This is a genomic window from Brevundimonas bullata, from assembly GCF_003350205.1.
In the GTDB taxonomy this organism is placed as follows: Bacteria; Pseudomonadota; Alphaproteobacteria; order Caulobacterales; family Caulobacteraceae; genus Brevundimonas; species Brevundimonas bullata.
This window is the reverse complement of record NZ_QLLC01000005.1, coordinates 1-57671: the sequence shown is the minus strand read 5'-3', so window position 1 is coordinate 57671 and position 57671 is coordinate 1. Positions and strand designations below refer to the sequence as shown.

Here is a 57671-nt window from a genome sequence, read left to right as displayed (position 1 = left end):
GCAGGTCCGCACCGTCAAACGCTATGAAAGCGGCATGGTCATCAATCCGGTGACGGTGTCGCCCGACACGACCCTGGGCGAGGTCCGCCAGATCGTCGACCGCAAGAAGATCACCGGCTTCCCGGTGGTCGATCCGGCGACGGGCAAGCTGGTCGGCATGCTGACCCACCGCGACATGCGGTTCGAGAGCGATCCCTCGATCAAGGCCTCGGCCCTGATGACCACGGGCGACCTGATCACCGTGCGCGAAGGCGCCGGTCGTGACGAGGCGCGCAACCTGCTGCGCACCCGCAAGATCGAACGCGTCATCGTGGTGGACGAAGACTATCGCGCGGTCGGCCTGATCACGATGAAGGACATCGAGAAGGCCCAGGCCTTCCCGAACGCCGCCAAGGACGAGCAGGGGCGTCTGCTGGTCGGCGCCGCCTCGACCGTCGGCGACGCCGGGTACGAGCGCGCCATGGCCTTGGCCGAAGCGGGTGCTGACGTGGTGGTGATCGACACCGCCCACGGCCACTCGGCCTCGGTGGCCCAGGTGGTCGAGCGCATCAAGCGCGAGAACAACCGTCTGCAGATCATCGCCGGCAACGTCGCCACCTATGACGCCACCCGCGCCCTGATCGACGCCGGCGCCGACGCCGTGAAGGTCGGCATCGGTCCGGGCAGCATCTGCACCACCCGCATCGTCGCGGGCGTGGGCGTGCCGCAACTGACCGCCGTGATGGACGCCGCCCGTGCGGCCAAGGACAGCGGCTCGCCGGTCATCGCCGACGGCGGCATCAAGTATTCGGGCGATCTGGCCAAGGCCATCGCGGCGGGCGCTTCGGTCGCCATGATGGGCTCGATGTTCGCCGGCACGGATGAAAGCCCCGGCGAGGTCTTCCTGTACCAGGGTCGGTCCTACAAGTCGTATCGCGGCATGGGCTCGGTCGGGGCCATGGGCGCCGGCTCGGCGGATCGTTACTTCCAGAAGGAGGTCTCGACCGAGAAGCTGGTGCCTGAGGGCATCGAGGGGCAGACGGCCTACAAGGGGCCGATCTCGCCGGTGCTGCACCAGATGGTCGGGGGGCTTCGCGCCTCCATGGGCTATGTCGGCGCGGCGACCATCAAGGACTTCCAGGACCGCGCCCGCTTCGTGCGCATCACCAATGCGGGCCTGCGCGAAAGCCATGTCCACGACGTGATGATCACGCGCGAGGCGCCGAACTATCGTCAGGGCTAGTGTCATCGTCCGTCATCCTCGCCCTTGTGGCGAGGATCCAGACGCGCGGTGGCTGGCGGCCGTTTTTCGCGGCGGGCGCAGGTGTTTCTGGATCCTAGGCACAAGGCCTAGGATGACGGTTTGACAGGGAGGCGGACGTGACGACTGAACTGACCTATCTGGCTGCGACGCTGGTTCTGGCCCTGGTGCAGATCTTTCTGCCGGCTGGTGCGCGGACCCTGGAGTTCGGCTCCAAGTGGAACGCCGGCGCCCGCGATCAGACGCCTGAATCGCATAACCCTGTCGTCGGCCGCCTCGAAAGAGCCCAGTCGAACCTGTACGAGACCCTGCCGCTGTTCATCGGCGCCGTTCTGATCGCCCACGTCACGGGGGCGGAGAGCGCTCTGACCCTGTGGGGCGCCGCCCTCTATTTCTGGGCGCGCGTCGTCTATGTTCCGCTTTACGCCTTTGGCGTGCCCTATATCCGGTCGCTGGTCTGGCTGGTCTCGCTTGCGGGACTGATCATGATCCTCGCGGCTCTTTTTAACTGATCCGAGACCCGATTGACCCCTGCAGCCCGCCTCGCCGCCGCCGCCTCCGTCCTCGACAGCATCGCCCACAGCCGCCAGCCGGCCGAAGTGGTGCTGAAGGCCTGGGGCGCCGCCAACCGCTATGCGGGGTCCAAGGATCGTCGCGCCATCGCCGACCGCGTCTACAAGGTCATCCGCGCCCGCGGGCGTCTGGTCTGGGCCATGGGCGGTCGTGAAGACGGTCGCGCCCTGGTCATCGGCTCGCTGTCGCTGATCGACGGTCTGTCGCTGGACGAGATCGAGCTGCTGCACTCGGGCGAGGGTTACGGCCCGCGTCCCCTGTCCAAGCAGGAGCGCGCCCGCATCACCGCCGGGCCGGGCGAACTGCCCGGCTGGGTCGCCGCCGGCCTGCCCGAGTTCGTGGTCGAGGACTTCAAGATCACCTTCGGCGACCGCTGGACCGAAGAAGCCCACGAGCTGATGGCGCCGCGCGCGCCTATCGACCTGCGCGTCAACGTGGCCAAGACCACGGTTGCGGGCGTCGAGGCGGAGCTGACCGAGGCCGGCCTGTCGCCCGAGCGCACGCCCTGGTCCGCTGTCGGCCTGCGTCTGTCGGCCGAGCCGCCGCCCAACGTCCAGGCGCTGGAGGCCTTCAAGCAGGGCCATATCGAAATTCAGGACGAAGGCAGCCAGGTCGCCTGCTGGCTGACCGGCGTCGAGCCCGGCATGACCGTCGTCGACTATTGCGCCGGCGGCGGCGGCAAGACCCTGGGTCTGGCCATGATGGGCCAGCCGGTCGTGACCAAGGCGCCCAAGGCTGAAGCCGAGGCTGCGCCGGTCGCCACATGGTCGCCGGTCGGCGGGGAGGGCGCTGCGCCCCAGCCCAAGCCCAAGGCCAAGCCGGTCGAGATCACCAGCACCATCCGCCTGTTCGCCTATGACGTGGTGCAGAAGCGTCTGGACAACATCCGTCCGCGCCTGGCCCGCGCCGGCGTCACCGCCGACCTGCGCCTGCTGGGTCAGAACGGCGGCGGGGTCGAGGACCTGGTGCGTCAGGCCGAAGTGGTTCTGGTCGATGCGCCGTGCAGCGGTTCCGGCACCTGGCGCCGTCGTCCTGAGGACGCCTGGCGTCTGAAGCCGTCCGAAGTCGAGCGCCTGCACGCCTTGCAGGTCCAGATTCTGGACCGCGCCTCGGCCCTGGTGAAGCCCGGCGGGCGTCTGGTCTTCGTCACCTGCTCCATGCTGCGCGGCGAAAACGAGGCCACAGCCGACGCCTTCGAGGAAAACCACCCCGACTTCGCGCCGGTCCCGGTGGCTCAGGCTCTGAACGCCTCGACCCTGACCGACGCGGCGCGCGAGCGTCTGGGTGATCTGGCGGCGGGCGGTCATCGCCTGCGCCTGTCGCCGGCCTCGACCGGCACCGACGGCTTCTTCGCCGCCGTCTATGAGCGGACGGCGTGAGCGAGGGGCGTTCCGAAGACATCTATGGCCTGACGGTCCTGCCCGTCATGGCGGCGCCGGCTGAATACGGCGCCGCCCTTCAGGCGCGGATCACGCCGCTGATGACCGGCATCGGCCCGGTCGAGGCGGCCATCGCCCTGACCGCCGCCCTGACGCGGCTGGAAGCCGAGGACGTCCTGCCGGACCTGATCGTGTCGCTGGGTTCGTGCGGATCGCGCGACCTGGACCATGCGGCGGTCTATCAGGCGTCGTCGGTTTCCTATCGCGACATGGACGCCAGCCCTCTGGGCTTCGAGAAGGGCAAGACGCCGCTGCTGGACCTGCCCGCTGTTCTGCCCCTGCCTTGCCCCATACCCGGCGTGCCGACCGCGACCCTGTCGACCGGGGCCAATGTCGTTTCCGGCGCCGCCTATGACGCCATCGAGGCCGAGATGGTGGACATGGAGACCTTCGCCCTGTTGCGTGTGGCCCAGACGTTTGGCGTGCCCCTGGTCGCCCTGCGCGGCGTCAGCGACGGCAAGAGCGAGCTGACCGGGCTGGAGGACTGGACCTCCACCCTGCATCACGTCGACGCCAACCTGGCCGCCGCCTGGGACCGTCTGACCGAGGTGCTGACGACGCAAGGGTTGGCTGCATTGGCCGATGTCCCGGCTTCGCGACTTGATCCCGACGTCTTCACCCGTCAAGAACCCGCCCCATCAACGCCCGCTTCGGATTCTGAGCCCTCATGACCGCCCCTCATACGCATGAAGCCGTTCTCATCGTCGATTTCGGCAGTCAGGTGACGCAGCTGATCGCGCGGCGCCTGCGCGAAGCCGGCGTCTATTGCGAGATCCATCCGTTCAACAAGGCGGGCGAGGCGCTGAAGACGGTGGCGCCCAGGGCCATCATCCTGTCGGGCGGCCCCAACTCGACGACCGACGCCGACAGCCCCAAGGCTGACCACGCCCTGTTCGAGGCGGGCGTGCCGGTTCTGGGCATCTGCTACGGCGAACAGACCATCTGCGCCGAACTGGGCGGCAAGGTCGAGAGCGGCCACCATCGCGAGTTCGGCCGCGCCGAGATCGTCATCACCCGCGAGAGCCCGCTGTTCGCCGGCATCGGCGCCGTAGATCACCGCGAGACCGTGTGGATGAGCCACGGCGACCGCGTCACCGCCATCCCCGACGGCTTCCACGTCATCGCCACCTCGGAAGGCGCGCCCTACGCCGCCATCGCCAATGAGGAGCGCAAGATCTACGGCGTGCAGTTCCACCCGGAGGTGATGCACACCCCGCGCGGCGCTGTGATCCTGAAGAACTTCACCCACGGCATCGCCGGCCTGACCGGCGACTGGACCATGGCCGCCTATCGCGACGAGCAGATCGCCAAGATCCGCGAGCAGGTCGGCTCGGCCAAGGTGGTCTGCGGCCTGTCGGGCGGCGTGGACTCGTCCGTCGCCGCGGTCCTGATCCACGAAGCCATCGGCGATCAGCTGACCTGCGTTTTCGTGGACACCGGCCTGCTGCGCAAGGATGAGGCCAAGCAGGTCACGGAACTGTTCCGTGAGCACTATAACATCCCGTTGGTGCACGTTGATGCATCGAAGGAATTCCTCGGCGAGCTGGCCGGGATTTCGGACCCGGAGACCAAGCGCAAGACCATTGGCCGCGTGTTCATCGAGATCTTCGACCGCGAGGCCGCCAAGATCGAAGGCGCCGAGTTCCTGGCCCAGGGCACCCTCTATCCCGACGTGATCGAGAGCGTCTCGGCCTCGGGCGGACCGTCGGCGGTGATCAAGAGCCACCACAATGTCGGCGGCCTGCCGGACTTCATGAAGCTGAAGCTGGTCGAGCCCTTGCGCGAACTGTTCAAGGACGAGGTCCGTGCCCTGGGCCGCGAACTGGGCCTGACCGACGCCTTCGTCGGACGCCACCCCTTCCCGGGGCCGGGCCTTGCTATCCGTATTCCGGGCGAGATCACCCCGGAAGCGGTCGCCACCCTGCAAGACGCCGACGCCATCTATCTGGACGAAATCCGCAAGGCCGGTCTCTACGACGACATCTGGCAGGCCTTCGCCGTCCTGCTGCCGGTCAAGACGGTCGGCGTCATGGGCGACGCCCGGACCTATGAGAAGGTCCTGGCCCTGCGCGCCGTCACCTCGACCGACGGCATGACCGCCGACTTCTACCAGTTCCCCTGGGACATCCTGGCCAAGACCGCCACGCGGATCATCAACGAAGTCCGAGGCGTCAACCGCGTCGTCTACGACGTGACGTCGAAGCCCCCCGGCACCATCGAGTGGGAATAGTCCGGACCCTTCGGTAGCATTCGGTATCGCTTCCGAAGCCGCCTCTAAAGGGCTGACAACATTGTGAATTCTGTCGAGACCCTTCGGAGCCATTCGGAGGGTCTTTTTTCGTTTTGTCGGACTGCCCGACGGTACGCCGCTGCATTGATCTGGCGGACTCGGGCTCATACCGTCCTGACATCGGGCCAAGCCCTGACGGTATTCATTTCCAGCAAGTCTCTGAAATGGATGAGAAAAAGCTGTCTTGGCGCGCCCGAATTCGAGGACCGACAGCCAGAGGCGATTATACCGTGCTAACCGACACCGCACTGAAGAATTTGCGTCCGAAAGCAAGGGCTTACAAGAGTACCGACAGGGACGGTATGTACGTCTATGTCTCGACGGGCGGCGCGATCTCATTCCGCTACGACTATCGGTTCAACGGCCGTCGAGAGACCATGACGCTCGGGCGTTACGGTCGGGCCGGGCTGACGCTGGCCCAAGCCCGCGAGCGGCTGATCGAGGTGAAGAAGGCGATCGCAGACGGGGTATCGCCCGCCGTTGAAAAGCAGCGCGCCAAACGTCGCTTGAAGGAAGCTCACGATTTCGCACAGGTCGCCCAGGGCTGGATGGACCGCGCGCCGATGGCGGACAGCACCCGCGACATGCGCCGGGCGATCTTCAATCGGGACATCCTGCCGAAGTGGAAGAACCGTCTGCTAAGCGAGATTACACCTGACGACCTGCGGGCCCACTGCAAGGCGATTGTAGATCGCGGCGCGCCCGCCACGGCGATCCATGTCCGGGATATCGTCAAACAGATCTACGGCTGGGCCATCCTCCACGGCGAGAAGATCGACAACCCTGCGGATGACGTGGGTCCGGCTTCGATCGCCACGTTCCGACCGCGCGATCGGTCACTCACCCCAGCCGAAATCCGCATCATGCTGATGCTCCTCGGCGAGGTGGCGACTCTGCCGACTATCAGGCTCGGCCTGAAGTTCATCCTGCTCAGCATGGTTCGGAAGAGCGAACTTCAGGACGGGGTATGGACCGAGGTGGATTTCGGGAATGCGGTCTGGTCGATTCCGGCCGCCCGCATGAAGCGCTCACGTCCTCACAACGTCTACCTCTCCACCCAGATGCTCGACATCCTGGTCGCTCTAAAGACTTGCGCCGGCAACTCGAAATACATCCTGCCGTCGCGATACGACGCCGATGCGCCGATGTCGCGGGCGACCTTCAACCGCGTCACCAGTGCGATCGCTGAGAGGGCCGGAAAGGGTGGCCTTCCGCTTGAGCCTTTCACCGTCCACGACCTGCGTCGGACGGCCTCGACCCTGCTGCACGAGATGGGCTTCAACTCGGACTGGATCGAGAAAGGGCTCGCTCACGAAGAACGATCTTCGCGAGGCGTCTACAACAAGGCGGAGTTCGAGGCCCAGCGCCGCCACATGGCGCAGGAATGGTCGAACGCCGTGGACGCCTGGGAAGCTGGCCAAGCCTACACTCCGGTCCTGACTGTGTCAGAGACCAGCGCACCGCGTTTCGATCCGAAATTTTGAAATGCATCGGGGGATGCCGACAGAAAATGCAGGGACAAGGACATGATCGGCGCACGGGATAAGGTTGCCGCCACCAGGCGCGCGGCCGTTCGGCCGGGACTGCGCAAGCGGTCGCCGGACCTGTCCCGGTTGTAGATCATGGCCGGGCCGTATTTTCCGCCGCTGAAGGTCGCGGGGCAGACGCTCGCGTTCGACCATCTCGAGCCCTTCGTGCTGGAGATGGCCACCCAGTCGCGTCCGAACGGCGTGAAGATCGATGTCCGGTTCAGCAATCACTGCTTCAGTGAAACCTTCGACGCCGACCAGCACGACCAAACTGCAGTGACGGTCTGGGACGGCCCGAGGCGGCGCGTCTTCTGTCCGATCCGCTACGGGCTGTCGCAGGCGCTCCCGCACATCCTCAAGGGCCTGCCGACGGCGCACGTCTATCAGACGCCGGAGGCGAACTTTCTGCGGATCGGCGTGCGCAACGACGGCGGCGCCGGGGACTACAGGGTCTTCTTCCGTGTCAAGCGCGGCGCCGAAGCTGGCGTCGATCTCAAGCTCTTCGTGGAAAGCGCCTATAGTCCGGAGCCGGCGCAGGCGCTCGCCATCGCACACATGAGCAAGGTTCGCTTCGCCGTCCTGATCGACAAGACGTTGAAGGGCGAGAAGCTGAAGTTTCACCGGAAAAGATAAGGGCGCCCGGAGGCGCCCTTATCAGAAGTCACTCGGTAGCCGCTTCCGGGATCGAAATCCCTATCTCGCTCACGCGTGGACCTCCGAAGAGGCGGGTGAGGCTGTTTCAACCGATCTGGCCTCGGGACGACATATAGCTCGCGGGGGTGAAGAAATCAATTATCGGCCCTGGAAGCCCGTGTCCCGTCCCCCTTGCCTCCGCCATCCCCGGCTGAAGCAGTCGATAATCCGCTCGCCGTTTTCTAAAGCGAGGCGCGGCTTACAGGTGCGGTCGGGAGGCGCCCGGCCCGTCGTGGACGGGGCGTGATCGGCGCAGGCGCACATCCGGAGCCTTGGCCGGCGTGACGGGGGTGCGGCGGCGTTTCTCCAGCCAGGTCTGCACCTCCGACAGATCCCAGACCACGCATCGCGGCGTCAGCCGGAAGCGTCTGGGGAACTCCCCCCGCTGCTCCATCTCCCAGATGGTGCTGTCTGCGAGCGGCACCATCTGGCGCAGTTCCGGTTTCTTGATCGTCCGTGGCAGGGGCGAATGGGTCTGTCCCATGATGCATCTCCTCGTTCGGGTCGATTCGAACCGAAAGATGCCGCAGGGAAAACACGCAGGCCCGCGGTGTTGGTCTTACGGTTCTCAGCACCGTCTGCGCAGACGTCGTCTGATGACGCCCGGTCGCTTAGTCGACGGGTCACCGATCCCAGTCACTCCGCCGCGGTCATCCCGCACCGCAGGATGGGCGCCGCCTTCTTCAGGCTCCTTCCTCGCTGCAACTGGGTATCGTGGCCAGTGACCGATAAGCTCCGGTTCTTAGCGGTCGACTTTGACGACGGAATGCACGGTTCGTCGGGCTTGCAGAGCTAAGGGCTCCGCCCTCGCGCGCGCCAGGGTGAAGCGGCTGCGCCGCCGGACCGGCCGGTCTCCCCGACCTTCCACGCCGACGATCGTCATCATAGCCGCAATCAGGGTCAGGCTTGTGCAGGTCGGGTGATCCCCCTCCGGCCGGTCCGCCCTGGCCCTTGCTACCCCGGTCTCGCCGACGGGCAGGGTTTCAGGCGCGCAGTTCGCGTGCCTGCAACCCAAGCCCAAAGGAGGCAGACATGACTGCTCAATCCACCGAAACCGTCGCGACTGAAGCGACCGCGCCACAACACGGCGCGGAACTCATCGTGCCGCTTAATCGGCTCAAGGCCTCGCCGAAGAACGCGAGGAAGACGCCGCATGCGCCCGCGACCATCGAGGCCCTCGCGGCCTCCATCAAGGCCAAGGGGGTGTTGCAGCCGCCCGTGATCGAGATCGAGCGGACCGAGGAGGGCGAACCTACGGGAAATTACCTAGTGACGATTGGCGAGGGGCGCCGTCAGGGGCTTCGGCTGCTGGCCAAGCGCAAGGCGATCAAGCGGACCCAGCCGGTGCGCGTGATCGTGGACGCCGAGAACGACGCCCACGAGATCAGCCTCGACGAGAACATGACGCGCGAGGCCATGCATCCCGCCGATCAGTTCGAGGCCTTCCAGCGGCTGGCCGTCGAGAAGGGCTACGGCCCCGAGGAGATCGGGGCCCGGTTTGGGGTGTCCGTCCATGTCGTGCGTCAGCGTCTCCGGCTCGGGTCAGCGGCCCCGGAGTTGATGTCGGCCTACCGGGCCGGGACGCTGGCGCTGGACCAACTGACCGCCTTCTGCGTCAGCGAGGATCAGGACCGGCAGCGGCAGGTGCTGGAGCAGGTCGGCCCCCACACCCCGGCCTACGCCATCCGGCGCGCCATGACCGAGGCCAAGGTGAGCGTCGGCGATCGGCGCGTCCGCTTCGTCGGCGTCGAAACCTACGAGGCCGAAGGCGGCGGCATCGTCCGGGATTTGTTCACCGAGGACGGCGGCGGCTGGCTGGAAGACGTGGTCCTGCTGGATCGACTGGTCGGGGAAAAGTTGGCCGGGCTGGCCGATGAGGCGCGCGAGCGGGAGGGCTGGAAATGGGCGGAGCCCGCCCTGGACTATCCGGACGTCTCGGCCTTCGGACGGGTCTATCCGGTGGCTGTCGAACGGTCGGAGGCGGACGCCGCCGAAATCACGGCCCTGTCGGAGGAGTATGACCGGATCGTCTCCGAAGCGGGCGCGGAGGGGCTGTCGCCCGAAGCGGACGCGCGGCTGGAGGAGATCGACAAGGCCTTGCAGGCCTTCGGCCCTGACTTCGACTACGCCGCCGAAGCCAAGACGCGAGCTGGCGTCATGGTGATGCTCGGCCACGACGGATTGGCCCGCTTCGAGCGCGGACTCGTCCGCGCCGAGGACGCGGTGGCGCCGACCCCGGAGGAGGCGGACATCGAGGGCAACGGTGGCGACGCAGACGCCGAGCAGGGCGGGAGCGCACCGGAGCCGGAAGAGGTCGGGAGCGCCCTGTCCGACCGGTTGGTCATCGACCTTACGGCCCACAAGACCATGGGCCTGCGCGACGCGGTGCAGGCCGATGTGGGCGTAGCGTTGGCGACCGTGGTTCATGCCTTGGCGCTGCAGGTCTTCTATCCGGGATATGGCCTCTGGACGCCGCTTCAGCTTCGACTGTCCGTCAGCGGTCTGGAGCGGCTGGCGCCGGGCGTGGACGACGGTCCTGCCGGTCGGCGGGTTCGCGACCGGTGCGAGGCGTGGGGCGCGCGACTGCCCGAGCGCGCCGAGGACCTGTGGGGCGTGGTGTTCGGGTTGGCTCCATCGGACCAGTTGGACCTGATGGCCTGCTGCGCTGGGGTCGGCCTCTACGCCGTGCGGGACCCATACGACCGGCGACCCGGCGCCTTGGCGCAGGCCGAGGCGCTGGCGACGGTGGTCGGCCTCGACATGACCGGGACGTGGTCGGCGACGGCGGCCAGCTACTTCACGCGGGTGCCGAAGACGCGGGTGCTGGAGGCGGTGACGGAGGCCGTCAACGTGGAGGAGGCGGGCCGCATCGCCGGGTTCAAGAAGGTTGACATGGCCGAGGCGGCGGAACGGCTGGTGGAGGGCAAGGGGTGGTTGCCCCCGGTCCTGCGGACGGTGTCCGATGCGGCGGAGCCGGAGGACGAAAGCGCGGACGAACCGCGCGATGACGACGCCTATGCGTTCGCGGCGGAATAGCCGTTGTTCAGAGACTGAAAACTTGCCGCGCGCCCTTTGGGGGCGCGCGGCTTTTTCATGGGCGCCGCCGTGCGGCGGTGAAGACCACCGTTGGCACGGGACAACGCTCGCTCGGGAGGCGGACAGGTTGAAGACGGCGTATTCAGCCTTGCCGTGTGCGCCCGTATCGCGGAGACTCCCGCCATGAAGAAAAGCCTCGATCATCTGCCGCTGCGCAAGCAGGCCGAACTCCGTCAGGTGGTCGAGACCGTGCGCGCAGCGTTCGAGGAGGCCATCTCGACCCGCCGCGCCGCGCGGCTCAAGGACGGCAAGATTCTCAAGGTCATCCTCTACGGCAGCTATGCGCGCGGCGACTGGGTTCATGACCCTGTCGGACGCTACTTCTCGGATTTCGACCTGCTGATCGTGGTCGATCATGAAGACCTGACCGACGGCGAATTCTGGCACGAGGCCGAAAACCGGACCATGCCTATCGGGCCTGACATCCGCACTCCAGTCAGCCTAATCGTCCATTCGCTCGACGACGTAAACGAGCAACTGGATCGCGGGCGCTACTTCTTCGCCGACATCATACGCGAGGGCGTGCTGCTCTACGACACGCCGGGCGCCAAGCTGCACAAGCCGGCGGACCTCAAGGCGCGGGTCGCGCTGGAGGAGGCTGAGCGGCACTATGCGAAGTGGATGTCTAGTTCAGCTGAGTTTCAGGCAGGAGCCGGTTTCTACATAGAGCGAGGCAGTTCGAACTTGGCAGCGTTCTCGCTGCATCAAGCGTCAGAACATCTCTATCACTGCATATTGCTGGTCGTGACGCTCTACAGCGGCAAGGCCCACAACCTCGCCTTCCTGCGCAAGAAGGCCGAGGCCATCGACCCCCGCCTCGCCGAGGCTTGGCCCCGCGAGACCAAGTTCGAACGACGCTGTTTCGAACTCCTGCGCGAGGCCTATGTGAAGGCGCGCTACTCCGAGCACTACAAGATCAGCGCCGAGGAACTGGCCTGGCTGACCGAACGGGTTGATGTGCTGCGGGAGCTGACCGTGAGGGTCTGTCAGGAACGCCTTGGCCAGTTGCGCGACGAGGCTGACGGCGCCGATGAGCAGCCATAGCGCGTAGCCGGAATGTCAGGTCAGACTGAGCTGCCCCGCTACAGCGGCGCAGCCACGATCATTCGCTACGCCGTTTACGTGCATCGCGGGATCATCCCCGCCGAGGATTTGCACGAAACCTTCGACGGCGGGTCGGTCCTCGTCACCTCGTCTCCGGAGCGCGCGATCGCGGAGGGGCTGCCGCCTGCGGCGCATCGGCCGCCCATCGGCTCGATTCTCGGCGGTCCGCCGCCGCCGGCCTGGAGCGCCGACGGCGCGGTTGAACGACTGAGGGCGCGGCTTCGCTCGGGCGCCGCCGTCTGTATCCGTCTGCAGCGTGCGTGCAGTCATGCCGAAATGACGCTGGGCTGGCGCGACGCGGTCGGCCTGGGTTTTCCGATCGGCGCGACCGAGGCCGAAGTGGCCGATCTGGTTTCCGATGAGACCCGGGTGCTCACCGCACTCTCCCTGAGCATCCCCGCCAACCATTCCCCCGAGTTCAGCCTGTTCGATCGCACCACGCTTGTGCGCATTCCGACGGACGACCGGCCTGTGAGCGTCGTGACACTCACGGCGCCTACAGCCAGCGCCTGGGTCGCGGGGCGCGAAGACACGGTCGATCGCGATCGTTTCCGAACCGTGATCACGGCTGAAGCGCTGTCCGACCTGGGTCTCGTTCATTCCGCTTTCGATCACATGGTGAGTCCGCTGCCTGGCTTCCTGGCCGCGTGGGCGGCCATCGAACGGATCATCAACGGCGCCTTTCAGGCCAGCCTTGCACGGATCGAAGCCGGAGCGCTGGGCATGATCCATCCTCTGATCGCCAAGGTGCTCGAGCGGCGCACGGCGGAAGACTACCGACCCAGCATCACCGACAACTTCCTGCTGACCTGTTTCGGCTGGGGATCAGACGATCTGGAGAGCGATGCGCGGGCCTTCAAACAGGTCAATCGCCTCAGACAGGGCATCTACCATCGCGGCGATCTGGCGGACCTCCACCGCGCGCGTGATGAGGCATCGACCCTGCTGCGACGTCTTCTGACTCTTCAGATGACCACCTCGACCTCGTCTGAGGACTCCTGAAAGGCGTTCGACTGTCCCGCCGACGGCTCGTTCGGGCGACCTGATCGAGGATGGCGCCTGCGCCATGCCGACCACCAAGCGGGAGCGAATATCGCCCCCCCGCCACGGCCGTCGGATCGTGCTTCTGCGGCCCGAGGCGGGTGCGGCCTGGCTCGACCTTCAGCGTCCCGGGTCTGATGCAGGGCCGGCTCTGCCCGCAGGGCGCCTCGACGTCGAGACGGTCTTCTCGAGCACGGCCTGAGCCTGAACGACGGGGGGGCTGAGCGGCCGGTCGTGTGTCGCCAGCGGTTTCGGAGGTGAGGCGGCGGCCAACGTCTCGCATCCTTTTCGCGCCAGCCGGCGCGGCCTCTCGATGAGGCGGATCTGACCGAAGCCCGGTCGGCTGGCGCAACCGCTTTCGCGACTTTCATCCCCGGCCTGACGGCCTTCCTCGCGCAACAAGAAAGTCTCTCATCGCGGTCCTTCGCTTCGCTGCGGGGGCTCGCTTCGCTCTCCCTGCGCGCCGCCCGAACTTCGGTCTGCCGATCGCCATCGAGGCCGCGGCAGGCGTGGCCCGAAGCAAAGGAGAGACTGACATGGCCACCATCGGCACCTTCACCGCCCAAGGCGACGGCTACACCGGTTCGATCAAGACCCTAACCCTCAACGTCAAGGCGGCGGTCCTGCGGCCCAACGAGAAGAGCGACGACAAGGCCCCCGACTTCCGGATCTTCGCCGGCCAGACCGAGTTCGGCGCCGCCTGGAAGAAGACGAGCCAGCAGAACCGCGACTACCTCTCGGTCAAGCTCGACGACCCCAGCTTCCCGGCGCCGATCTACGCCTCCCTGGTGGAGGTCGAGGGCGGACACAGCCTGATCTGGTCCCGCTGACCCAAGAGCCGCGGCGGCGCGGAGATCGCGCCGCCGCTCCTTCTTCCCACAATCCGTTTCGAGGAGGCCATGATGCGCCCCGCCGCTCCCGCACGCCCGGACATCCACGCCCGGATCACCCAACAGATCGTTAGTCAGCTTGAAGCCGGGGTTCGGCCCTGGACCCGACCCTGGAGCCATTCAGCCTCCGTCAGCCGTCCGCTGCGCCATGACGGCACGCCCTACAATGGCATCAACGTCGTCCTGCTCTGGGGCGAGGCCGCCGACCGCGGATACACACGGTCGACCTGGATGACCTTCCGCCAGGCGCTGGCCCTCGGCGCCCACGTCCGCAAGGGCGAGCGCGGGGCAACGGTCGTCTACGCCAACCAGATCGTCCGCGATGAGACCGACGATACGGGAGCGGATGTCCAGCAGCGCATCCCCTTCCTGAAGGCGTACACGGTCTTCAACGTCGACCAGATCGAAGGCCTGCCGGATCATTACGACCAGCCCGAGACGATCGAGATCAATCCGGACGAGCGGATCGCCCGCCTCGACGCCTTCTTCGAGCACTGCGGCGCCGAGGTTCGCCACGGCGGAGGCAGCGCCTATTACGCGCCGGGTCCGGACCATGTGCAGATGCCGCCGTTCGAATGCTTCGAGACGGCGGACGCCTACTACAGCACTCTCGGTCACGAGATGACCCACTGGACCCGGCACCCCACCCGCCTCGACCGGGACTTCGGCCGCCAACGCTTCGGTGACGCTGGCTATGCGCGCGAAGAGCTCGTCGCCGAACTGGGCGCGGCCTTCCTCTGCGCGGATCTCGGCTTGGCGCTCGAACCTCGCGATGACCACGCCGCCTACATCGCCAGTTGGCTGCAGGTGCTGAAAGACGACGTGCGGTTTGTGGTCTCGGCCGCTTCCCACGCGCAGAAGGCTGTCGATCACCTCAAGGCGCTGCAGCCTCCGCCCTGAACTCGAGTGCTAAACGTTCGCCGGTCGCGCGGCATCCCCGGCGACCGGCCCAACGCCCACGATGCGCCGGATGAGGGCGCGCATCAGATCGGCGAGCGCGACAAGGGTCTCGTCGTCTTCTTGGCTCGAATACGGAGACACGAGGTTTCCGTGCATGACCGCATGACGGACTTTCTGCCAAGCCTTGACCTGATCTCGCGTGATCGCGGCGTCGGCGACCAGCGCGCGCATCGCGACGGCCGTCGTGACTTCGGCCGTTCTCTGCACGGCGCGGATGGCCGCCTCCTTCAGAGCGTGGTCCCCGGACCAGGCGCGGATGTGGCAGATCAGTTGTGTATTGGCGTCAAGATCGGCGTCCTCCCGCCGGGTTCCGCGAGAGTACAGCATCGAGACCAGGCCCTCGATGCTGCTGGCGAGGGTCATGGCCCAGACCCAACGTGACCCGCGCGACGCCTGGATCACCTCCTCATGGAAGTGGGTGACCGGATTTGCCTCGAAGTTTCGTCCATCTCCCGTCCGCGCCGAGGCGACATGCGTCAGGAGCGCGGCGTACAGGGTCCAGAACCCGGCCTTGTCCCATCCGGCGGTCTCGTCGATCCACAAGGCCGTCCAGTCGGAGTCCCGTGTCCAGGGAGGGGAGGGCCTTACAGCGAGCATCGCGTGACCGTCCGATTGAACACGGGCGACCATGCGTGGAAACACCAACTGGCCGAACAGGATACGCAGAGGTTCGCCCAGCCAGTTCTCTGTGTAGGTCAGCGGGAGCGACTCCGAGGCTGGTGTTGAAATCGTCAGCATGGAAAGGGCGCGATCGAACCTGAAGGTGACGGTCTGGCCCATCACCTCGAGGTCGAATCTCGGTTCTGGCGGCAGGCGGTCACGAGGGGTCGTGACGAAGTGCGCCAGCATTTGCGCGGCGTGATGCCTGGTCGGGATGAGGAAGCGAACTTCTGTCGATCCTGTCGGCGTCAGTTCAGAGCGGCCGCCCCCCATGAAGGACTCTGTTTCGCCCTCGAAGGTCCAGGCGCCGTCGCCGGTGCGGAAGCTTGGGACGGTCCATCCGCCCGCGTACTCGGTTCCCTCGTCGTCCTCGAGCACCAATCGGAACCGCGATAGTCCGTCATAGCGGTCACCCTGCTGGCGCCGCATCTGTTCAAACACATAGGCGGGGTTCTCGGGCTCCCCGATCAGGGTGAACTCGAAGCGGTTGGCGGAGACGACCCGAAGCTCGCCCGAACCGGCGACCAGATCCGGCTCATGGTCACGCGCCATCAACCGCATCTTCGGAAAGGCGTGGACGCTTGAGATCGCGGAGAACCGGGAGAAGTCGTCGAGCGGCGACACGGGTGCGGTGATCCTGGGACAGGTTCGAGGGAGTGATGGAGGTGGCGGTGGAATGCGCGGTTGTCCAGCACCCGCCCGGCTGGGGCGCCGTTCAGGGCGGAGGGCGAGCGGCCGGCTTCGGACGCCGAGGGGAGGGCGGACAGCACCGGAGGCCTACGGGGCGAGGATGGTGACGGTCTAGGGCAGGATAGGCTTAGCGCCGGCATTGTCAGACACATCACCTCGCACATGGACCGCCTCACTGTACGCCTACCAACTGATCTGATCCGACGGTTCGACGCCGCGGCGGCCGGGCGGGGTGGTCGGTCGCGTCTCCTGCGCAGTCTCATCGAGGGCGCTGCACAGGCCGCCCTTCCACAGCTCGCCGTGCCGTCCGTGGATCGGCTCGACGCCAAACTGTCTCTTCGTCTGACCTCTGACGACATGGCCCTGCTGGAGCTCGAGGCGGCTCGCACAGGCCTTTCCCGCACCCAATGGACGGTCGCCTTGATCCGACGGCGCCTCCATGAGCGGCCTCAGCTTTCACCGTCCGAAGCCATCGCCCTCATAGGCATCCAGCGCGAGTTGCGGCGCATCGGCGTGAACGTGAACCAGATCGCCAGGGCGATGAACACCGCCGTCCTCGACGGCAAGGTGCTCGATCTGGAGGTCGCTCAACTCGCCGATTTTGCAGTCGAGATCCGCGCCCATCTCGGCGGGGTCCACGACGCCTTCAAGGGCAACCTCCACTATTGGTCGGACCGCTGATGGCGGACTTCGTCCAGGTTCGTGGGTTCGAGGAAACGGTGCGCCCACCGGTCCGGCAAAAGCGCGCGCGCCTGACCGATCCGCCAGGGCAGATCGCACGGTCCCGCCCCGACATGGCCCCCCGCGCGCGGCTTGATCGGATCGCCCGACGCGTGCCGGAGGTGATGGTCAAGATCACGGGGCGGACCCGCGACGGCGGTCACCTCCAAAACCATCTCGCCTATATCGGACGGAACGGAAAACTTCCGCTTGAGGGGCCGGACGGCGAGCGGATTCAGTCCCGGGCCGAGGTCGGGAGGCTCGTCGGCGATTGGATGGCGGAGGTCGAGGCGGATCCACGTCGTCGTAAGGATAGCGCGGTCAGCCTGTCCATTGTGCTCAGCATGCCGCCAGGGACGGACCCGTTCCGCATGCACGATGCGTCGCGGGCCTTTGCCGGCCAGACGTTCGGCGACAGCCATCCCTATGTCTTCGCCTTCCACACCGATGAACGGCATCCCCATGTCCATCTGACGGTTCGGACCCTTGGCCACGACGGACACAAGCTCAACCCGCGCAAGGCGGATCTCGAGCAGTGGCGGCAGGCCTTTGCGGCCGCTTTGCGGGATCGCGGGGTTGAGGCTGAGGCGACGCCGAGGCGGACACGAGGCGTCGTGCGCAAGGCGGAGCCGGGGGTTCTCCGGAGAATTCGATCTCGCTACAGCCAGGGTCATGGCCAACCGGCAACTGTCGATGTCGCGGCCGTGCGGGAGGCGCTGGACAAGGCGAGGAAGACGCCGTGGGTCGAGGCGGGTCGCGCGCGACAGGCGACTGTCCGCCGCTATTTCGCTGCCCAGGCTTTGGCCTTGTCTCGTTCGGACCGAGGTGAGGATCGTGAATTGGGTGCGGTGCTCGCCGCGTTCGTGAAAGACATGCCGTCTGTCCGGACGCGAGGCGAGGAGATTTCCGCGAAGATCGACCTCCGTCGGCAGCTTGAGGAGGACAGCGAGCGGCTCGCTGAACGATCGAGACAGCGCTGACGGAGCATCCGGCGTTCCCGGGCAGCAAATGCAAGGTGGATCTTGGCCGCATCTCCTCCGAACAAAGGAGCATCAGCAAGCGCTTGATGATTTCCGCACTGGCGCGACCATCGCTGAACCACTGCGGTAGTTGAGGAGGTCTGCTCTAATATGTCGGAGTTGACTAAGATTGGTGGGCCAGCTGTACCGGAACTGACGCATAGGAACCTTGGCTCGTCCGTTCGCAACGGTCAGGCTCCTGCGGCCGCAGCATCGGATTATACCGCAATCTCAGGCACGCCGGCGGCCGTGAGGAGCTGATAGAGTTCAGCTACATTGTTTCGGTTTCCGCGTTGTTGGCAGAAGGCGAAGATGGCGCGCTGCTTCGCCCTTGAGAGGGCGACGAAGAACGCAGCGACTCCTTCGGGGTCGCCGGGGGTGTGAGACCACCAAGCCCGGTCATCGAGGCCGACGAAGATGATGGTGTCATATTCCAGCCCCTTGCTCTTATGGACGGTCATCATCGGGATCTTATTGAGCCCCTCGAAAGCGTCGAGGCATGACGTCCAGTCCGGCACGCCGTCGGTGCTACGGAAGAAGTGGATGCAGAACGCTTCGAGGATGATCTGGAGCTGGTCGCCGACGCCATATTCGGCAAAGGTTCGGGCGATCGCATCCAGGTCCAGATAGTCAAAAACCCTCGCGGCGAAGTCGGCCGCGCTTTGCTCCGACGGAGGCGTGGCGGCCATATCGGCGCGCAGCGCGGCGAGGAAGGCGGTCAGGTCAGTCTCGACCTTTGCCGCGCGCACGTCATCGTCTTTCCCGACGGCGCGGAGCACCAGGAGGGACGACGAGACCAGCTGCCAGGCGGCCGGCGCGCGGCGGGACGCGCCAAGCCGGAAGATCGCGATCGCAAGCCGGCTCAACTCGTCCGAGAGCAGATCCTGGAGCGAGGTTTTCCCGAGAGTATGGCTCTCGTTACGAATCCGGAGACCCTGAGCGGAGAAGGCTCCGGCGAAGTCCTGCTCATAGTCATCGGACCTCTGCTTCACGAGGAGGGCGTAGTCGCGCGGCGCCCGGCTGCGCGCGGCCATGTCGTTGGCGATCCATTGCGCCAGATAGGCGGCTTCCCCGGCCATGGTCTGGCTGGACCACACCTGAGCGACGTCCCCGTTCACCTGCCGCACGGTCTGGGCGACCGTCTGGACGGTGTTCGGATCGAGGGCGCGTGCGACGACATGCTGAATCGCGACCAGGTCGGGCGAGGAACGGAAGTTGAAGAGCAGGGGAAAGCAGGCGCCTTGAAAGTCGGTCTGCAGCCGCTGAAACGCGTCCTTGCGCGCGCCGGCGAAGACCATGATCCGCTGCTTGTCGTCGCCGACGCCGGTGATGACGGTCTGCCCGCCCGAGAACGCTGAATGCAGAAAGTCGTATTGCGCGTAGGTCGTGTCCTGGAATTCATCGATGAAGACGAAGGGGTAGGTGGCGACGAGCGCTCGGCGGATGTGGGGATTGGCCCTGAGCAGCAGCTCCGCGAGCCGATTGATGCCGATGAAGGTGAGTAAAGAAGGCTGCCCTGGCCGCAGTTGTGTCGCCCACCAGCGGGCGATGGTGAACTCGGCGGCGTTCTGAGGGACGATGGGCCCTACCGGCAAGCGATAGCTGCCCACGATTTTGGCTTCAAAGTCGTCCGCGCTGTAGCCGGCGATTTCGGCCTGCCATTGCGGCGGCGCATTGAGGCGGGCGAGCGTCAGGAATCCTTCCACCGCCTTCCGTTTTGGAAAGGCGATCTCGTAAGGTCGGGTCGGACGCCAATCCGCGGGGATGGCGTTAAGAAAGCGATCGACGAGGCTCTTGGTGAAGGCGTCGAAGGTGACCGATACAAACCGGCGGGTGAACTCGGGCGGGCACCGCTGGCGGACTCGCGAAGCGAGATTGTTGGCCGCGTCGGTCTTGAACGAAATCGCCAGCACGCGGTGCGGCGCTCGGCAGAGACCGGTCTCGAGAAGATAGTCGGCGCGCTGGGCCAAGAATTCGGTCTTGCCGGCGCCGGGGCCCGCGACCACGCACGCCGAGCCGGCGTGACGCAGGGCGTTCCACGCCGCCGGTTCAAGATCGTCGATGCCGCTGGGGCGCCAGTCCTCTGGCCGAACGAGGCGCATGGTCACGGGCCGACGGGCGGCAACGGCGGCGGCGTCAGACGCGCGACAATCGAAGTGAGGAGCACACGCAACTCTTCGGGCGCGCCCGCTGCGAGGGCGGCCGAGTCGTGGGCGCTGAGGACCCTGACGTGGGTGCTGGGCTTGCCGCGCCCCAAGAAGAGATAGCGATACCACCGCATCAGGGCGTCGTGGCTCGCATCGTAAAGATGAGGCTGGCCGTCGTCGCCCAGGACGGATGTGCGAGGCTCGCCGGCGGGCGATGGCCCCTGGCGGCCTGGTTCGATAACCTGATAGGCGAGAGGAAAGGCCGAAAGCATGGAATAGTCGAGATCGAGAGGTGTGCAGAAGAAAACGTTGAACTGACGCAGCCAGTTCATCCAGTGGATAAGACTCGCCGTGTCTCCCACGTGCAAACCGTCGAAAGCCACGAGGTTCGCCGCCGGGCCAAGCGGGTCGAGGTGCTGTCCGAATATTGCCTGAGGCGCGACGTTGTTGGCGAGCAGCTGAGTGCAGGCGGTCTTAATACGCCCCCATCCGCCACCGGCTCGGCCCCAGTCGAGATCCAGTAAGGTGGCATGAGGAATGTCTAGATCGGTCAGCAGCCGCCAGAGGTGGTTCACATGGCGACCGCCGAGGGGAACGACCGCGACGAACGATCGGTCGATGTCGAGACCCATGGCCTCGGCGAGACGCGGAAGCACGACCTCTTCGGAGGCGCCTTCTCCCAGCACGACGAAGCGCGCGAAGTAGAGTTCGGGGTAGGTGCGTACGGCCTCGCGGATGAATTTGGACGCCTCTTCCTCGCCGACGGGAAGGTTGATCGGGCGGATTCGGGCCGTTCGCTCATGCGGATCGAGCCGGAAGTGCCGGACCTGGGTCGGATCCACCCGCGCGAGGATGCTCGGGGAATGGCTGGAAACCACGGCCTGCGCTTGCGGCGACTTCGTCAGATCCTGAATCTGCCGAACGATGCGCGAAAGATAGAATGGGGCGAGGTTGTTCTCGGGCTCTTCGATCGCGATGAGCGTGAGCGCCGGTAGGGGTACGCCGCCGGCCTGGAAACCGGCCCCGGCGGGATCCGCTTCGATCCCCGCTTCAACATCCAGCGTCGCCGCAGTCATCGCCAAGTGGAAGAGTGACCTCTGGCCGTCGCTCAGGTCATCGAGGGCCCGTTCCCGTCCCGCTTCGTCGGGACGGAAGACCACCTCAACCTTGCGGATGAAATGCTCGAAGCGCAGATCGAGCGGGCGGAAGACCGGCGTCGTGTCCGTTCCGGCGGTGTAGACTTCCTGCCACCGCCGCTTCACCGCTGCGGCAATTACGTCGACGGCCGGCTCCCCGGCGAAAGCGCCGTTCAAGGCAGCGCCGGCGTTCGTGAACGTGCTGCGGACACCCTGCGACCAGTTGATGGCGCGCCACAGCCGGCCGCGCAGAAAAGCTGTCACCTGGGAGGCGCCGTCCCGCGTCGCCGGCACGTAGATCATCTGGATCCGCGCCCGGTCGGTGGCTTTCAATTCGGTGCAATCGGCGTCGGTGAATTCCCCAAACGTCCTGACGGCCCAGTATTTCTGTTCAATCGCTCCGTCGAGCGAGCCGTCATCGGTCCAGGTCGCTTCGAGCCGTAGGCGGCATTTCAGCTTCCCGCCCTCTTCAGCGGCCATCTGGTGGAAGAATTCCGGGATCGCCGCGCCGCCGGAGCCGTCGGCGTCCAGTTCCGGGAAAGCGATGATCGCCTCGAGAACGAAGCTTCGCTGAAGCGGGGCGACAAGCTCGGCGGCGGGGACATGGAAATCTTGACGCCGAAGGCGACGCTGATCGCCGGTCACCGCGAAGAGCCGCTGCAGGCTCTGCATCAGAGCCGTCTTTCCCGCGCCATTCACGCCGACAAAGGTGGTGAGGCCGGAGGTGAGGCCGATGCTTGTCGCTTCAGGTCCGAAGCAACGGAAATTTGTTAGACTGAGCCGTTCAATAAACATCGTACTCGACCGCCCCATTGGTTGTGGGGCCAGCGTCAAGTTTCCCCTGATCGGCAGCTTGGCCCTTTCATTTCTTGTCGCTGGTACCTCATGCCAGTAGGCGCGCTCAAACGTCAAAAAACCAGAGGTTCCTAGCGCGCGTCCTTCAAGCGTGCGGCGCGACCGTTGGCAGCTTTGAAAGCAGGGCGTGACGAAGTTCGATCTGCGATCCGGTCGGCCGGGTGTGCCTTGTGCGGAAGCGGTCAATCGTTTCGATGGCTTCAAGGGGCGTAGGCCCCTCAGCGAGCGCTACGGGGCCGTGCGCGCCGATGGCGGCGGAGATCCGCGCCCTGGCAAAGGAAACGTCGCCGTCGAGCACGTATCCCAACATGCATCCCACGGGCAGCTGTTCGGCATATTGCTCGGTGAGAAACCGCATCATGCCTTGCGTGACATACACGGTCGCTAGAGAGCTTCGGCTTCCGCCGTTGATTACATTGAGGCGTTTACACTCATAGGCCAGGTATCGGTCCCGTTCCCAGTCGAAGAGCACGGCGAGGTCGATGATGCCCTTGCTGTATTTCGACCCGTCTGGATTCAGGCCGAAAGGCTCGAACTGATACTCGACCCAATGACACAAGCGACGCACCACGGCGTCTTTGGCGAGGCGATCGACGAGGTTGATGGTCATGTCATCTTCCCCGGCTTGTTCGGGCAGCACCGCCATGCACGATGGCCACGCCGCCGCGATCCTCTCCAGGAAGCGATCATCAAACGATACGAAGTTGTCGACCCATCCCTGCACATCACCGATCAGCATCAATCTGGGCCCCGCTGTTGGGGCAGGGCGGCGGCTTGCTGGAGGTCGAGCGCTATACCATCGGCATCGGCGAGCGCGGTGGAGCGCAGCCAGAAGCGCATCTGCATAGGCTTGATGAGATAAAGACAGTCGCCGACGAATACGCGCAGGTCCGGCATGAGCTGGAAATTGCCGTCGAGAGGTCTGTGGATGTGGGCTGCCAGTTGCTCGAGCACCTCGCTGAGCTCGCCAGCTGCATCTTCGGCGTAGTCTTCATGGCCGCCCAGGTGAAGGCGGAGGATCGCTAGGTCAGCGCCGCGGGCGACGAGGCGCGCATCGATCTTCTTGCCTTTGAACCAGTCCGCGAGGCTGGCCGCCAATGTGTGGGCGTATTGCGCTCGCTGCCGTCCGTTCGGCGCGCCCCACAGTTTCGGGAAGTGGCCTTCATGGGGCTGAAGCGCAGGCAAGATCGCCTCGACGGTATCGTCGATCAAGGCGATCTCATCGGGCGACAGGCAGAAATATTGGTACGCAAGCCGGTCGATCATCCGGAGGACGTCCCCCTCGTCGATCTGCATCGAGAAGGGCTCCCTGGAGCGTTCGTGCGCGTCGTCGACGATCGCAATCAGCTCAAGGGCGGCCTGAGCAGCTGCGGCCTTATCGGGGACATCGTCCGGTGATGGGAAAGGCAATCGCAACAGGTCGGCTTGCTTGACTTCAGGGCGATCCGAACCGAACGACGCGGTGCCATGAAAGGCGTACCAGACCGCGATGCGACTGTTGAGGATCGCCGTCAGAACCTTCGCGCGGTCACTTTGGCCGTCCGGCACCACGATCGCTTGCAAGATGTCTTGGAAGGTCAGCGGCTGATCGCAGTAGGCGGCCCGAAGGCGGTTTTGCGCCGTCTCCACACCACGCGGGATCAGGATGCGTGAGCCATCGAACCCGGGTTCGAACCCTCGACGGCGAACCGTCGATGACGGAGCCGGCAGCAAGCCGTCCGCAGCCTGAGCCAGGCGCGTATAGGCTGCGATCGGCAGATCAGGCAGTCGACCGACGTACTCGCTGGTCAGCGGAGGCGCATCGCTATCGCTGTCTTTGTTGAAGGGCTGATAGCCTTGCCCGATGACCCACCGATCGCCCGGCTTTTCGCGGCGACGGCTCAGGCTGCCGTAATCGCTTATGAAGGCCCCGAGTTTGGGAAGCCTCGCAAGGTAGGCGAAGAGTTTGGCGTCCGGCTCCCGCATCCAGAGGCGCTGCTTGAAGATGAGCGGGTTATCCAAAACCGCGCTAACCCCTAGGACGGCTTTGTCGGAGCTGCTCAGCGTGATGACGCGCTTGATGCGGAGATTGAGGTCGGCCTTTGGCGCCCAGTAATCGAAACGATACGGGAAATTATCCGGATTGGCGCCGCCGTAGATGATCAGAGCGGTAGGGCGATGGGCTTTCTCAAAAAGCTGGAACCGAAGGTCGGCGAAGTTGATGACGCGACGGACCTGGGATTTCCGGAAGAACGCATCACGCGCTTCGACCGTGTTTTGAGCGTGGTTGTGCAGGAACCCCATCGCCGGCAGCAGGAAGGCGATCAATCCGCCGTCAGCGAGGTGCGACAGGGCCTTCCAGCTGAATGCCCAGGCGTCCTCGCCACCGGGCATGGGATAACCAACCTTCTTGCTCCATTGCACGGACGAACGCGCCGGGCCGCGGCGGCTGGTCCATGGCGGGTTGCCGATGATGACTTCATATCGGGCGCCTTCAGGCGACACGTCGAAAAAGTCGCGGCAGACGAGGGTCTTGCCCCAAAGTTCCGGGAGAAGTTTTCCTCGGGTGATCAGCTTGCGGATGTCGCGTGGCGACACCTCCTCGAGGAGAGCGACGTAAAGCGAAAACACGGCGACCCGAACGGCACCGCCATTCAAATCCCAGCCGTGGATCTGACTTAGGAGAGACAGCAGCGTCTTCCAGGAAATCGTCTGCGTCTTGTGCTTGGCGCGCCAGTGTTCGCAGAGCCTCTGAAACGAGCGGACGAGGAAAACACCTGAGCCGCAGGCGGGATCGAGGAAGTTTCCGGTCGTCCGTGTCGCATCCGGCAACATCTCCCACGCCTGGGAAACGACCGTGTCGGCGAGGAACATCGGCGTGTAGTAGGCGCCGTTGGCGCGGCGTTCGGCCTCGCGTTCGCCTAGGAAGCGATCGTAGACGGCGCTGACGAGCTCGATCGGGATATAGCGGAAGTCATAGCCCCAGAATCGTTGCTGTCCGGAATGGGCCATTTCTTCACGGCCCGATCGGAACCGCGCCAAGATCGTCAGATGGGCGGGCGTGACTTCTGGCGCGTCGCCCGTAGCCTCGAAAGAGCATGGCGCGACGAAAAGATCGCCGTTGAAATCCGCGTGCAGCGTTCGAAATAAGGAGCGGAAGAGGTCGACGTCGCCCTTTTCGAGCAGCGCGGAAAAGCTGTCGGCGCTCTTATCGGAGACGGCGGCGAAGTAGGCGGATGTTACGATTTCCCGGTCTTCAAGGTAGGCGATAAACATCGCCTGTATGAGCAGGGCCTGGGCCGCATCAGGAGCGAGCCCCGCCTTTTGCAGGAGGTCGTGAGACGCATTCAGATTGTCTAGGAGAACCTGATCGATGCGTTCTTTCGGGGGGAAATACGCGCCGTAGTCCTTCCAGAGCCGGCCGGACTCCGCGCCGTAGATTAGATTCTGGAATCGGAGCGCTTCAGTGGTCAGGGTGAGGCTGTCGATGAGGCAGCGAGCCTCGAAGGCGTCGCCGGGATCGCTCAGCGGAGTGCGGGCCAGCGAAAACACTCTGAGCGTATCGTCGGCGATCACCAGCAACAGGCTGGCCAGGCCCTGATTCCAGAGCGCGCCGTGAAGATCGATGATCGCGGCGCGGTCGTAGGTATCGGCTTCCAGGATCGCGACGGTTGGGACGCCCTGAACGCAGAAAATCGCCGACACGCCCATTTCGGTTAGGGCGGCTCGGATAGCAGGCGCGTGCGGCACGTCGCTGACGGCCTCAGCTGACTCGTAGAGTTCGGGCGAGCGCCGATGTGTGAGCCCTAGGCGGTCTTTCCACTCCGGCGCCAATGCGGATGTCAAGGTCGTCGTCATGCGCGTTTGCTGCGCCGTTCAGACTGCATGCCCACGGAGGTTGGGGGGAACTGCAGATGTCCCTGCACTTGATCCACTTCGGTCGCCGTGAGTGCCGCGCGCAGGCGCGCTATGATGGGCGCGCACGGTACGCAGAGGGTGGAAGCGTCCGGCGAGCGGCGATGGGCAAGGCTTGCATCGACCAGGCGGAAGTTGTCGGCTTCGATCAAGGCGACGCAGTTTTCTAGTGAGAGCCAGGATTTCCCCCCGCACTCCTTGAAGAGCTGATCGAAACGATCGCCGACCGTCCCGACGCGCACGCCGAAGTCCCGGACAAGTTCGGCGACGATTGCCATGGCTACGACGTCCCCAGGGGTGAAGCTGGGGGCATGGCCTTTGTGCAGAGCTAGGGCGGGAATGGCATCCCGCCACGTGCGGAAAGCATCCACCGAGATGGAAAGCAGTTCGCGAATCTGGCTCTGAGTGTAGCGCATTAGGATGTCCTAGATCGGAAATTCCCTCAGATCAATGCGGGGTCGACCCCGGGTCAGTCCGCGAAATTTTCGCTTTCGGCAATTGGATCAAAACTTCAATGACAAAGGCGCTTCCCCATGGTTGCCCACTAATGCGAGGTTAGTACTGGAACAGATATTGGCCTTAGGTCCGCTCTGCGGCCGGAACCCAACGGCTCCTGTTGGCACATTCAGACTTCAGTGGAGCCATACGACCGCGTCGAAATGGACGTGAGTTCATGGGCGGGACATTTTCAGGAACGTCGGTCGCGTGAGCCGTCTCGATCTCGCGTACGGGCGGGGTCAACCAGGTTGTGCAGACGTTGGACAGCGCACTCCATCAGCCGCGTCCGGGCATCCGGATCTTCGATCAACCGTTTGACCACGACCGAGGCCGCGCGAAGCCGGTCCTCCACGGCTCGTTCGTCGAGGTACTGGCTTGACGGAGATCGGGCGACGGACGGCTCGCCGGCCGCCTGACGATCCCGATCGCGCGGCCGGTAACCCTTGACTTCGACCCCAAGAGACCGCGCCTGGATCCAGGCCTCGCGACGGAACCCTTCTTCTCCGGACACCCGCACTTCGGTCCAGCCACGATGCTGTGCGATCTTCAGCATGTCGGCGACGCTGTCAGGATAGGACTGCGTCGTCGTCAGCTTGCGGCCCTCGTCCCGAAACATCGGCTCGGTCGCGCGGTGATCCCGGTAGAAGCGGGCCGGGCGACCCTGGCGGTCGCGTTCGATCAGATAGCGATCCAGGATGGCCTGAGGCGCGTCACCCCGGGTACGGGATCGGGCGTCGCCCCCTTTGGCGGGTGTCGGCGCCACCGTGTTTTCGGCGGACTGTTCTGGCGCTTTGGCAGGGCGTGGGCTCATCGGTCGTCGTCCCGATCAGGAGCGGGCACGATGGCGTCGATGATCTGGTCCAGCCAATCGGCGACTTCGTTCTCGCTGGCGCCGATCTCGGGCGGGGGGCATCCCTGTTCGGTGAAGGCCTGAACCACGGACTCGTAGCTCATATCAGTCTCCTCTAGCGCTGGGGCTGGTGTGACGGGGCTGGCGGAGGCGAGCTCGGGCGCGACGGGCCGTCTCGGCGGGATCGGCGCCGGCCGTTGCCGGCGAGTGAACACCCGTTCTCGGAAGAACCGGATCTTTTCGCCGCGCGCCGGCGGCATCCCGGCCTTGAGCACGATCAGGCTTCGTTCAGGGAGTTGCATCAGCTCCTGGGGCATCATCAGCGCCCGGCGTTGATCGGATGTCGTCGTGTTGCGCCGGCCGGACCCGAGGCCCATGGGACGGCTGCGACTGAGGGCCTGATAGGTGTAGTAGCCGAGCCGTTCGCTCAGCTCCTGGGCCACCTTCAGCTCCTTCGGCGCGAAGACGACCTCGATCCCGCAATTGGTCAGGATGTCCTCGGTTACATCGGGGCCGTAGAGGGCCCGGAGCTGCGACGGGCTCTGGATCACCGGCAGCAGTCGAAAACCGTAGCCGGCGAGGTAGGAGAAGGCGGCGGCGAGAATTGGCGCGCGTCCCAGCCGGGCGAACTCGTCCAGCAGCACCAAAACGGGGCGATCGTCAGGGCCGGGCAGCCGGCGGCTGTTCAGGTCGACGAGTTGCTGGAAGAGCAGGCTGTAGAGCGGCGCCACCCGCAGCATGTTGTCGGGCGAGGCCCCGAGATAGAGCGACAGGTGGCCCTGGCGCAGGTCACGCAGGTCAAAGTCGCTTGCAGAGGTCGCCGCATCGACGGCGGGGTTGAGCCACAGTCCCATGCGGCTGGTGATCGTCTGCCGGATGGACGCAAAGGTGTTCTCGCTCGAGCTGCAGAAATCCGTCAGGGCCGAGGCGCATCCGGTGGACAGCGGCGCTTCCGCCAGCGCGCGCGCCTTGATCAGGCCGGGGAACCTCTCCCTCGCATCGCCCTGGGTGAGCTGCCGGAAAATCTCGCCGAGCGAGAAGGGGAGATCGGGCGTTTCCGCAACATAGGCGCCGACCCCGATGAAGCCCGTTCGGGCCGCTTCCGACCAAAAGGGGTCGGCGTGATCGTGGCCAGGAAACAGCATGACGGCCATGCGCTGGAGCTCGTCCAGGACGGCGGATGCTGACGATCGCGGGATGTGCGCCAGCGGGTTGAAGCGCGCGGTTCGGCCGTCCGGGGCGAGGGGATCGAACAGCAGCACCGTCTGCCCGGCGGCGGCTCGAAAACCCGCCGTCGCTTCGTAGTTCTCGCGCTTGATGTCGAGGACCACGACCGAGCCCGGCCAGGTCAGGAGATTGGGAATGACGATCCCGACTCCCTTGCCGGTGCGTGTCGGGGCGTAGAGCATCACATGCTCCGAGCCGCCGGCGATCAGCCATGAGCGACCTCGCCGACCGAGCAGGATGCCTTCGCGAGTCGCCAACCCGGCCGCCTTGAGATCGCGCGTAGCGGCCCAGTGCGCCGCGCCATGAAGCGGACGGCGAATGCCCAGCGCAACCGCCGCGACGATGACGACGGCGAGGAGAATATTGATCAGGCTTCCGATCCGGAGCCAGCGCTGAAGGTCAGGGTCGGCGCGGTAATGCCATAGCCATGCTGGCACCCGCGCGGGTTCGACGTCCGGGGACAGGCGCCCGACGCCGGCCAGCGCGATCATCGCGGTCGAGGTTCCGGCCAGAAGCAGCAAGACCAGGAGACCGACAACGACGAGCGTCGCCCTAGCGGCCGGGTTGGCGTTTTCGAACCGGGTCATGCCAGACCTCCGTCACCCGGAACCGGCCATCGGTCTTGCGCATCTGGACGACGATATCGACGAGCAGGTGCAGGAGGGCCCTGATGTCTTCTCGCGGCAGATCGCGGCCGCCCTCGGACTCGCGGACCAGCAGCGTCAGCTGCTCGAAGGCCAGAGAGGCGCTGTCGGCGTGGACGGTCGTGATGGAGCCAGGGTGGCCGGAGTTGACGTTGCGAAGATAGAAGAAGGCCGTGCCGTCGCGAAGTTCCTGCAGCAGGATCCGGTCGGGCCGCATCCTGAGGGCGCTTTCGAGCAGGGATTTGGCGGTGACCTGCGCGAGGCCTTGGCCTTCCTTCGAATAGGTCAGGTGGACCACGTTGCGGTGGCGCACGACGAGTTCGCGCGTGTCTTCGATCGTCAGCAGCCTCTCATGATCGGGAATGGCCTCGACCAGACCCTTGGCGAAGGTGGTCTTGCCGGAGCCGGTGGCGCCGGAGACGAGGATGTTGCGCCGTGAGACCACGGCCAGTTTGAAGAAGGCCGACCAGTCTCCCGATCTTTTCAGGGCGAGGAGTTCGGCGTCGACCGGATCGGCGGACGCGTTATCCGCCGCGACGACCGCATCGAACAATCCCCCGGCCGCAAAGGCGTCGAGGCCGAACTGCCGGCGCGAGGGCTTGCGGATCGTGAGGGACACCGTGCCGGTCGGGGCCGCAGGCGGAAGAACGATCTGGCATCGTTCTTCGCCGGGCAGGGTCGTCGAGCAGATCGGCCGGGCGTCGCTGACATCCTGTTTGGTGAAGGCGGCAGCGGCGACGGCAAGCGTCCTGAGCCAGGCCTCGGTGAGCAGCGGCTCTTCATGCCAACGCCACCGGCCGCCCTGTTCGATCCCGACCTCGCCTGGACGGTTGATCACCAGCTCGGTCACGTCGTCTGGCGCGAGCAGGGGTCGCAGCGGCGCGAGGTAGTGTTCCAGGACAGCGGTATCGTCCATCACCGCGCGCTCAGCCGATAGACATCGGCGAAGTTCAGGTCCTGGGCGACGAAGATGGAGACCTCGGCGCCCTGGGGTTTGCGTAGGGTCGCGGGGATGTCGACCGAGTTCTGCAACGCGACGCCGGCCGCGTCCGAAGGCACCCGCGCGGTCTGGCGCACCGCGTCGTCACGTCCGACGGCGGCATAGAGACCGTCGTCCACCAGCGACAGCAGGAGGGAGCCGCCGAACCGGTCCCAGAAATGGGTGTCCACGCGGCCGTCGAAGCCGGCCCGCCCGAGGGCGTCGGCGGCCGGAGACGCCAGGCCCACAGTGACGCCCGCAGGCGTGACGGCGCGGGTCCACAGGACGAAGAGCCGATTGCGGCCCTGCTGCAGACCGCCCTGGTATTCGCCGAGCACCCGGGTGCCGCGCTCCATCAGCACCACGGTTCCGCTCTCCGAGTAGACGTCGCGTGGCAGGATGCAGCTGACGAACCCCGGGGTCGCGCTGTCCATCGCCGTCTGGAGGATGCAGGGGATGGAGGCGCCCGCCGTTAGCAAGAGATTACGATCCCCCAGCTGGCCGGCGCGCGCCTCGCTGATCGGCGAGGTCTGGCGCAAGCCGTCGAGCGGCGTGACGCGGGCCTGGATCGGCGCAGGGGGCCCGGCCGCAACGCCCGCAGCGGTCAGGCTGCCGGTCGGAGCGCCGCCGGAGCCTTGGCGGCTGTAGGCGAGGACCGGGGACCGCCGCGCCTCGTCGATCAGGGTCTGGCGCCGTTCGGCTGCCGAGGGGCGGTTCGATGAAGGGGAGGGCGAGGTCTCGAGCGCCGGCACCTGTTCGCTCGACGACGTCAGGACCGGCGCCTCGGGATCGAGAGACTGATCCGTCAGCAGGGGCGGCTCGGCGTCACGGCGTGCCGGTTCAAACGGAACGACCTGCCGGGCCGGTTCGTCCGCCGCCGCCTTCTGGTCATCCCCCTCGCCACGATCCCATGTGGCGAAGAGGAAGACTGCGCAGCCGAGGCCCAGGGCGGCCAGGGTGACGACCTTGGACCCGCGGCCGCCGAAACGGCCGGCGATGGGTGATATGCCCCGGTCGATCGTTGGCGGCAGACCCTGGCCTTCAGAACGGGCTTCCGCCGCGGCGTCGTCCTTCAGTTCAGGCGAGGCGGTCATGGTTGGGCTCCTTGCGTCACGCTCCGATCCACGATCGGCGAGGCCGTGCCGGTCCCGGTGGCGACACCGCGCGGGTCGTAGACTTCGTTGAAGATGCACAGCACCGAAGCGCCGCGGCGCAGCCGCAGGCCGGGGACGACCGCGTGGATGACCACGAACTCGCCGCGCACATCGAAGGGGACCAGGCTTTCCTCGCCGTCGGCGGAAACCGCGAAGATCGAGGGGATCGGCTGATTGGCCGGAAACCGCAGCACGGTGAAGCGGCCGTTGTCGGTGACCTCGCTGGGCTGCAAGTCCGTCGCGCCCTGGACGCTGTAGGCGAGGTTGCGGGGGCCGGAGAGGGCGGCCTGGTCGAGGGCCAGATCGATCACGCGCTCTTCGATCGCCTCGGCGGCGGCGTCGAGCGACGCCACGGTCGCGGCCTGGAGGTCGGCCGGGTATCGGAACCGGATCTGGTAGGCGATGGAGGATCGATCGCGGGCGTCTCGCGCCGCCAGTTCGAACGCATAGTGACGCGTCGCGCCTCCACGTTCGGTAACCACAAGCAGATTGGTCGCCTGCAGGCGTTCGCGGGGTTTGAGGAAGAGGACGGAACCCTCGGCCGCGACCTCCCAGCTGACGCTGTCGCCGATCGCAACATGGCGGATGGCTTCGTCCGGACCAAAGACGATCTGGGTGGCGGTACGGAAGGCCCCGGCGATGCGGTAGACGGAGCCCGGGGCGTAGTCGACCTCGACCATCCGGGCGTCGCGGTCTTCGGCCCAGGCCGGCCCCGACGTCATCAGCGCGAGGCCGGCCGCCAGGGCGATCAACAGGGTTCTCATCGGACCACCTCCGGGTCGGCGCGGTACGAGGTCACCTGAAATCCGAGCGGATTGCGCAGGCGATCCGGCTCCGACATCGGCGCGCGCGTATAGGTGAAGGCGATGGTGGCGATCCAGTCGCTCTCCACGATCTGTTGGGCCTGACGCACCGTGCGATGGAACCGCACATTGGCGACGCCTTCATTGATGAAGCCAATGGCGCGGATCGCGATCACGGCCTCGGCCTCAGGGCCGTAGAGGTTCTGGGGACTGGTGGGGTTGGAGCCGCGATAGAGGTCGGCCCAGCGGCGTTGCTCCGTTGGGCCCGACAGGATCGAGACCAGGGCGAAGCTTTCCTCGGCGGCGGGGTCGAGATAGCCCTCCCGGGCGCGGACGTACTGGCCGAGGAAATATTTGCTGACGGCCTCGTCATAGGTGGCCGGCCCTTCGGCCGAGGACAGACCCCGCACCACATCGACCGCGCCGGTGGTCTGGTCGACCCGCACGACGAAGGGTTCGGTGGTCTTGAGGGGGGTCAGCACCGCCACCGCCGCGACGGCGACGACGGTCAGGCCGGCAGCCACAGCCGCCACGGTCCAGGCCCGCCGGCGCGATCGTATGGCGGCGCTGAGCCGGTCCTGATCCCATCGCCGCGCCTCGGCGAAATAGGCTTTCAGATCGGGGGATGGGACGCCGGTCATGCGCAGCCTCCTGCGCCAGGGTCGATGGAGGAAGCCGCGTCGGCTGCGGGCGCGGGCGTGTGCGGCGCCGCCGGCGAGAGGATCGAACCGTAGGGATTGGCGGGTCGACGATGGCGGCCGTCGCAGACCGGCGGATCGGCGGTTCGAAAGGTGGCGCAGGCGGACACGGCCTGGACCGCCAGGGCGATCGACACGACGCGGGACGATATTCGAAGAAAGGGCATCACTGGGCTCCTGTGGGACGGATGGTTCCGCCGCTGCGCGGCGGTTGACGGCTGGCCTCGAGAGGCCCCCGCGCGACGGCGCTGGGGCTGGATCCCAGGGAGGCGGCGTTGGCGAAGTCGGCGAGTCCGGCGCTGGCGCCGCCGGCGATGCCGGCCGCGATCGCGGGCGTCTGCAGGAAGAAGATCGCGCCGAGCAGGCAAAGGGCGATGAAGATCAGGCCGCCGACCATCGGGTCGCCGCCCTCGATCGCGCCCCACTGATCCCGGACCAGCGACAGGACGAGCTGGAAGATGGTGATGATCAGGGCGAACAGGACCAGATAGTTCACCGCCTGGGACAGCCAACCGAAGAAGAAGCGCCGCGTCGCGTCGAACAAGGCGCAGGCGATGAAGATGGGGCCGAGGGTGACCAGAAGGGCCAGCGCCAGTTTGGCGACGAGAACAACGCCGAAACCGAGCGCGCAGGCCAGGGCGCCGACGATGAAGACGACCGCGGCGACGATCCAGGGCGACGGGTCGAAGGCCGATCCTTCGCTGCCGATCTTCTCTCCGAGATAGCCGGCGTAGGCGAGGAACTGGTCGAAGGCCGCGCCGACGTTCGGCGTCTCCGCACCGCTGATGGCCCGCGTCAGAAGGTTCGGCAGGTCGCGGAACAGCGGCTCGGTGACGAAGTCCGAATAGGCCGGGGTGGTGGCCAGCACATAGATGAACAGCAGCTTGATCGCGCGGATCGCGAAATCCATGACCGGTTCGCTGATGGCGCCCCGGAAGATCGCGAAGCCATAGAGGACGATGTAGAGGACCAGGGCGATGCGCAGCGGGCCTTCGACCTCGGCGATCACCGCGCCCAGCCGGTCCCCGAGGAAGGCGCTCAGACGTTCGTCGAGGAAGACATAGGCCGGCTCGAAGACCTGAAACGACATGGCGACCTCCTAGAAACCCTGCCGGTAGGCGGCCATGCGGTCGGCCCGCCGGACCTCGGCGAGACGCGCCTGGGCGGCGTCACAGCCGTGCCGGCGGGCGCCGCGTTCGCAGTCCACGATGGCCGCCTCGAGCGCGGCGCGATCCAGGCGCGGCTCACCCCTGGGCGCTTCCGGCTCGCCGCAACCCGCCAGCAGGCCGAGCAGGACCAGGGCGGCTTTCACTGAAAGGCCTGACGGTAGGCGTCCATGCGGGCCGACCGTTCCGCGGCGATCCGCTCCCGCGCCCGCTGTTCCTCGAGACGGGCTTCGGCGGCCTGGGTCAGGGCCAGGCCCTGCAGCCGGACCTGTTCGTTCTGGATCAGGGCCTGTTCCGCCGCGAGCCGGGCGTTCAGGTCCATCACGGCCCGCGCGTTCGGCGCGGTGTCGAGGGCGCGACGCAGCGTCTCCAGGCCTTCAAGACGATCGGTCGCCGACCGGTCGACGGCCTCGCCGATCGCCAGATCACGGGCGGTCCGCGCGCCTGACCGTTCCAGGGCGTCCGCGGCGGCGGACGGCGCAGCCGGGGTGTAGACGCGGGTCCCGCGGCGGATCGCGTCGGCCCGCTCGGCCAGTTCGCCGAGCGCCGACAGGTCCCCGTCGGCGGCCGACCGCAGGGTGGCCATGTCGGGCAGGGGATTGCGGATCTCGGGGAGGCCCAGCCGTTCAGCGATCGCATTGACGTTGGACAGGTCGTTGAGGCTGGCGAACAACTCCTGGCCCTGCTGGACCTGGGCCTTCAGGCTGTCGAGCTGTTCGATGGCAGTGCGCGCATCCTTGACCATCTGGGCGAAGGACGTTGGGTCGTAAACAACCTGCTGGGCGTGGGCCGGAACAGCGGTCACCGCGGCCAGGGCGACGGCGATCGAAAGGATGGAGCGTCTCATGTCAGTCTCCTCTGGGAATGGAAGGGGCCCCGCCAGTCGGCGTAGTCGTCCCCGGTCTCGGCTCTCAGCCGGTCGAGAAGGGCGACGGTTTCGGATCGTCCGGACAGGACGGCCAGCGCGTCATCCAGCCCCTTGAGGTCAAGCTCCACGACCACGCTGTCGTGACCCTGTTTGACCAGGAAGCGATGAGACTCCGGCGTCAGCTCGTCCCGGATCAGTCGGAACTCCTCGTCGCTCAGGCCGAAGCCTTCGACATAGTCGCGGGCCTGACCGTGGGCGTTCGGCAGGAAGATCTTGGTCGCGCACTGTTCGAGGATGGTGTGGGCGATCGGCGAGCGCAGCGCGTCGGCCGGGGACTGGGTGCCGAAGACCATCAGGGCGTTCTGTTTGCGCCAGGTCTTCAGGCCGTCCTGGGCCAGATCGGTGAAGGCGGCGTCGCCCAGCACCTTCCAGAACTCGTCGATGTCGAGAACAAGCCGGCGCCCGTCCACCCGCTGGGCGATCCGGTGAAAGAGGTAGAGCATCATCGGCGTGCGGACCTCGGGGTGGTCCAGCACATCGGTCATGTCGAAGCCGGCGAAGCGGGCGTCGAGCGACAGGACGTCGTAGTCGCCGTCCAGAGCCCAGCCGAGCGGCCCGCCCCGGACCCAGCGTTCCAGCCGCGCCCCCACGCCGCCCACGTCCGATTGACCGAGCAGGCTGCGCAGGGCCGAAAGCGAGCGTCGCTCGCGCGGGAGGGCCTCAAGCGCAGCGACGGCTTCGTCGATGGCGCGTGCTTCCGGGACCGACAGGGTCTCGTTCGGTCGGGCGACCAGGGTCCGCACCAGTCGGCTCAGGAAGGCGCGATTGGCGGGTGACGGCTCCAATGCCTTGAAGGGCGCGAACCCCGTGGGCACGCCGTCGCGCAGAGCCAGATAGGTGCCGCCGCAGGCCCGAACGAAGATCTCGGCGCCCCGGTCTTTGTCGATGAACAGCTGCTGGGCGTCGAACCGCTCCAGCTGCGCCAGCATGAAGTTCTGGACGACCGTCTTGCCCGACCCGGAGGGGCCGCAGATGAAGGTGTGGCCGAGATCGCCGACGTGGAAGTTGAAGTAGAAAGGGGATCCGGCTGTGGTGCGCAGCGTCGCCACCGCCGATCCCCAGTGATTGCCCTGTGGCTTTCCGATGGGATAGGCGTGGAAAGGCGCGAGAGCGGCGAAGTTGCGGGAGGTGATCGCGGCCGGACGCGTGCGCCGCGCGAAGCCGCCAGGGAACTGGGACCAGAAAGCGGCCTCGAGGCCGAGGTCCTCGCGGGCGACGACCAGGCCGGAGTCAGCCAGATGCGCTCGCGCCTTCGAAAGGTGGTCGGCCAGGGCGGCGGGCGTGTCGCCGTAGACCAGGACGGACGCCTGGTGTTCGCCGAGCACGAACCGGTTGCTGACCAGATCGTCCAGCGCGTCCGAAAGGCCGTCGATCTGGGAAGCGGCGCGGTCACGCGCGGAGACCATCTGGTTCTGCTTGCGCTCCATCACCGATCGCCCGGCCGCCTTGGACAGGAAGGCGAAGGACTGGGTCATGACGAACCCGAAGGAGGCGCTCAGCAGCGGGTTCCACAGTCCGGGCCGGGTCGAGGCCGGATATTCCTTGATGGCGAGAACGCCGGCGTAACGGCCTGCGTCGACGTCCCGAAGCTCCAGGCTTTCGCGTCCGAAGATGACCCTCACCGTATGAACCGCGGATCCGAGATGGCCGTAGACGATGGGGACGCGTCCCGGCCGGCCGGTGAGGACGAGCCGAACCAGCTCCATCGGTTCGGAGCACCAGATGTCTCCGTGTTGGTACAGGCCAAGGCGGCGCGGCGAATAGCGGCCGAGATACTGCTCAAGATCGCGCGCGGCGTCCTCGAGCCGCTTGATCTGTTCGGGGGCGACCTCCGTGTCCTGACGGCGGGCTGTCTGCAGGCGACGCATGAGCGCCGCAGCGCGATCGCCGGGATCACGGCCGGGATGGAGCACCAGGCTGACAAAGAGTTCGTTGACGAACAGCCGCCGGCCTCCGAGCCGCGCTTCGTAGGCCTGGCTCAGATCGCGTGCGAAGTCGGAGCGGAACCCGCCCATGACCTCGGGCTGGACCTCGCGCCGGACGATGTGGTGCCAGACCGCCAACCGATCGTCAGCCAGGTTGCGCCAGGTCTGGTTGAGCTTGACGTGCCAGTCGTTCAGATCGCGCGGGTCGGCGGTCTCGAATGCCGCGCCCTGAAGTTGGAAGGCAACCATCAGCGCCCCGCTATCGAGCGTGACGATGTGGTCCGAGGCGTGGCGCGCATAGGGCAGGCCGGCCAGGGCGTCGCCCTCCCTGCGCAGGCGCGACGGCGAGAGACGGAGCTCAGCCACGGAGCAGCTCCCTTGCGCTGTAACGCCGGACAAGGGGGAGGGGTGTCGCCGAGCTGCCGCCCCACAGGGCGCCGTTGCGGGACCGGCCCTTGGTGTCGACGAAGACCAGCAGAAGCCTGAAGGCGTTGTGGTCCACCTTGCAGATCGCGCGAAAGACCAGATGCAGGGCCGGCGCGATCAGCAGATAGAGCAGGCTGCCGCCGACGAGAAAGGCCAGGCCCGAGATCATGACGTTGACGCCCATGGCCTCCATGGGCACGCCCAGGATCATCGCCGGCCGGGTGCAGGCTAGGAACAGGGGCTCTTCGATCAGTCGTTCCTCAGCCATGGTCCGCCCCGCTCAGGGCCAGGGCGGCTTTCGCCACGGCGAGACCGACCAGACCACCGCCCAGAGCCTGGGCGTAGCGTGCCGGCGAGATCAGACGGACGCCGAGCATCAGCGTCAGCGCAAGCCCGCCGGCGATCCCCGCGACGATCAGACAGGCGTCGGCCCGGGCCATCAGGCGCCGCCCGTGATCAGGCCGACGATCTCGGCGGCGCCGAAGACCACGACGATGCCGAGAATGACGATGGCGGCGCGCCGCAGATCGAACAGGCCGAACATCCACAGGATGCCGACGATGACGACCGCCAGGATGGCCAACAGCCTGGCCGTGTTGCCGGTCAGCATGTCGACGACATTCTGCAGCAGGCCCTCGACATTGGCCTGGGCGAAGGCGGGCTGCACCGACATCAGGGTGGTCGCCAGGGCGATCGCTCCGACCGCGCATTGGCGGCGTCGAATGGGGGACAGGGTCACGGGTTGACGCTCCAGGTCTGGGTCTGTGAGGCGGGGGCGAAGAGGACGACGGCGCTGGCGGTGGCGTGCGCGAACACGTCCCAGGCGGCGGGTGGCGCGACGGGGTCTGGCGCCACCTGATCGGGGAGCGAGCCTGATGCGGCTTCGGTGAGCGGCGGCGCGGAGACGGCCAGGCCCAGGCGCGCCGCGGACGCTTCGACGCGCGCGACATAGCCGTTGCGAAAGCCGCGATCGGGATGACCGGTGTTGTATCGGGACAGGGCCACGCGCAGGGCCTGTTGGCGGTCAAAGGCCGTCGATGCAGGATCGAAGCCGGCGCGCAGCACGGTCCCTGCCGCGGTCAGGTTGCGGCAGGGGTCGAAGGCGTCCTCTACACTCAGACGCAGCCATCCGAGATTGCCGGAGTTGATCTGAGCGAGACCGAGATCGATGTTGGCGCCCGAGGCGATCAGGCGGCGCGCGACCCGTGCCGCTTCCTCGCGGGTCCTGGGCTGACGCACGGCGGCGCCGCGATTGACGCCGATCGCCAGGGGATTGAAGCGGCTCTCCGTATGGGCGATCGCGGCCAGGGTCTGCGGCGAGACCCCGGGTGCGCACTGGGCGGAAAGGGCGAGGACGAGGGCGAGATCGAGCAAGGCAGGGCTCCGTTAAGAGCCGTCAGCAGACCCCATCGGTAGCGCCCAATCGATCCGTCAGGGCGCCACCGCAGACCTACGGGGCGAAGGTGCGCGGCTCGCTTTCGCGGCGGTCGTCTCCGACAAGCCGGGCTACGGCCTGGACGCGGGTTCTGACACCCAGCGTCCTGCAGGCGAGCAGGATATGGTCGTCGACCGTGCGGGAGGAGAGGCTGAGGCGACGTCCGATCTCGCGGGACGGAAGGCCTTGGGCGGCGAGGCGCAGGCAGTCTGACTGCCGTGCAGACAAGCGGGCTGCGAGCGCGAGACGACCTCCACCGGACGATCTGGAAAGCGACTGGGTCATGGGACTCAAGCCAGACCCGGTTTCGAACTTGCGGCAATACCGCAAGGTTCACGCAGCGAACTTACGGTGTGAGACGACCCCGGTCACTCGTCCTCGTCCTTCGAGGGCGTGACCAGCCGTCCGATCCGCTCATCGAGCCAGGCCTTGGCCGCGTCATCACGTCTCACGGCCTGCATCCCGAGGTCCTTCAGGGTGCGGGTGAAGGCGTTGATGATCGAGCGCGTGTCGAGTTCCATGATCGCATCGCCCACGTCCTCGTCGAACTCCTGGGTGACAACCCGCAGCGCGAGCATCGCCTTGTTGTCCGCGCAGCGAACGGCGAACTCGGGGGAGCCGAGCGCCATACAGTCGATGATGGCGTAGGGATCACTGTCCGTGGCCTCGGCGAACCGGTGGATCCGCTCGAGATTGATCTTTCCCTTCCCGGCCTCGAAGTGTTCGTACGACCGCTTGGCCATGCCCATGGCGTCGGCCACTTCGGCGGGCTTCATCCGTCGATGCAGGCGGATCAACCGCAGGGCCGCAGCCAGGATTTCGTTCTGAGAGCGGGGACGATCGCTTTCCATCAGCTCGGCTGCCTCGGGTTGTGGAGGGCAACGCGATTCTCGACGCCGTACTCCCGGTGGTTGAAAAATGCGTCAGTTGAGCATCAAATGGAAGACGGGAAGCTCACGGTGTCCCGAGTCTTGCGGAAAGTGCGCAAAGAACATGCAGTTCTCGAATGGAAACTAAAAAACGCATTGCCGCTACTGGTCAGTTCGCGGCTTTCCGCGCTTCGTACGGTCGCTCCGGAAGCGCGGCTTCGCGCGGGGCGCCGGGAACCGTATCCTGATGCGCGAACGCGATCAGTTCGCGGTCGCCCACAGCGCCCTTGCTGGTTATGCCGCAGCGGGTCGGTTCGGTTGGGGGCGTCCTCTGGTCGCAACCAGTCTTGCGAACGAACTCGGTCTCAGTCCAACGCCTGTACGCGAGGCGCTGGCCCACCTCGCTGGCGAGGGCATTATCGAGCATCGGCCAGGACGAGGCTACTTCGCCCCGAGCCTCACCGCCTCTGATATCATTGGCCTTTACGAGCTTCATCACAAGTTCCTGCGGTGGGGCTCCGAAGAGGGCTTTGCGCCCCAAGCGCCGACGGCGGACCCGCCGACGGATCCGGTCCTGCGGGTCGAGCTCGTGTTCGATCAGCTCGCGCAGCATGGGGGGAACAGCGCCGTCTTCGAAGCCTATCGGCGGGTCTCTGCGCAGCTCAGACCGATCCGCAGGGTTGAAGCGGTCCTGCAGAATACTGGATTGGACATCGCGCTCGAAATTGAACGCCTCCGGTCAGAGGGCGGGAGCGGGGAGTTGGCGGCTGCGCTCTACGAGTATCATGAGGGTCGCTTCGCCCTTTCTTCGGCCCTGGAGAAGGTGATGCGTCAGTCTGTGTGAAGTATATTCCAAATATAGTTTGAAAATACGACGGCGTACGCGCCTCCTGACGGCGTCGGGCAATCCCGCCCGGCATAGGAGGCAATCACCATGCTGAAGAACCTGACGCGTCTGATCTCCCTGGGGTCGGCCGCCCATCACACCCGCGCCGAAGTCGGCGTCGAGAAGCCCGAACTGAATCCGATCCAGTATTACGACGAGGCCGGATCGGGCCTGCTCCGGCTCGGCTCCGCCGCGGACCAGACTCGGGCGGACTCGCCGGACGGCGAGTTCGAGCTGATCCCGGTCCAGCGTTGGACCATGACCGGCGTGCGTTTCCACTGAACGAAGGGACGTCGGCCCGTCAGGGGCCGGCGTCCTCATCAGGGCGATCTCTCATGATGTTTCTGAAGACCGGCGTGCATGCGGCCGTCATCGACACGGCGCTCGTGATCCTGGATCTCGAGGCCGACAACTATTTCTGTCTGCCAAGCGGCGGTGAGACCGTCGTGCGCCGATCTGACGGCGGAGCTGAAGTCCTGGGCGGTTCGACGCGAGACACCCTCCAGGCGGCGGGACTGCTTCAAGCCCAAGCGCCACCGTTGGTGCGAGCGCTACCGGCGAAACCCGCGCGGACCGTTATCCACGACCCCGCCGCCGTATCATGGCGCGATATCCACGCGGGTCTCGCCGCCGCGCTCGCGGTGCGGAAGATCCCGGCCGGGTCCGGGATCACCGCCTATTTCTCTGAACCCCCGCTACGACCTGCGGCCGAGCCGGATGTGCAGCGCGCTGCGACGGCTTTCTGGCGACTGCAGCCCTGGCTCCCGATCGAGGGTGAATGCCTCGTTCGGTCGGCTTTGCTCGTTCAGGCCCTGCATCGGCAGGGTCTCCGGGCCGACTGGGTGTTCGGGGTGAGACTCTTTCCATTCATGGCGCATTGTTGGGTTCAGGTGGGTGACACCTGCCTGAATGATGATGTCGAACGCCTGTCTGCCTACCAGCCCCTGCTGTGCCGATGACGCCCGCTGTCGATGCGCGGGCTTACCTTCTGATCGACAGCAGCCACGCGACGCCAGCCGATCGGGATCGCCTCGATCAAGTCCGCCGGGACCTTCTGGCAGCGGGTTGGCGATCGGCTCTTGTTGTTGACCACATCGAAGTCTTCCTGGGACCCAACGCGACCGTGGCCGTGCGGCAGGTCCATCGCCGCCACATCCAGATCGGAACGTGGCGACCGAGCGACCGATCCTTGTCCTCGATCATTGGCACGAGCCGAACAGCAGGGAGCCTGGGATCGGAGGTCGTCCGATCCGGTTGGGGACGCTATATTCTGGCTTGGCGCGACGACGAAAGCCGTCTCGTTCTTATTCGAGACCCAACCGGCGCCATCGATTGCGTGTGGTGGCGCAGCGGGGGGCTGAGACTGGCGTCCGATCAGCCTCCAGAGGTTGCGGATGCTCTCCTGCCACCGGAGATCGCGATCGATTGGGAGGTATTGGCGACGCTGTCGAACGATCCCGGACTGCTCAGCGACCGACCTCCGCTCCGAGGCCTGAACGTCGTCACGCCCGGAGATATGGTTCTTCTCGGCGACACCATGGAGCGCTATGCCCTCTGGCGTCCGTCCCGCTTTGTCGGGACCGCGTTTGACGACAGCCCTGACGCACTTCGCGCCCTCGTGGATCAGGTGGTGGCCGTCTCTCTCGCACACCATGAGCGCATCCAGGGAGAGATTTCCGGCGGGCTCGATTCGGCCATCGTTTCGGGAAGCGTCGCGGCCGCGGGGCTGGGCCCGCGGGCGCGCTTCGTCAACTATTTCGCTGATTGGAACGAGGGTGATGAACGAGCTTACGCACTGGCGGCGGCCGAGAAATCAGGACTGCGCCTCGAGGCGGCCAGAAAGCCGGTTGCAGCCATCACCGAAGCGCTTCTGCGCCCGCTGGGTGAAGGCATTCGCCCCGCACTGCATGGCGTCGACGTGGCCTATGATCGCGACGTCGCCCGACGCCTGCGGCAGGGGCGCGCCACCGCCCTCGTGACGGGGCAGGGCGGGGACGCAGTCTTCTATCAGGCGCCAGAGCCCCGCATCGTGGTGGACCGCCGGCGCCGCGAAGGGCTGGCCGGGTTCCGCCCGCGCTACTGGGGCGAAATGGCCAGGTGGACCCGCCATTCCGCCTGGACGCTTGCGCGTCTGGCCCTTTGGCCTCCGCCCCGAAAGCCTTCGGCCGCGCCGCTCCATCCGTGGCTGGGGGATGCCGCAGATCTTCCGCCGGGGAAGTATGGACAGGTGCACCGTCTCGCCAACTGCCAGCTTTTCTGGAGCGATTGTCTGCGCGCGAGGGCCGCCGACCTGATCCATCCCCTGCTCAGTCAGCCCGTGATGGAGCATTGCCTCGCGATCCCCGCCGATCGCCTGACGTTGGGTCCGAGAGACCGCGGCCTTGCGCGCAAAGCCTTCGCGGGCCGTTTACCGCCGTCCATCGCCCAGCGTCGTGACAAGGGTGATCTGGGCCGGTTCTACGGACACGTCGTCCAGAGCAGCCTTCCCGACCTGCGTCCCTTTCTGATGGACGGGCTGATGGTCGAGCATCGATTGTTCGATCGGGTGGAGCTCGGTCGGGATCTGGAGCCTGAACGTCTCTTATGGAGTCCCGGCGCCAACCGGCCCTTGCTGCTCGGGGTGCTCGAGGTCTGGGCGCGGCGCTGGACGCAGCGGCTCGAGGCGCGCTGGCGGACCGAGATATCGAGCCAGCCAATCCAGGATGCGCGCGTGTAGGTCCCTCACATTGCCGGGGCTCTCATAGACATGACCCTCGCCATAGTAGGTCACCAAGGCGGCTTCGCGGTTCAGTCGATAGAGTGCGCTGAACAGCGCGCCCATGCGGGCGTTCTCCTGATCGCCCTCAGCGAGAAGGGTAGGGCTTCTCAGACGTTCGACACTGAAGAGAGGGCTCTGGGCGACGTAGTTCTCCGGGGAGGTTGAGAAGGCGCCGAACCGCCCTTGGCCCGTCTCGCCCCATCCGGCCATCTGTCCGACCGGAACGCCCTCGTCCGGGGACACGCGGAAGAAGGGCGGCAGTTCCATCGAGCGCGTCAGCTCCGGATACCCGCTGGTGGCGATCACTGCCTTGAAGCGGTCCGACTGGGTCGCAGCGCGCAGGCTCGAATAGGCGCCGTAACTGTGGCCGGTCACGGCGACCCGGTCCGGATCGATCAGTCCCCGACGGCCGGCTTCGTCAACGATGGCGAAGATGCGCTCAGCGAGATCGTCCATTCGAGGTCCGGACGCTGGGTGCGGCAGATTGGCGATGAGAACGGCATAGCCTGCCCCGGCGATCACCGATGGATTGTTTTGCGGATTCCTGGACCCGGGCAGGATCGTCGCCGGCGGCGCCGACAGAGTTGCACCGGGATAGATCTGCACCACGACAGGCGGGCGCTCTCCAACCGCCATGTTTGGAGGAAGCAGGAGCCAGCTCGTCAGGGACTGACCCTCCGGTCCCAAGTGAGCGACGGGCTCGACGCGACCCCAGTCGATGTCACGCCACGCGGCGTTGACGGTCGTAAGCGTCTGGACCTCACCCAATGTATGAAGGCGTACGGTGGTGACGCCGCGTTCGTCCAGGCCGGTCGTCACGATCCCGGAGGGGAGCGCCGCTAGAGGACGCTCACCCTCAGGAATGGGAGAAACACAGACCGGAGGCGACGGCGCCGCGGTGTGGATACAAGCCCCGTCAATAACCGATCCCTGCCCAAAAAGAACGGGATTGGGGTTCCATTGCGCGGGATTGGCGCCGTCGGACATCTGCCCCAGGTCCACCAGCCGACCCGAAACAGCCTTGGCCCCATCGAGGGCATAGAGCCCGTCGCGGCGCTGAACCATAGTCTGGCCCTCGAAGCGGGCGATCCGTTCACCGGATTCCTTGACCGGGAAGCGGGCGCCGTCATCCCGTCGCCAATGGCGGTTCTGATCAGTTTCGCCGACCTGTATCAGGGGCCGCGTACCGTCCCAGCTCCCCAGAGGGATGGCGACGCCGTCCCAGGTCCTCTGCAGCCAGGGCCGGTCCGTGCCCGTGTCGAGCCTTGTTGCCCGTCCGTCGCGACCGATGAGCCAGTAGCGACCGCCCTCATCAAAGTCCGCCGATACGGAGGGGCGGCCGTAAGCGAGCAGGCGCGAGGAATCCGGGGACCAGGACATCAGATACATGGCGAGGTCCTCGCCCGGCAGCGGATCGGCCACAGCGCCGCTGTCGAGATCAATCACCGCGAGACGCCGGCGACGAATGGGATCCCCGACCAGGAGGGGTCGATCCGGGGTGGGCTGGATGTCCTCGGCGTTGCGAAGGGCGGCGAGACGGCGTCCATCCGGCGACAGCGCCATATCGAACCATTCGCCCTGCGCCAGAACCCGCTGGCTGCCGGTCTGGGCGTTGACGAGGATAAGGCTTGAGGGCAGGGCTTGAGCGCGAGCATCGCGCGTCGCGCCACTGGGGATGTAAACGCCGCTCGAGGCATGACCGGAGGCCGCGTTGCGCCAAAGGCTTTCAATCCTGTCCTGGGTTTGAAACCCGACCCGCATCTGGATTGGGAAATCGTCAAGCGGCCGAGCAATGACGGCGACTTCGGTCTCTGATCTCCAGGCGATGGAGCGCCCGAACTGGCTCTGTTCCGGCGTGATCGAGAGCCACTGAACGGCGCCGCTCGCCAAGGTGAGGATACCCAGTCGGTAGGTGGCCTCGGTGACCTTGACCACCACCATCCGCGCGCCGCTCGGCGAGAAGGGGCCCGCGAGATAACCGACGTCGTGACCCGCCGCTGCAAACCGCCGCGGCGGCGACGTTTTGTCCGCCGCGTGTATCTCCAGTTCGGTCAACAGCGCGTAGGTCATGGTCTGGAAGCGATAGGTCGCAGCCTGGTCGTGGGCGGCCTGTCGCTCCACGACCACCCAGCGGCCATCGGGGCTGGCCCGGACCTGACCGACACCCTCCCGTTTAATCAGATCCTCCACTCCGAACCGATGGGTCTGAGCGGACGCCGGACAGACTCCGGCCAGGCTTGCCGCGAGGGCGAGCATCAACGGAAGCTGTCGCATCACCAGGCCTTGGTCAGCTGCAGCGAGATGAACCGGCCGAGCACGTTCGCGTTGGCCGCGTCGTAGGCGATCCCCTCCGGGGCGTCGTAGAATGGCGGATCGCGGTCAAAGAGATTCTGGACGGTCAGCGACACGGCGGTTCCGTCGAGCAAACCCCCGGCCGGTGCGAAGCGCACCAACACGTCGGCTGTGGACCAGGAGCCGATACGACGACCGGTGAGGTCCGCATAATTCCCCACGTGGTTGAGCGAGGGCGATACCGTCCAGGGGCCGCGGGACCAGCTCGCCGACGCTCGTCCCCGCAGGCCGACCGGGAAGTTGGGGCGATCAAGCTGGGACACCGTCGGTGAGGTTGGTGTTGGCTGGGCGTCGAAACGCTCCAGCCAGGTCAGGTTAACGTCGAGATCGAAGGCGTTGTCCGCGAGATTGAAGCCGTAGCCGGCTGAGAGATCGAGGCCCTCCACCTGAACCTTGGCGGTGTTCACATAACGGGCGTCCACGATGGCCCCGTAGGAGTTCGCGGGGAACAGGTCGCGCAGGTTTGTGGTCGGCAGATCGAGAATGGCCTGGACCGCTACGCGATCGGCGGCGTTGTTCACCGGATCAAGGGTGCGAACAAACGGGGCCAGCGAAGGGTCGGAAAGGGCCGTGAGAATACTTTCGAGCGCGGGTTGACCGATGCGGTTGTCAAAGTCGGTCCGGAAGACGTTTGCGCCCAATCTCAAACCGGGCAACCCAGTCGGCTTGATCTCAAAGCCCGCGGTCCATGTGTCCGCTTCCTCGGGCTCGAGGTTGGGATTGCCGCCGTAGAGGATCATCGACAGAATCTGCAGCGATCCACGCGGTAGAATGGATGGACTGGCGCTCGCCGCGTCGTTCAGTTCGCGCAGGGCAGGGGCCCGGAAGGAGCGACCGTAGTTCGCCCGGAGGAGGAGGCCCTCGGTCGGCTCCCACAGGACGCCGACTTTCGGGCTCGTCGTCTGACCGATGTCACCATAATCTTCGAAGCGCGCCGCCAACGACAGTTCCAGCCGGTGAAGGCCGGCAAGGGCGTTGGTCTCGCCGAACAAGGGGACACGCAACTCCGCAAAGGCAGCGCTGACATCGCGTTCGGTTTGAGTGCGAGCCCCGACGGTCGGAGCCGCGCCCGAGGAGAAGTTGGTGACCTGACGTTCGAAGGTTTCTCTACGGAAGTTCAGCCCCGTTGCGAGCCGAAGCGGCCCTCCGGGCAGCGTCATGACTGTGCCGCCGATCTGGAGATTGGCAGAGAGATTTCCGGTCTGACTTTGGTTTCGGGTGTAGCCGGCGCTGATGAAGTCCAGGATGGTCGCGCTGTTGGACGCGCTGCTGCCGAAGGGGGTGAAAAAGCCGTCGCGCGCCGTGCTGAAGGAGGTGGCGGGGCTGTCCGCAACCGCGCCGAGGGCTTCACGCAGATTCGTCGACTGCAAGGCGCCGTCGGAACCGGTATGGGCCTCTTCGGTGCTGTACGAGACGTAGGACTCCAGCCGCCAGTCGCCAAAAAGGTCAGCCGTCCCGCCCAGACTCGCGCCGAGGGATTCGACTTCGCCGAAGACTTTGGGAGGCGCGATCTCGCCCTGAAAGGAATAGGCGATCGTGTGCGAGCTGGCTCCGGTCGGTGACGCAAAATACGGGTTGGCTCGGGTGACCGTCAGCAGGGTGCTGATCGCCGTCGAGACCGTTTCATACTCGCGCATGCCCCACCGAGCATCGCCACTGATGTCGAAGCGATCGCCGAAAGACTGGCGGGCGGCGGCAAAGGCGCTTTGGCGAGTCTGGCGGGGCAGGATGTTGCTCGTCGCCCTGAAGTTCTCGAGATTGGTCTGCCCGAGGCGGAAGTCGGCCGGGAGCAGGCCCACCCCATTCTGGCCATCGGGGATGCTGTACCGGGGAATGTAACTGCCGGTCGCGGGGTCAAGAACGACGATGTTGCCGGGATTGCTGTAGAAGGAGCGTCGGTCGCTTCCGCCGAGCCAGCGGTGGTCCGCATCGCCGGCTCGCCGACGCTCGGATCCGGCCAGGGCGTCACGGTCGTAGTATTCGTAGGTCAGCATCGCCGAGCCGGTCGACCACTGCCGTCCCAGAACCTGAGCGACCTGATATTCGCCGCTCGCGCCGTCGGAGGTGTTTCCGACCCTCACCCGGGTCTCGGCGCCATCATAGTCGTCTCTGAGGATGATATTCACGACGCCGCCGACAGCGTCGGCGCCGTAAAGGGCGGAGGCTCCGTCCAACAGGATATCGACGCGCTCGACTGCGGCGGTGGGGATTGTCGAGACATCGACGAAGTCGCCTTTGGCCCCCGTACCCGCGAGCCTGCGTCCATTGATGAGGACGAGCGTGGCGTCACTGCCCAGACCGCGTAGGTTGACGCCATTGGCGTATGTCGAGTTCGTACCAGAGCGATCGCCGCCGTTTCCCAGGGCGGCTTCGTTCGCTGTGCCGCCGAAATTCTGCGGCAAGCTCGCGAGCAGTTGGGCCACGGTTGCGCGGCCATTCCGATCCATCTCGTCCCGGGTCACCGTAACGACTGGCGAGGGGCCGTCGGCGACCCCCCGGATGAGGCTTCCCGTGACGACAACATCCTCAATCTCGACAGCCTCATCTGTCGCGTCCGCCCTTGCGTCCGGATCGTAGACAACCAGGGTATTGGGACTCGTGCGCCGCGCGCGCAGGCCCGTGCCCTGCAGTAGCGCAGCCAGCGCCTGATCGGTTCGCAGAGCGCCGCTGACGCCCGGAGACTGACGGCCGGCTACGAGGTCTGTGGAATAGAGGATTTGCTCGCCGCTCTGCGCCGCGAACAGCGGAAGAGTGGTTTCTAGCGGGCCCGCCGGGACCTGGAACTGGACGGCAGGGGATTGCGCTAGGGCGACGACAGGCATTGCCGCCGCGACAGCGAGTGCTCCGAATGCAGACGAACAAAGACCGATACGCATAATAATCCCCCGAAATGAATATCCGCACAGACGCGGTTCGGGGAAGAGACGAAGGGGCGTGGCAAAACCCCTCAGCGCACGCTCGCATTTTTCGCGGGGGCGTCACGAATGACGATCTGACCGGAAGCCGTGCGGTTGGCGACGACCGGATAGAGCTCGGTCAGCGCGGACACGAAGCCCTCCACATCGCCCGTGTTGAAAGCGCCGCTGACAGCGATATCGGCGATGGCGGGCGCATCCAGGACGACCTTGGACGCGGTGTAGCGATTGACCTCGGCCACAGCGGCTTCGACGGTGTCGCCGGCGAAGATGAGGCGGCCGGATGTCCAGCTGGTCTCCGACGCCGCATCCACCGACCGGACGGCTGGACGCGGCGAAGCGGTGACAATCTGCTGGCCCGGGGCGAGGGACCACCGCGGCGTGGCTTGCCCCCGGTCTACGACATCGACCTTGCCTTCGACGAGCGTCACCTGCGCGCCGCCGCCCGCGCGGCGGACGTCAAACCGGGTTCCCACGGCGGTGACTTCGGTCGCGCCGGCGCGAACAACGAAGGGGCGGGCGGGATCGCCCTCCACATCGAAGAAGGCCTGGCCGCTCGCCAGCTCCACAGCACGGCGACTGCCGGTGAGCCTGACGGTGATGCGAGACTCGGTGTCCAGGGTGACCTTTGACCCATCGGCCAGAACGACGATCCGCCGTTCGCCCAGCCCGGTTTCATAGGACAGAGGACGGGCAGACCACAGTGTCACGCCGACAACCACGGCGGCGACGGCCGCCAAGGCGCCGATCGGTATAAGGCCTTTGGCGAGGCGGCCCTGCATTTTGCGCGAGGCGTCGGCGCGTGCGCGGGCCCCTGCAGTCAAGGCGGCGATATCGGCGTCGCCCTTGAGGCTCCCGGCCGCCTCCCACATCGTTTCTATCCGGGCATAGGCTTCAGCGTTCGCAGGAGTGCGGCGCCATTGACTGAAAGCAGTGATGTCCGAAGCCGCCACCCGCTTCTGGTTGAGGGTGGCGAACCACGACGCGGCCTCGCGTCGTCTTACGTCCAGGTCATTATCGGCAGTCATCGTTCGTGCCTTAGACGTCCAGTTGGGCCATGCAGTGCTCGACAGCCTTGGCCATCCGCCGTTCAACCGTAGCCAGGCTGATCCCGTGGGCCAGAGCAATCTCCGGATATGTCATACCGTCAAACCGGCTCAAGACGAAGACGTCCCGATACAGCGGCGGCATGGTCAGGAGAACCTGCTTGAGGTGCAGCCGGTCGACAGGCGCGTCGGCCGCTGTGACCCACATAGGAATCGCTCCCTGCATCGCCCGGTCCCGGAGGGCCATCCGACGCCGTTCATCACGAACGAGGTTAAGGGCCACGCGAAGAAGCAGAGCCTTGGGGTGACGAATGTCTTCGATGAGATAGGGAGCCAGGCGAAGGTAGGTTTCCTGCACCACATCGGCGGCTTCATCGGCGCCCACACGTCCGCGCAGCCGCCTTCCCAACCACCCCGAATAGCGTCGGTAGAGCCCATTCAGGCTCGCCGCAGCGCCCGGATCCATCTCCTTCACATCGCTCAAGGCGACCTCCCGCCGGTTTTCAGGAGGCAGGAATCCGAGAGCGCGCCCGCCATGACCGGCCGCACACAGGGGTGCGCCGCGGTCACCAGCGGACGGACGCCGCGCGTCGAGGCGCGGTCGTAAAGATTGAGCTTCGCACAGGGGATTCCCGGCCCCTGTCGACGCAAGCGCCGACGGCCGACAATGAATCAAAGCGAGTCCCGGTGCAAGGCGGAGGGGTCGGGCGAGGAATCCTCTGCGAAGAGGCCCGCGACTTCAGGGCGAAACGCCGCCTCCGCCACTGACGGACCCCGGCTCAAGTTGCGCCCGTATCTGACGGCGCCCGACGCCGGACTGTGTAAGAGGTCGCCAAAGCAGGAGCAATCAGTCTCTGGCGCTGGCTTCGATCCTGAGGGGCAGCGGGTCCGACGTCGATTCTCCGCAACTTTCTTGCGGAGAATGCGCAACTCCTCTGTGTTGCTCGTGGCTGCTGGTCCGTTCAGCCTTCACCGGTCAATCGCGAGTGAAATCATGGCTCCGAACCTCCAACCGAATGTCGGCTCTCGAGTTTTCGCCTTGAGCCCGCGAGAGCTGGAGTGCCTGTTGTGGGTCAGTCGCGGCAAGAGTTCGGGAGATATCGGCGCCATCCTCGGATTGTCGCCGCGCACGGTCGACAGCTACCTTGAGAAGGTGTGCTCGAAGCTGCGCGTGCGCACCCGGATAGAGGCCGTCGCGGTCGCGGTGGGGGCCGGGGTTATCGAACCGGAGTGACATCGTTGGTCACACGCGATACGCGAGTTTTCCGCTGAGAATCGGATCATGATTGCGCGCCTGAACGGTGATCATGTCGCTTATGCCCGGAGACGTCGTCCAAGCTTTCGCTGGGGAGATCGCATCACGCGATGTGCGTCGCCTCGAATCCTATCTGTCGGAGCAGGTCGCGGCCCAGTTCGACATCGCGGGCGAACTCGTCGGACGCACCGCGCTTCTCGGCTTCTGGCGTCGGCTCTTCCAAAGCTATTCGCTGTTCGAACTTCACATCCTCAAGTCCGTCACCCAGGGCGAGCTGGTCATAGCCGAAAGCCTCTATCTGCTGGCCGCGAACCGTGGCCTCGTCATGAACGTCCGCGCCATCAACGTTTTCGAGGTTGAGAAGGGTGTGATCACTCGGTGGCGCGATCACGCCGATCTGGCCGAGGTGCCTCTGGCTGAGAAGGATCGTTGGCGTCGCCTCAGCGTCGCCCGTTGGTGAGGAGGGGAGGGGGCGGGCCGGGAACTTCTGTGTGAAGCTCGACGTCTTCACCCGTGATCGCCGCCGACGCAGAGCGTCCCCTGGCTCAAGATCAAAGGCTATCCGGTCGAGGCCCGCCGACAGCCATCTTAGTGAGAGTGTGGACCGAAGCCAAACCCTTGAGTGCGGTGCGCGCTCGATCCTACGGGCGTGCGCGGAAGCCGCTCGGGTGCCCGTGAGATCGGGCTAGCGCTCTGAGCCGCGCGGCCGCAGGACGAGGCTTGACAGGTTGGTCCGTCGGCGGCCGTAAGGGGGGGCGGTGCGAGGTCAGGATCCGGGATGAACACGTCTGAACTTCGCGAGGGCCTCGAAGCCCGACAGGTCTGGATCTATTTCGCCGCCGTGATCGTCGCGGCGGCTATCGGGTTGCTGATCCCGGGCACGGCGGTGCTGGAATCAGCGATCAATCCGGCGCTGGCTCTGATGCTGTTCGTCACCTTCCTGCAGGTGCCGGTCGCGGCGCTCGGCCGGGCGCTTCAGGAATTGCGGTTCGTGGGCGCCTTGCTGGCCGTGAACTTCATCGCCGTGCCTCTGCTGGTCCTGGGCCTGGTGCAGTTCCTGCCGGCCGATCCCCTGATCCGTCTCGGCGTGCTGATGGTGCTGCTTTGTCCCTGCATCGACTATGTCGTGACCTTCGCTCATCTGGGTCGTGCGGACGCCCGGTTGCTCCTGGCCTCGACACCGGTGCTGCTGATCGCCCAGATGGCGCTCTTGCCTATCTATCTGCGTCTGTTCCTCGGCGCCGAGGCGGCGGCCTATGTGCAGCCAGGTCCGTTCATCCACGCCTTCGTCTGGCTGATCGCCATCCCGTTCGTTCTGGCGGCGCTGGTCCAGCCCTGGGCGGCCCGCAGCAAAATGGGCGAGCGAGTCTCGTCTGGTCTCGGCCTGGCGCCGGTGCCGGCCACGGCCTTGGTGCTCTTCATCGTCGTCGCCGCGGTCATGCCGCAACTCGGACAGACCCTCGACCGGACCCTGAGTGTCGTGCCGGTCTATGTCGCCTTCGCCGTGCTGGCCCCACTCATCGGATGGGCCGGCTCGCGGCTCGCACGGCTGACGCCGGAAGCCGGCCGCGCCGTCGCCTTCAGCGCCGGAACCCGCAACTCGCTCGTGGTCCTGCCGCTGGCCCTCGTCGTGCCCGGCGCCATCCCCCTAGTCCCGGCCATCATCGTCACCCAGACCCTGATCGAGCTTTTGGCGGAGTTGGTCTACATCCGCTGCATCCCGAGGCTGGGACGTCGGTCAATCTGAACAGGGCGCAGCGAAAGGTTGAAGCTCGATCGGCCGCGACGAAGACGCCCCGGATCCTGCTCTTGTACGGATCGCTGCGCGAACGGTCCTACTCACGGCTCGTCGAGGACGCAGCTTGCCTGCTGCAGCGAATGGCGTGCGAGACCCGTATCTTCGACCCGTCCGACCTGCCCCTGCCGGGCGCGCCCGGCGATGACGACCGCACGGCGGTGCGCGAGCTGCGCGAGCATGCCTTCTGGTCAGAGGGCATGGTCTGGTGCAGTCCGGAACGGCACGGCCAGGTCTCCGGCGTGATGAAGTTGCAGATCGATCACCTGCCGTTGAGCCTCGGCGGCATGCGTCCGACCCAAGGCCGGACGCTCGCAGTCAAGCAGGTGTCGGGCGGGTCTCAGAGCTTCAACGCGGTGAACACCCTGCGCCTCCTTGGCCGCTGGATGCGGATGGTCTCCATCCCCAACCCGTCGAGCGTGGCCAAGGCTTTCCAGGAGTTCGACGAGGCCGGCCGGATGAGCCCTCGGCCGACTATGAGCGGATCGTCGATGTGATGGAGGAACTGGTGCGCTTCACCATCCTCACCCGTCCGCACCCGGCCCGGCTGGTGGACCGCTATTCCGAGCGCAAGGCGGCCGGGACACCCGTCGACGCCGCCTCCAATCTCTCGGGGATCGCCATCGCGCGACAGGCCTGACCTTGCCCCGAAACGCGCAAGGACGTCTCGCATTCGCCTACCTTGCTACGGGCCCTGGCCCGATGGCCGCGCTGCGCCGCATTGTGGCTTGGCGGGCTTCGTGCTGGCCGTAACGCGCCAGAAGTGGCGAAAGACTATGCTCCGCCTGAAGTCCTCACATTGACGAACCTCCAAGCCGCTGCCGCGCTATTCAAGGGGCCGGGCGCTCGTCCGGCCGAACAAGTAGTCCCGAAACAGAATAGGAGCAGGACGTGCCCCGCACCGCAGCCGATTTCCTGTCGATTTACCAGCAAGGCTTCGTGAGGGTGGCTGCGTGCCGTCCCGTCTGCAGGATCGCGGATCCGGCGTTCAACCTGGAGCAGACACTACGGCTCGCCCGTGAGGGAAACGAGGCCGGGCTCGCGCTGATGGTTTTCCCAGAGCTCGGCCTGTCGGGGTATTCCATCGACGACCTGTTGCTGCAGCGGGCGTTGCTCGACGAGGTCGAGCGGCAACTAGTGAATCTCGTAACCGAAAGTCGCGATCTCTTCCCGGTCATACTGGTTGGTGCGCCCCTCCGCCGTGAGGGACGACTCTACAACTGCGCGGTGGCTATCCACCGGGGGCGAGTCCTTGGCGTGGTGCCGAAGGGCCACCTCCCCAACTATCGCGAGTTCTATGAAAAGCGATGGTTCGCCTCCGGGCGGGATGTGGTCGGCGAAATTACGATTGGAGGCGAACCGGCTCCATTCGGAATGGATTTGCTGTTCCAGGCCGACGACGTCGATGGCCTGATCTTTCATGTGGAAATTTGCGAGGATGTCTGGGCGCCAGCGCCGCCCAGCGACTTCGCCGCGCTCGCCGGCGCGCTGATTCTGACGAACCTGTCGGCAAGCAATATCGTGGTGGGAAAGGCGGACACGCGGCGAAGACTTTGCGAGCTGCAGTCTGGCCGCTGTTGGGCGGCCTACATCTACTCCGCCGCCGGCTATGGAGAATCGACGACCGACCTGGCCTGGGACGGACAGGCCTGCATCTACGAGCTGGGGGCGCAGCTCGCGGAGACCGAGCGCTTCAGCCTGGAGTCCCAGATGGCCGTCGCGGACATAGACGTCGAACGGCTGCAGCTGGAACGTATGCGGACCGGCACGTTTAACGAAGCCGCGATCGCCAACGGGATGCCCGACCGGCGCTTTCGCCGGGTGACCTTCCATCTCGTTCCGCCAGTTCGCAACCTCGGCCTGCAACGATGCATCGACCGTTTTCCCTTTGTGCCCGATGATCCCTCCCATCTCGACCAGGACTGCTACGAGGCGTTCAACATTCAGGTGAGCGGGCTGGCCAAGAGGCTTGAGGCGACCGGGACAGCCAAGATCTGCATCGGCGTGTCCGGAGGGCTGGATTCAGCTCACGCCTTGATCGTCGCGGCCAAGGTCTTCGATCTGCTTGGCCGTCCGCGCACGGACATTCTCGGGTTCACAATGCCCGGCTTCGGCACGAGCGCGAGGACCAAGTCTAACGCCTACGCCTTGATGAACGGGCTCGGCGTGACCGTCGAGGAAATCGACATCAAGCCGCTCGCCCAGCAGATGCTGCAGGACTTGCGCCATCCGTTCGCCAGGGGCGAACCGGTGTACGACACGACGTTCGAGAATGTGCAGGCCGGGCTCCGGACAGACCTCCTGTTCAGGGCCGCCAACCAGCGGAACGGCATGGTGCTCGGCACGGGCAACATGTCCGAGCTTGCGCTTGGTTGGTGCACCTACGGCGTTGGCGACCAGATGAGCCACTACAACGTGAACGGCTCGCTCCCGAAGACCCTCATTCAACACCTCGTCCGTTGGACGGCGGCGAACCGCCTGTTCGACCCCGCGGTGTCCGATGTCCTGCTCGACATTCTGGCGACAACCATTTCGCCGGAGCTCATCCCGCAGACGGCCGAGGGGGAGTCGCAGAGCACCGAAGGCAAGATTGGCCCCTACGAGCTCCACGACTTCTGGATCTACTATCTCACCCGGTTCGGGCTGCGGCCCTCCAAGATCGCCTTCCTGGCCTTGCACGCCTGGCGGGACACCGCCGCCGGGCACTGGCCGCCGGGCTTTCCGGACGAGCAAAAGCGGGCCTACCCCATCGGGGCTATTCGCAGCTGGCTGGAGGTGTTCCTGCAGCGCTTTTTCGCCAATCAGTTCAAGCGCTCGGCCCTGCCGAACGGGCCCAAGGTCACAACAGGCGGTTCATTGTCGCCGCGCGGCGACTGGCGCATGCCTTCGGACGCTCATGGCCAGGTCTGGATCGACGAGCTGCATCGCAACGTGCCGGAGGTTCTTGATCCCGCAAGCGACGACATTCCAACGAAAGAGCCCAAGGCGTCGCCTGTCGGAGGCAAACCCATCGTCCGATAAGTCCGTCGCCCGGCTGCGAACTCCGGGGTCGGAGGGGCGGTTCAGGAACCGGAAGCCGGCGCCTGCCCATCCGGCCCCCGGCGGGGCGGAAGATTAGCTGAAGGGCTGGCGGCCCTAGCCGTTCTCCGCCGGCCGCGCGCTCTTCGGCGGCGGGAGCCGGGAGAAGCCGATCACGAGGATGACGATCGTCAGCAGCTGAACGGCGACGCCTTCGACCGTCGGGTAGAGGCCGAGGATTTCGATGCGGGGGATCCAGGCCAGCGGATGGACGTCGAGCCACCCCGCCTCCTGCAGCGCCGCCACCCCCTTCCCGACGAGGACAACCGACAGGATGGCCATGAGAATCGAGCTCAGGGAGAAGAACCGGCCGATTGGCAGGCGCTTGCTGTAGGCCAGCAGGGCCCATGCCACCACGGCCAGGATGACCACCGCCGTGAGGGCGCCGGCCAGCATGCCGAGGTGGCCGCCCTGGCTCCAGATCGCCGCATAGAACAGGATGGTCTCGAACACCTCCCGGTAGACCACCACGAAGGACAGCAGGAACAGGAACCAGGCCGACCGTTTCGACAGCGCATGGGAGAGCTTGTCGCGGATATAGGTCTGCCAGGCGTCGGCGTGCGACTTACCGTGCATCCAGATGCCCACCGAGACGAGCACGACGGCGGCCAGAAGCGAACCGAACCCTTCGGTCAGTTCCCGGCTGGCGCCGCTGATGGAGATGAAGAAGGTCGCGGCCGCCCAGGTAGCCCCGCCGGCGACCAGCGCGGCGACCCAGCCGCCGTGGACGTAGCGCAGCACCTCGGGCCGTTCGGCCTTCCTGAGGAAGGCGATCATCGCCACCACGATGAGCAGGGCCTCTAGGCCTTCGCGCAGCAGGATGGTGAAGGCGCCGAGGAAGCTGGCGAGATTGTCCGCCTCCTGGGGCGCGAGGGCCCGCTCGGCCGTGTCCAGCAGGGCGTTCGCACGAGCGACCCGACCGGCGACCTCCTGGGCGGGCGCACCCCGGCTGATAGAGACGCGCAGCTCGGTCATGGCGGTCTCGACCCGGCGCAGCAGGGCGCTGTCCCGGGCGCCGAGGGCCGGCTCGATCGGCTCGACGCCGTCGAGGTAGGCGGACAGCGCCGCGTCGGTGGCGGCCTTGCGATCGCCCCGTCGATAGGCGGCCTCGCTCTCCGCCAGGCGCGTCCGCGCCAGGGTCAGCGTCGATCCGGCCGGGCGCGCCGCGGCCTCGGGATGACGTCGCAGATAGGCGGTCAGGGCCCGCGCCCGGGGTTCGCCGAGGCGGGTGGCCAGCTCGGCCGGCGTGGTCTGGGTGAGGGCGGCCAGGTCGGGAAAGGCCGCGCGGACCGCCGGATCGCCGTCCCACAGGCGCTTGCCCTCGGCGGCTTCGGCGTCGGTGAAGGCGAAGCGGCCGACATAGAAGGCCAGCGCCCAGCGGTCCTCGGCCGGCAGGTGCGAGAAGCTGGCCATCGCCGTGCCCTCCAGCCCCTGGTCGATCACCTGATACAGCCCGAAGACGCTGCGCTGGCGCGCGCGCTCCACGTCGGCGAAGGCGATCGCCGGCGGATCGAGCCCTTCGGCGCCGGGGCCGTCGGCGCGCCCGGTCACGCCGTGGCAGACCGCGCACTGCTCGGCGTAGAGGGCGGCGCCGCGGGCCAGGTCGGGCGGGAACGAGGGCGCCAGCGGGCTCGGATAGGCCGTCAGCACCGCGCCGGCCAGGGCCTTGGCCCGGGCGCCGACGACGGCCGGATCCGCCTTGTCCCGGATGGCCGCCTGCAGGCCCTCTGCCTCGCGCATCAGGGCGGCCTTGGCCGGGTTGGCCGGCAGGGCGTCCAGACGCGTCCGGATCTGGGTGCTGAACTCGATCATCTCGCCGTATTCGGCCGGATTGACGACCTCGCCGTCGGCCACTGCGCCGGCGTAGTCGACCGCCACATAATCCAGCAGCCGCCAGGCGACCTGGGCCTCCGAGGCGGACGGCGCCTGGGCGAGGGCCGGGGCGGCCAACCCTAGGTAGTGTGGACAAAGTGGATTCCCAAATCACCAGATGACTGATTCAAGGCTG

General features: G+C 66.1%; 50 protein-coding genes and 2 pseudogenes (1 of these 52 running past the window's edge). 23 read left to right on the top strand and 29 right to left on the bottom strand.

Translation table 11 applies throughout. The features are described from left to right. The 7 genes from guaB to DXK21_RS03485 all read left to right on the top strand — a co-directional run. On the top strand, window positions 1-1222 hold the 3' portion of the coding sequence (gene guaB / locus DXK21_RS03515) for an IMP dehydrogenase (RefSeq protein ID WP_114816398.1). The gene continues 236 nt to the left of window position 1, outside the view; 1222 of the gene's 1458 nt are visible here — the last part of the coding sequence; its start codon lies beyond the left edge, outside the window; it ends in the stop codon at window positions 1220-1222. A 137-nt stretch (window positions 1223-1359) separates the two neighbouring features. Further along, window positions 1360-1752 carry an MAPEG family protein gene (locus DXK21_RS03510; protein ID WP_114816397.1) on the top strand — a complete coding sequence of 131 codons (393 nt, stop codon included), beginning with the start codon at window positions 1360-1362 and terminating at the stop codon, window positions 1750-1752. A 12-nt stretch (window positions 1753-1764) separates the two neighbouring features. Then, complete coding sequence (locus tag DXK21_RS03505) at window positions 1765-3192, top strand: RsmB/NOP family class I SAM-dependent RNA methyltransferase (RefSeq protein WP_114816396.1); 1428 nt, start codon at window positions 1765-1767, stop codon at window positions 3190-3192. Beyond that, complete coding sequence (locus tag DXK21_RS03500) at window positions 3189-3923, top strand: 5'-methylthioadenosine/S-adenosylhomocysteine nucleosidase (RefSeq protein ID WP_245945084.1); 735 nt, start codon at window positions 3189-3191, stop codon at window positions 3921-3923. Before DXK21_RS03505 ends, DXK21_RS03500 begins: the two co-directional genes overlap by 4 nt. Next, window positions 3920-5482, top strand: coding sequence for a glutamine-hydrolyzing GMP synthase (gene guaA, locus DXK21_RS03495; RefSeq protein ID WP_114816395.1), 1563 nt, complete (start codon window positions 3920-3922; stop codon window positions 5480-5482). Before DXK21_RS03500 ends, guaA begins: the two co-directional genes overlap by 4 nt. Window positions 5483-5772: 290 nt before the next feature. Further along, a complete protein-coding gene (locus tag DXK21_RS03490; protein WP_114816394.1) occupies window positions 5773-7026 on the top strand; it encodes a tyrosine-type recombinase/integrase in 1254 nt (417 codons plus the stop codon). 138 nt (window positions 7027-7164) lie between these two features. Then, window positions 7165-7704, top strand: coding sequence for a hypothetical protein (locus tag DXK21_RS03485; RefSeq protein ID WP_114816393.1), 540 nt, complete (start codon window positions 7165-7167; stop codon window positions 7702-7704). 259 nt (window positions 7705-7963) lie between these two features. Here the strand turns inward: DXK21_RS03485 and DXK21_RS03480 are convergent, their stop codons facing one another. Next, complete coding sequence (locus DXK21_RS03480) at window positions 7964-8248, bottom strand: helix-turn-helix transcriptional regulator (protein ID WP_008260373.1); 285 nt, start codon at window positions 8246-8248, stop codon at window positions 7964-7966. A 548-nt stretch (window positions 8249-8796) separates the two neighbouring features. On the opposite strand from DXK21_RS03480, the gene DXK21_RS03475 reads away from it, so the two are divergent. The 5 genes from DXK21_RS03475 (at window position 8797) to DXK21_RS03455 (ending at window position 14795) form a co-directional block, all read left to right on the top strand. Continuing rightward, window positions 8797-10800: a ParB/RepB/Spo0J family partition protein gene (locus DXK21_RS03475; protein WP_114816392.1), complete on the top strand. Its 2004-nt coding sequence runs from the start codon at window positions 8797-8799 to the stop codon at window positions 10798-10800. A gap of 183 nt (window positions 10801-10983) precedes the next feature. Then, window positions 10984-11904, top strand: a complete 921-nt coding sequence (locus tag DXK21_RS03470; RefSeq protein ID WP_114816391.1) for a HEPN domain-containing protein — start codon at window positions 10984-10986, stop codon at window positions 11902-11904. A 12-nt stretch (window positions 11905-11916) separates the two neighbouring features. After that, the gene (locus DXK21_RS03465) at window positions 11917-12966 is read left to right on the top strand and encodes a hypothetical protein (protein ID WP_114816390.1); all 1050 of its coding nucleotides are present in this window, start codon (window positions 11917-11919) and stop codon (window positions 12964-12966) included. A gap of 575 nt (window positions 12967-13541) precedes the next feature. Next, the gene (locus DXK21_RS03460) at window positions 13542-13835 is read left to right on the top strand and encodes a DUF736 domain-containing protein (RefSeq protein ID WP_114816389.1); all 294 of its coding nucleotides are present in this window, start codon (window positions 13542-13544) and stop codon (window positions 13833-13835) included. Between the two features lie 69 nt (window positions 13836-13904). Further along, window positions 13905-14795, top strand: coding sequence for an ArdC family protein (locus DXK21_RS03455; protein ID WP_114816388.1), 891 nt, complete (start codon window positions 13905-13907; stop codon window positions 14793-14795). Window positions 14796-14804: 9 nt separating this feature from the next. Here DXK21_RS03455 and DXK21_RS03450 read toward each other — a convergent pair whose 3' ends face one another. Continuing rightward, window positions 14805-16139 carry a hypothetical protein gene (locus DXK21_RS03450; protein ID WP_114816387.1) on the bottom strand — a complete coding sequence of 445 codons (1335 nt, stop codon included), beginning with the start codon at window positions 16137-16139 and terminating at the stop codon, window positions 14805-14807. 228 nt (window positions 16140-16367) lie between these two features. Between DXK21_RS03450 and DXK21_RS03445 the strand changes: the two genes are divergently transcribed. Further along, window positions 16368-16886, top strand: coding sequence for a MobC family plasmid mobilization relaxosome protein (locus DXK21_RS03445; protein WP_170136948.1), 519 nt, complete (start codon window positions 16368-16370; stop codon window positions 16884-16886). Beyond that, window positions 16886-17905 carry a relaxase/mobilization nuclease domain-containing protein gene (locus DXK21_RS03440; RefSeq protein WP_114816385.1) on the top strand — a complete coding sequence of 340 codons (1020 nt, stop codon included), beginning with the start codon at window positions 16886-16888 and terminating at the stop codon, window positions 17903-17905. The genes DXK21_RS03445 and DXK21_RS03440 overlap by 1 nt, the downstream gene beginning before the upstream one ends. A 257-nt stretch (window positions 17906-18162) precedes the next feature. On the opposite strand, the gene DXK21_RS03435 is transcribed toward DXK21_RS03440, so the two are convergent. From DXK21_RS03435 to DXK21_RS03335, 22 genes are all read right to left on the bottom strand, one after another. Next, a complete protein-coding gene (locus tag DXK21_RS03435) occupies window positions 18163-20046 on the bottom strand; it encodes a UvrD-helicase domain-containing protein (protein ID WP_114816384.1) in 1884 nt (627 codons plus the stop codon). A gap of 2 nt (window positions 20047-20048) precedes the next feature. Beyond that, window positions 20049-22022: an ATP-dependent nuclease gene (locus tag DXK21_RS03430; RefSeq protein WP_114816474.1), complete on the bottom strand. Its 1974-nt coding sequence runs from the start codon at window positions 22020-22022 to the stop codon at window positions 20049-20051. Window positions 22023-22167: 145 nt separating this feature from the next. Beyond that, window positions 22168-22821 carry a hypothetical protein gene (locus DXK21_RS03425; RefSeq protein ID WP_114816383.1) on the bottom strand — a complete coding sequence of 218 codons (654 nt, stop codon included), beginning with the start codon at window positions 22819-22821 and terminating at the stop codon, window positions 22168-22170. Further along, window positions 22821-25919 carry an HsdM family class I SAM-dependent methyltransferase gene (locus DXK21_RS03420; RefSeq protein WP_114816382.1) on the bottom strand — a complete coding sequence of 1033 codons (3099 nt, stop codon included), beginning with the start codon at window positions 25917-25919 and terminating at the stop codon, window positions 22821-22823. Before DXK21_RS03420 ends, DXK21_RS03425 begins: the two co-directional genes overlap by 1 nt. Then, a complete protein-coding gene (locus tag DXK21_RS03415) occupies window positions 25916-26392 on the bottom strand; it encodes a hypothetical protein (protein WP_114816381.1) in 477 nt (158 codons plus the stop codon). The genes DXK21_RS03420 and DXK21_RS03415 overlap by 4 nt, the downstream gene beginning before the upstream one ends. A 272-nt stretch (window positions 26393-26664) precedes the next feature. Then, a complete protein-coding gene (locus tag DXK21_RS03410; protein WP_114816380.1) occupies window positions 26665-27285 on the bottom strand; it encodes an LPD7 domain-containing protein in 621 nt (206 codons plus the stop codon). Beyond that, window positions 27282-29138 (bottom strand): type IV secretory system conjugative DNA transfer family protein, encoded by a 1857-nt coding sequence (locus DXK21_RS03405; protein ID WP_114816379.1) that lies wholly within the window; start codon window positions 29136-29138, stop codon window positions 27282-27284. Before DXK21_RS03405 ends, DXK21_RS03410 begins: the two co-directional genes overlap by 4 nt. Then, on the bottom strand, window positions 29104-30111 hold the full coding sequence (virB11, locus tag DXK21_RS03400; protein ID WP_114816378.1) for a P-type DNA transfer ATPase VirB11: 1008 nt from the start codon (window positions 30109-30111) through the stop codon (window positions 29104-29106). Before virB11 ends, DXK21_RS03405 begins: the two co-directional genes overlap by 35 nt. Next, window positions 30111-31268: a type IV secretion system protein VirB10 gene (virB10, locus tag DXK21_RS16740; protein WP_211305960.1), complete on the bottom strand. Its 1158-nt coding sequence runs from the start codon at window positions 31266-31268 to the stop codon at window positions 30111-30113. Before virB10 ends, virB11 begins: the two co-directional genes overlap by 1 nt. Next, the gene (locus tag DXK21_RS03390) at window positions 31265-32080 is read right to left on the bottom strand and encodes a TrbG/VirB9 family P-type conjugative transfer protein (protein ID WP_245945083.1); all 816 of its coding nucleotides are present in this window, start codon (window positions 32078-32080) and stop codon (window positions 31265-31267) included. The genes virB10 and DXK21_RS03390 overlap by 4 nt, the downstream gene beginning before the upstream one ends. Window positions 32081-32088: 8 nt before the next feature. Further along, window positions 32089-32772 carry a VirB8 family type IV secretion system protein gene (locus DXK21_RS03385; protein WP_114816376.1) on the bottom strand — a complete coding sequence of 228 codons (684 nt, stop codon included), beginning with the start codon at window positions 32770-32772 and terminating at the stop codon, window positions 32089-32091. After that, window positions 32769-32996 carry a hypothetical protein gene (locus DXK21_RS16450; RefSeq protein ID WP_162790566.1) on the bottom strand — a complete coding sequence of 76 codons (228 nt, stop codon included), beginning with the start codon at window positions 32994-32996 and terminating at the stop codon, window positions 32769-32771. Before DXK21_RS16450 ends, DXK21_RS03385 begins: the two co-directional genes overlap by 4 nt. Further along, entirely contained in the window at window positions 32996-33919 is a 924-nt protein-coding gene (locus DXK21_RS03380; protein WP_114816375.1) for a TrbL/VirB6 family protein, read from the bottom strand. Before DXK21_RS03380 ends, DXK21_RS16450 begins: the two co-directional genes overlap by 1 nt. A 9-nt stretch (window positions 33920-33928) precedes the next feature. Next, window positions 33929-34141 carry a hypothetical protein gene (locus DXK21_RS03375; protein ID WP_114816374.1) on the bottom strand — a complete coding sequence of 71 codons (213 nt, stop codon included), beginning with the start codon at window positions 34139-34141 and terminating at the stop codon, window positions 33929-33931. Further along, complete coding sequence (locus tag DXK21_RS03370; protein WP_114816373.1) at window positions 34138-34842, bottom strand: TrbJ/VirB5 family protein; 705 nt, start codon at window positions 34840-34842, stop codon at window positions 34138-34140. Before DXK21_RS03370 ends, DXK21_RS03375 begins: the two co-directional genes overlap by 4 nt. Continuing rightward, window positions 34839-37214: a VirB4 family type IV secretion/conjugal transfer ATPase gene (locus tag DXK21_RS03365; protein ID WP_114816372.1), complete on the bottom strand. Its 2376-nt coding sequence runs from the start codon at window positions 37212-37214 to the stop codon at window positions 34839-34841. Before DXK21_RS03365 ends, DXK21_RS03370 begins: the two co-directional genes overlap by 4 nt. Then, complete coding sequence (locus DXK21_RS03360) at window positions 37207-37542, bottom strand: VirB3 family type IV secretion system protein (protein ID WP_114816371.1); 336 nt, start codon at window positions 37540-37542, stop codon at window positions 37207-37209. The genes DXK21_RS03365 and DXK21_RS03360 overlap by 8 nt, the downstream gene beginning before the upstream one ends. Then, entirely contained in the window at window positions 37535-37714 is a 180-nt protein-coding gene (locus DXK21_RS03355) for a hypothetical protein (RefSeq protein ID WP_114816370.1), read from the bottom strand. Before DXK21_RS03355 ends, DXK21_RS03360 begins: the two co-directional genes overlap by 8 nt. Then, complete coding sequence (locus DXK21_RS03350) at window positions 37714-38013, bottom strand: TrbC/VirB2 family type IV secretion system protein (RefSeq protein WP_114816369.1); 300 nt, start codon at window positions 38011-38013, stop codon at window positions 37714-37716. Before DXK21_RS03350 ends, DXK21_RS03355 begins: the two co-directional genes overlap by 1 nt. Then, window positions 38010-38648, bottom strand: coding sequence for a lytic transglycosylase domain-containing protein (locus DXK21_RS03345; protein ID WP_114816368.1), 639 nt, complete (start codon window positions 38646-38648; stop codon window positions 38010-38012). The genes DXK21_RS03350 and DXK21_RS03345 overlap by 4 nt, the downstream gene beginning before the upstream one ends. Before the next feature lie 76 nt (window positions 38649-38724). Then, on the bottom strand, window positions 38725-38994 hold the full coding sequence (locus tag DXK21_RS03340) for a helix-turn-helix domain-containing protein (RefSeq protein WP_114816367.1): 270 nt from the start codon (window positions 38992-38994) through the stop codon (window positions 38725-38727). Between the two features lie 83 nt (window positions 38995-39077). Then, window positions 39078-39560, bottom strand: coding sequence for a helix-turn-helix domain-containing protein (locus DXK21_RS03335; RefSeq protein ID WP_114816366.1), 483 nt, complete (start codon window positions 39558-39560; stop codon window positions 39078-39080). A gap of 265 nt (window positions 39561-39825) precedes the next feature. Between DXK21_RS03335 and DXK21_RS03330 the strand changes: the two genes are divergently transcribed. The 4 genes and pseudogenes from DXK21_RS03330 to DXK21_RS16850 all read left to right on the top strand — a co-directional run. Then, window positions 39826-40422: a GntR family transcriptional regulator gene (locus tag DXK21_RS03330; protein ID WP_114816365.1), complete on the top strand. Its 597-nt coding sequence runs from the start codon at window positions 39826-39828 to the stop codon at window positions 40420-40422. A 90-nt stretch (window positions 40423-40512) separates the two neighbouring features. Beyond that, window positions 40513-40746 (top strand): hypothetical protein, encoded by a 234-nt coding sequence (locus tag DXK21_RS03325; protein WP_114816364.1) that lies wholly within the window; start codon window positions 40513-40515, stop codon window positions 40744-40746. A gap of 53 nt (window positions 40747-40799) precedes the next feature. Continuing rightward, the gene (locus tag DXK21_RS03320) at window positions 40800-41423 is read left to right on the top strand and encodes a lasso peptide biosynthesis B2 protein (RefSeq protein WP_114816363.1); all 624 of its coding nucleotides are present in this window, start codon (window positions 40800-40802) and stop codon (window positions 41421-41423) included. After that, window positions 41420-42904 (top strand): annotated as a pseudogene (locus DXK21_RS16850) (asparagine synthase-related protein); the annotation flags it as partial. The gene DXK21_RS03320 and the pseudogene DXK21_RS16850, both read left to right, overlap by 4 nt. 141 nt (window positions 42905-43045) lie before the next feature. On the opposite strand, the gene DXK21_RS17085 reads toward DXK21_RS16850, so the two are convergent. The 4 genes from DXK21_RS17085 to DXK21_RS03295 all read right to left on the bottom strand — a co-directional run bounded on the left by DXK21_RS17085 (window position 43046) and on the right by DXK21_RS03295 (window position 50010). After that, a complete protein-coding gene (locus DXK21_RS17085; protein ID WP_114816361.1) occupies window positions 43046-45496 on the bottom strand; it encodes a prolyl oligopeptidase family serine peptidase in 2451 nt (816 codons plus the stop codon). Beyond that, window positions 45496-48450, bottom strand: coding sequence for a TonB-dependent receptor (locus DXK21_RS03305; RefSeq protein WP_114816360.1), 2955 nt, complete (start codon window positions 48448-48450; stop codon window positions 45496-45498). The genes DXK21_RS17085 and DXK21_RS03305 overlap by 1 nt, the downstream gene beginning before the upstream one ends. A gap of 71 nt (window positions 48451-48521) precedes the next feature. Continuing rightward, the gene (locus tag DXK21_RS03300; RefSeq protein ID WP_114816359.1) at window positions 48522-49517 is read right to left on the bottom strand and encodes a FecR family protein; all 996 of its coding nucleotides are present in this window, start codon (window positions 49515-49517) and stop codon (window positions 48522-48524) included. A gap of 10 nt (window positions 49518-49527) precedes the next feature. After that, window positions 49528-50010: an RNA polymerase sigma factor gene (locus DXK21_RS03295; RefSeq protein ID WP_228184773.1), complete on the bottom strand. Its 483-nt coding sequence runs from the start codon at window positions 50008-50010 to the stop codon at window positions 49528-49530. Between the two features lie 447 nt (window positions 50011-50457). Here DXK21_RS03295 and DXK21_RS16735 point away from each other — a divergent pair, with 447 nt between their 5' ends. From DXK21_RS16735 to DXK21_RS03270, 5 genes and pseudogenes are all read left to right on the top strand, one after another. Then, complete coding sequence (locus DXK21_RS16735; protein WP_211305959.1) at window positions 50458-50769, top strand: helix-turn-helix domain-containing protein; 312 nt, start codon at window positions 50458-50460, stop codon at window positions 50767-50769. 73 nt (window positions 50770-50842) lie between these two features. Further along, window positions 50843-51250, top strand: a complete 408-nt coding sequence (locus DXK21_RS03285; protein ID WP_232216215.1) for a nuclear transport factor 2 family protein — start codon at window positions 50843-50845, stop codon at window positions 51248-51250. Window positions 51251-51568: 318 nt separating this feature from the next. After that, window positions 51569-52537: an arsenic resistance protein gene (locus tag DXK21_RS03280; RefSeq protein ID WP_114816357.1), complete on the top strand. Its 969-nt coding sequence runs from the start codon at window positions 51569-51571 to the stop codon at window positions 52535-52537. Next, window positions 52534-53225, top strand: a pseudogene (arsH, locus tag DXK21_RS03275) (arsenical resistance protein ArsH). The gene DXK21_RS03280 and the pseudogene arsH overlap by 4 nt, the downstream one beginning before the upstream one ends. A 251-nt stretch (window positions 53226-53476) precedes the next feature. Continuing rightward, window positions 53477-55606 (top strand): NAD(+) synthase, encoded by a 2130-nt coding sequence (locus DXK21_RS03270; RefSeq protein WP_114816356.1) that lies wholly within the window; start codon window positions 53477-53479, stop codon window positions 55604-55606. Between the two features lie 114 nt (window positions 55607-55720). On the opposite strand, the gene DXK21_RS03265 is transcribed toward DXK21_RS03270, so the two are convergent. Further along, complete coding sequence (locus DXK21_RS03265; protein WP_114816355.1) at window positions 55721-57613, bottom strand: cytochrome c/FTR1 family iron permease; 1893 nt, start codon at window positions 57611-57613, stop codon at window positions 55721-55723. Window positions 57614-57671: the final 58 nt, after the last annotated feature.

Bases quoted from the DNA above. Each gene is read 5' to 3' on its own strand.
- guaA (WP_114816395.1), top strand. From the start codon at position 3,920: ATGACCGCCCCTCATACGCATGAAGCCGTTCTCATCGTCGATTTCGGC.
- DXK21_RS03485 (WP_114816393.1), top strand. From the start codon at position 7,165: ATGGCCGGGCCGTATTTTCCGCCGCTGAAGGTCGCGGGGCAGACGCTC.
- DXK21_RS03480 (WP_008260373.1), bottom strand. From the start codon at position 8,248: ATGGGACAGACCCATTCGCCCCTGCCACGGACGATCAAGAAACCGGAA.
- DXK21_RS03475 (WP_114816392.1), top strand. From the start codon at position 8,797: ATGACTGCTCAATCCACCGAAACCGTCGCGACTGAAGCGACCGCGCCA.
- DXK21_RS03470 (WP_114816391.1), top strand. From the start codon at position 10,984: ATGAAGAAAAGCCTCGATCATCTGCCGCTGCGCAAGCAGGCCGAACTC.
- DXK21_RS03465 (WP_114816390.1), top strand. From the start codon at position 11,917: ATGTCAGGTCAGACTGAGCTGCCCCGCTACAGCGGCGCAGCCACGATC.
- DXK21_RS03460 (WP_114816389.1), top strand. From the start codon at position 13,542: ATGGCCACCATCGGCACCTTCACCGCCCAAGGCGACGGCTACACCGGT.
- DXK21_RS03455 (WP_114816388.1), top strand. From the start codon at position 13,905: ATGATGCGCCCCGCCGCTCCCGCACGCCCGGACATCCACGCCCGGATC.
- DXK21_RS03445 (WP_170136948.1), top strand. From the start codon at position 16,368: ATGGACCGCCTCACTGTACGCCTACCAACTGATCTGATCCGACGGTTC.
- DXK21_RS03440 (WP_114816385.1), top strand. From the start codon at position 16,886: ATGGCGGACTTCGTCCAGGTTCGTGGGTTCGAGGAAACGGTGCGCCCA.
- DXK21_RS03435 (WP_114816384.1), bottom strand. From the start codon at position 20,046: ATGCGCCTCGTTCGGCCAGAGGACTGGCGCCCCAGCGGCATCGACGAT.
- DXK21_RS03430 (WP_114816474.1), bottom strand. From the start codon at position 22,022: ATGTTTATTGAACGGCTCAGTCTAACAAATTTCCGTTGCTTCGGACCT.
- DXK21_RS03425 (WP_114816383.1), bottom strand. From the start codon at position 22,821: ATGCTGATCGGTGATGTGCAGGGATGGGTCGACAACTTCGTATCGTTT.
- DXK21_RS03420 (WP_114816382.1), bottom strand. From the start codon at position 25,919: ATGACGACGACCTTGACATCCGCATTGGCGCCGGAGTGGAAAGACCGC.
- DXK21_RS03415 (WP_114816381.1), bottom strand. From the start codon at position 26,392: ATGCGCTACACTCAGAGCCAGATTCGCGAACTGCTTTCCATCTCGGTG.
- DXK21_RS03410 (WP_114816380.1), bottom strand. From the start codon at position 27,285: ATGAGCCCACGCCCTGCCAAAGCGCCAGAACAGTCCGCCGAAAACACG.
- DXK21_RS03405 (WP_114816379.1), bottom strand. From the start codon at position 29,138: ATGACCCGGTTCGAAAACGCCAACCCGGCCGCTAGGGCGACGCTCGTC.
- virB11 (WP_114816378.1), bottom strand. From the start codon at position 30,111: ATGGACGATACCGCTGTCCTGGAACACTACCTCGCGCCGCTGCGACCC.
- virB10 (WP_211305960.1), bottom strand. From the start codon at position 31,268: ATGACCGCCTCGCCTGAACTGAAGGACGACGCCGCGGCGGAAGCCCGT.
- DXK21_RS03385 (WP_114816376.1), bottom strand. From the start codon at position 32,772: ATGACCGGCGTCCCATCCCCCGATCTGAAAGCCTATTTCGCCGAGGCG.
- DXK21_RS16450 (WP_162790566.1), bottom strand. From the start codon at position 32,996: ATGCCCTTTCTTCGAATATCGTCCCGCGTCGTGTCGATCGCCCTGGCG.
- DXK21_RS03380 (WP_114816375.1), bottom strand. From the start codon at position 33,919: ATGTCGTTTCAGGTCTTCGAGCCGGCCTATGTCTTCCTCGACGAACGT.
- DXK21_RS03370 (WP_114816373.1), bottom strand. From the start codon at position 34,842: ATGAGACGCTCCATCCTTTCGATCGCCGTCGCCCTGGCCGCGGTGACC.
- DXK21_RS03360 (WP_114816371.1), bottom strand. From the start codon at position 37,542: ATGGCTGAGGAACGACTGATCGAAGAGCCCCTGTTCCTAGCCTGCACC.
- DXK21_RS03355 (WP_114816370.1), bottom strand. From the start codon at position 37,714: ATGGCCCGGGCCGACGCCTGTCTGATCGTCGCGGGGATCGCCGGCGGG.
- DXK21_RS03340 (WP_114816367.1), bottom strand. From the start codon at position 38,994: ATGACCCAGTCGCTTTCCAGATCGTCCGGTGGAGGTCGTCTCGCGCTC.
- DXK21_RS03335 (WP_114816366.1), bottom strand. From the start codon at position 39,560: ATGGAAAGCGATCGTCCCCGCTCTCAGAACGAAATCCTGGCTGCGGCC.
- DXK21_RS03330 (WP_114816365.1), top strand. From the start codon at position 39,826: ATGCGCGAACGCGATCAGTTCGCGGTCGCCCACAGCGCCCTTGCTGGT.
- DXK21_RS03325 (WP_114816364.1), top strand. From the start codon at position 40,513: ATGCTGAAGAACCTGACGCGTCTGATCTCCCTGGGGTCGGCCGCCCAT.
- DXK21_RS03320 (WP_114816363.1), top strand. From the start codon at position 40,800: ATGATGTTTCTGAAGACCGGCGTGCATGCGGCCGTCATCGACACGGCG.
- DXK21_RS17085 (WP_114816361.1), bottom strand. From the start codon at position 45,496: ATGCGACAGCTTCCGTTGATGCTCGCCCTCGCGGCAAGCCTGGCCGGA.
- DXK21_RS03305 (WP_114816360.1), bottom strand. From the start codon at position 48,450: ATGCGTATCGGTCTTTGTTCGTCTGCATTCGGAGCACTCGCTGTCGCG.
- DXK21_RS03300 (WP_114816359.1), bottom strand. From the start codon at position 49,517: ATGACTGCCGATAATGACCTGGACGTAAGACGACGCGAGGCCGCGTCG.
- DXK21_RS16735 (WP_211305959.1), top strand. From the start codon at position 50,458: ATGCGCAACTCCTCTGTGTTGCTCGTGGCTGCTGGTCCGTTCAGCCTT.
- DXK21_RS03285 (WP_232216215.1), top strand. From the start codon at position 50,843: ATGTCGCTTATGCCCGGAGACGTCGTCCAAGCTTTCGCTGGGGAGATC.
- DXK21_RS03280 (WP_114816357.1), top strand. From the start codon at position 51,569: ATGAACACGTCTGAACTTCGCGAGGGCCTCGAAGCCCGACAGGTCTGG.